This window comes from Faecalimonas hominis (genome assembly GCF_054660755.1).
Genome location: NZ_BAAHSH010000034.1, coordinates 1 through 46,099 on the forward strand (window position 1 = coordinate 1; position 46,099 = coordinate 46,099).

The 46,099-nt window shown below is 37.3% G+C and carries 42 protein-coding genes and 1 other annotated feature; of the genes, 31 read left to right on the top strand and 11 right to left on the bottom strand.

Annotated elements, in window-relative coordinates; all coding sequences use genetic code 11:
- The first annotated feature begins 97 nt into the window (after nt 1-97).
- Nucleotides 98-319: a binding site (T-box leader), on the top strand.
- Nucleotides 320-388: 69 nt separating this feature from the next.
- The 8 genes from pheS (at nt 389) to ACYQ35_RS06540 (ending at nt 15,439) form a co-directional block, all read left to right on the top strand.
- Nucleotides 389-1,408, top strand: a complete 1,020-nt coding sequence (gene pheS / locus ACYQ35_RS06505; RefSeq protein WP_009757370.1) for a phenylalanine--tRNA ligase subunit alpha — start codon at nt 389-391, stop codon at nt 1,406-1,408.
- Nucleotides 1,409-1,445: 37 nt separating this feature from the next.
- The gene (gene pheT / locus ACYQ35_RS06510) at nt 1,446-3,863 is read left to right on the top strand and encodes a phenylalanine--tRNA ligase subunit beta (RefSeq protein ID WP_459831373.1); all 2,418 of its coding nucleotides are present in this window, start codon (nt 1,446-1,448) and stop codon (nt 3,861-3,863) included.
- Nucleotides 3,864-4,121: 258 nt separating this feature from the next.
- Nucleotides 4,122-9,686: a beta-N-acetylglucosaminidase domain-containing protein gene (locus ACYQ35_RS06515; protein ID WP_459831376.1), complete on the top strand. Its 5,565-nt coding sequence runs from the start codon at nt 4,122-4,124 to the stop codon at nt 9,684-9,686.
- A 133-nt stretch (nt 9,687-9,819) separates the two neighbouring features.
- Nucleotides 9,820-10,488, top strand: coding sequence for a class I SAM-dependent methyltransferase (locus ACYQ35_RS06520; RefSeq protein WP_459831379.1), 669 nt, complete (start codon nt 9,820-9,822; stop codon nt 10,486-10,488).
- 15 nt (nt 10,489-10,503) lie between these two features.
- Nucleotides 10,504-11,529 carry a tRNA preQ1(34) S-adenosylmethionine ribosyltransferase-isomerase QueA gene (gene queA / locus ACYQ35_RS06525; protein ID WP_009757366.1) on the top strand — a complete coding sequence of 342 codons (1,026 nt, stop codon included), beginning with the start codon at nt 10,504-10,506 and terminating at the stop codon, nt 11,527-11,529.
- Between the two features lie 129 nt (nt 11,530-11,658).
- A complete protein-coding gene (locus ACYQ35_RS06530) occupies nt 11,659-12,585 on the top strand; it encodes a leucine-rich repeat domain-containing protein (RefSeq protein ID WP_459831384.1) in 927 nt (308 codons plus the stop codon).
- A gap of 14 nt (nt 12,586-12,599) precedes the next feature.
- On the top strand, nt 12,600-13,946 hold the full coding sequence (locus ACYQ35_RS06535; RefSeq protein WP_009757364.1) for a vWA domain-containing protein: 1,347 nt from the start codon (nt 12,600-12,602) through the stop codon (nt 13,944-13,946).
- Nucleotides 13,937-15,439, top strand: coding sequence for an ATP-binding protein (locus ACYQ35_RS06540; RefSeq protein WP_459831390.1), 1,503 nt, complete (start codon nt 13,937-13,939; stop codon nt 15,437-15,439). Before ACYQ35_RS06535 ends, ACYQ35_RS06540 begins: the two co-directional genes overlap by 10 nt.
- A gap of 35 nt (nt 15,440-15,474) precedes the next feature.
- On the opposite strand, the gene ACYQ35_RS06545 is transcribed toward ACYQ35_RS06540, so the two are convergent.
- On the bottom strand, nt 15,475-16,614 hold the full coding sequence (locus ACYQ35_RS06545) for a DUF4317 domain-containing protein (protein ID WP_009757362.1): 1,140 nt from the start codon (nt 16,612-16,614) through the stop codon (nt 15,475-15,477).
- A gap of 139 nt (nt 16,615-16,753) precedes the next feature.
- On the opposite strand from ACYQ35_RS06545, the gene ACYQ35_RS06550 reads away from it, so the two are divergent.
- The 3 genes from ACYQ35_RS06550 to ACYQ35_RS06560 are packed head-to-tail and all read left to right on the top strand — an operon-like array spanning nt 16,754 to nt 18,794.
- The gene (locus tag ACYQ35_RS06550) at nt 16,754-17,362 is read left to right on the top strand and encodes a hypothetical protein (protein ID WP_009757361.1); all 609 of its coding nucleotides are present in this window, start codon (nt 16,754-16,756) and stop codon (nt 17,360-17,362) included.
- Nucleotides 17,363-17,365: 3 nt separating this feature from the next.
- Entirely contained in the window at nt 17,366-18,349 is a 984-nt protein-coding gene (sppA, locus tag ACYQ35_RS06555) for a signal peptide peptidase SppA (RefSeq protein ID WP_459831395.1), read from the top strand.
- Nucleotides 18,330-18,794, top strand: coding sequence for an RDD family protein (locus ACYQ35_RS06560; RefSeq protein WP_084667643.1), 465 nt, complete (start codon nt 18,330-18,332; stop codon nt 18,792-18,794). The genes sppA and ACYQ35_RS06560 overlap by 20 nt, the downstream gene beginning before the upstream one ends.
- Nucleotides 18,795-18,893: 99 nt before the next feature.
- On the opposite strand, the gene ACYQ35_RS06565 is transcribed toward ACYQ35_RS06560, so the two are convergent.
- Nucleotides 18,894-19,094, bottom strand: coding sequence for a cold-shock protein (locus ACYQ35_RS06565; RefSeq protein WP_009757358.1), 201 nt, complete (start codon nt 19,092-19,094; stop codon nt 18,894-18,896).
- 191 nt (nt 19,095-19,285) lie between these two features.
- Here ACYQ35_RS06565 and cysK point away from each other — a divergent pair, with 191 nt between their 5' ends.
- From cysK to ACYQ35_RS06600, 7 genes are all read left to right on the top strand, one after another.
- Nucleotides 19,286-20,218 carry a cysteine synthase A gene (gene cysK / locus ACYQ35_RS06570; RefSeq protein ID WP_009757357.1) on the top strand — a complete coding sequence of 311 codons (933 nt, stop codon included), beginning with the start codon at nt 19,286-19,288 and terminating at the stop codon, nt 20,216-20,218.
- A 102-nt stretch (nt 20,219-20,320) separates the two neighbouring features.
- Nucleotides 20,321-21,703, top strand: a complete 1,383-nt coding sequence (locus ACYQ35_RS06575; protein ID WP_009757356.1) for an NCS2 family permease — start codon at nt 20,321-20,323, stop codon at nt 21,701-21,703.
- 233 nt (nt 21,704-21,936) lie between these two features.
- Nucleotides 21,937-22,845, top strand: a complete 909-nt coding sequence (locus ACYQ35_RS06580) for an alpha/beta hydrolase (RefSeq protein ID WP_009757355.1) — start codon at nt 21,937-21,939, stop codon at nt 22,843-22,845.
- 1 nt (nt 22,846) lies between these two features.
- On the top strand, nt 22,847-24,667 hold the full coding sequence (locus tag ACYQ35_RS06585; RefSeq protein WP_459831402.1) for a DUF6320 domain-containing protein: 1,821 nt from the start codon (nt 22,847-22,849) through the stop codon (nt 24,665-24,667).
- Between the two features lie 47 nt (nt 24,668-24,714).
- Complete coding sequence (locus ACYQ35_RS06590) at nt 24,715-25,185, top strand: hypothetical protein (RefSeq protein ID WP_459831405.1); 471 nt, start codon at nt 24,715-24,717, stop codon at nt 25,183-25,185.
- 68 nt (nt 25,186-25,253) lie between these two features.
- Nucleotides 25,254-25,718 (top strand): ABC transporter substrate-binding protein, encoded by a 465-nt coding sequence (locus ACYQ35_RS06595; protein WP_459831408.1) that lies wholly within the window; start codon nt 25,254-25,256, stop codon nt 25,716-25,718.
- Between the two features lie 174 nt (nt 25,719-25,892).
- Nucleotides 25,893-26,330 carry a PBECR2 nuclease fold domain-containing protein gene (locus ACYQ35_RS06600; RefSeq protein ID WP_459831411.1) on the top strand — a complete coding sequence of 146 codons (438 nt, stop codon included), beginning with the start codon at nt 25,893-25,895 and terminating at the stop codon, nt 26,328-26,330.
- 159 nt (nt 26,331-26,489) lie between these two features.
- On the opposite strand, the gene ACYQ35_RS06605 is transcribed toward ACYQ35_RS06600, so the two are convergent.
- The 3 genes from ACYQ35_RS06605 to ACYQ35_RS06615 all read right to left on the bottom strand — a co-directional run bounded on the left by ACYQ35_RS06605 (nt 26,490) and on the right by ACYQ35_RS06615 (nt 29,195).
- The gene (locus ACYQ35_RS06605; RefSeq protein WP_412918215.1) at nt 26,490-26,810 is read right to left on the bottom strand and encodes a multidrug transporter; all 321 of its coding nucleotides are present in this window, start codon (nt 26,808-26,810) and stop codon (nt 26,490-26,492) included.
- Nucleotides 26,811-26,871: 61 nt separating this feature from the next.
- Nucleotides 26,872-27,996: a hypothetical protein gene (locus ACYQ35_RS06610; RefSeq protein WP_459831415.1), complete on the bottom strand. Its 1,125-nt coding sequence runs from the start codon at nt 27,994-27,996 to the stop codon at nt 26,872-26,874.
- A 311-nt stretch (nt 27,997-28,307) separates the two neighbouring features.
- A complete protein-coding gene (locus ACYQ35_RS06615) occupies nt 28,308-29,195 on the bottom strand; it encodes a helix-turn-helix domain-containing protein (protein ID WP_459831418.1) in 888 nt (295 codons plus the stop codon).
- 277 nt (nt 29,196-29,472) lie between these two features.
- Here ACYQ35_RS06615 and ACYQ35_RS06620 point away from each other — a divergent pair, with 277 nt between their 5' ends.
- The 3 genes from ACYQ35_RS06620 (at nt 29,473) to mobV (ending at nt 32,523) form a co-directional block, all read left to right on the top strand.
- Entirely contained in the window at nt 29,473-30,087 is a 615-nt protein-coding gene (locus tag ACYQ35_RS06620) for a CHC2 zinc finger domain-containing protein (protein WP_117943191.1), read from the top strand.
- Nucleotides 30,068-31,435: a DNA primase family protein gene (locus tag ACYQ35_RS06625; protein WP_459831422.1), complete on the top strand. Its 1,368-nt coding sequence runs from the start codon at nt 30,068-30,070 to the stop codon at nt 31,433-31,435. Before ACYQ35_RS06620 ends, ACYQ35_RS06625 begins: the two co-directional genes overlap by 20 nt.
- A gap of 113 nt (nt 31,436-31,548) precedes the next feature.
- Entirely contained in the window at nt 31,549-32,523 is a 975-nt protein-coding gene (mobV, locus tag ACYQ35_RS06630; RefSeq protein WP_459831426.1) for a MobV family relaxase, read from the top strand.
- A gap of 357 nt (nt 32,524-32,880) precedes the next feature.
- On the opposite strand, the gene ACYQ35_RS06635 is transcribed toward mobV, so the two are convergent.
- Both ACYQ35_RS06635 and ACYQ35_RS06640 read right to left on the bottom strand, forming a co-directional pair.
- Nucleotides 32,881-33,360, bottom strand: coding sequence for an MGMT family protein (locus ACYQ35_RS06635; RefSeq protein ID WP_459831429.1), 480 nt, complete (start codon nt 33,358-33,360; stop codon nt 32,881-32,883).
- Nucleotides 33,361-33,469: 109 nt separating this feature from the next.
- On the bottom strand, nt 33,470-33,790 hold the full coding sequence (locus ACYQ35_RS06640) for a TfoX/Sxy family protein (RefSeq protein ID WP_028088277.1): 321 nt from the start codon (nt 33,788-33,790) through the stop codon (nt 33,470-33,472).
- A 190-nt stretch (nt 33,791-33,980) separates the two neighbouring features.
- Here ACYQ35_RS06640 and ACYQ35_RS06645 point away from each other — a divergent pair, with 190 nt between their 5' ends.
- Nucleotides 33,981-35,930: a recombinase family protein gene (locus ACYQ35_RS06645; protein ID WP_459831433.1), complete on the top strand. Its 1,950-nt coding sequence runs from the start codon at nt 33,981-33,983 to the stop codon at nt 35,928-35,930.
- Nucleotides 35,887-36,474, top strand: a complete 588-nt coding sequence (locus ACYQ35_RS06650; protein ID WP_459831437.1) for an ABC transporter substrate-binding protein — start codon at nt 35,887-35,889, stop codon at nt 36,472-36,474. The genes ACYQ35_RS06645 and ACYQ35_RS06650 overlap by 44 nt, the downstream gene beginning before the upstream one ends.
- On the opposite strand, the gene ACYQ35_RS06655 is transcribed toward ACYQ35_RS06650, so the two are convergent.
- The 4 genes from ACYQ35_RS06655 to ACYQ35_RS06670 all read right to left on the bottom strand — a co-directional run bounded on the left by ACYQ35_RS06655 (nt 36,475) and on the right by ACYQ35_RS06670 (nt 38,812).
- Nucleotides 36,475-36,951 carry a DUF6512 family protein gene (locus tag ACYQ35_RS06655; protein ID WP_009757295.1) on the bottom strand — a complete coding sequence of 159 codons (477 nt, stop codon included), beginning with the start codon at nt 36,949-36,951 and terminating at the stop codon, nt 36,475-36,477.
- A gap of 107 nt (nt 36,952-37,058) precedes the next feature.
- Complete coding sequence (locus ACYQ35_RS06660; protein WP_009757294.1) at nt 37,059-37,346, bottom strand: YerC/YecD family TrpR-related protein; 288 nt, start codon at nt 37,344-37,346, stop codon at nt 37,059-37,061.
- A gap of 71 nt (nt 37,347-37,417) precedes the next feature.
- Nucleotides 37,418-38,143: a phosphatase gene (locus ACYQ35_RS06665; RefSeq protein ID WP_009757293.1), complete on the bottom strand. Its 726-nt coding sequence runs from the start codon at nt 38,141-38,143 to the stop codon at nt 37,418-37,420.
- A 63-nt stretch (nt 38,144-38,206) separates the two neighbouring features.
- The gene (locus tag ACYQ35_RS06670; protein ID WP_009757292.1) at nt 38,207-38,812 is read right to left on the bottom strand and encodes a DUF1836 domain-containing protein; all 606 of its coding nucleotides are present in this window, start codon (nt 38,810-38,812) and stop codon (nt 38,207-38,209) included.
- 123 nt (nt 38,813-38,935) lie between these two features.
- Between ACYQ35_RS06670 and ACYQ35_RS06675 the strand changes: the two genes are divergently transcribed.
- From ACYQ35_RS06675 to ACYQ35_RS06710, 8 genes are all read left to right on the top strand, one after another.
- The gene (locus ACYQ35_RS06675) at nt 38,936-39,781 is read left to right on the top strand and encodes a PH domain-containing protein (RefSeq protein ID WP_459831444.1); all 846 of its coding nucleotides are present in this window, start codon (nt 38,936-38,938) and stop codon (nt 39,779-39,781) included.
- Nucleotides 39,778-40,098 (top strand): hypothetical protein, encoded by a 321-nt coding sequence (locus ACYQ35_RS06680; protein ID WP_009757290.1) that lies wholly within the window; start codon nt 39,778-39,780, stop codon nt 40,096-40,098. The genes ACYQ35_RS06675 and ACYQ35_RS06680 overlap by 4 nt, the downstream gene beginning before the upstream one ends.
- 8 nt (nt 40,099-40,106) lie before the next feature.
- Nucleotides 40,107-40,628, top strand: coding sequence for a cysteine hydrolase family protein (locus ACYQ35_RS06685; protein WP_009757289.1), 522 nt, complete (start codon nt 40,107-40,109; stop codon nt 40,626-40,628).
- A 75-nt stretch (nt 40,629-40,703) separates the two neighbouring features.
- On the top strand, nt 40,704-42,929 hold the full coding sequence (pcrA, locus tag ACYQ35_RS06690; RefSeq protein ID WP_459831449.1) for a DNA helicase PcrA: 2,226 nt from the start codon (nt 40,704-40,706) through the stop codon (nt 42,927-42,929).
- A 173-nt stretch (nt 42,930-43,102) separates the two neighbouring features.
- On the top strand, nt 43,103-43,345 hold the full coding sequence (locus ACYQ35_RS06695) for a DUF4366 domain-containing protein (RefSeq protein WP_459831452.1): 243 nt from the start codon (nt 43,103-43,105) through the stop codon (nt 43,343-43,345).
- Between the two features lie 55 nt (nt 43,346-43,400).
- Nucleotides 43,401-43,967: a CDP-alcohol phosphatidyltransferase family protein gene (locus ACYQ35_RS06700; protein WP_459831455.1), complete on the top strand. Its 567-nt coding sequence runs from the start codon at nt 43,401-43,403 to the stop codon at nt 43,965-43,967.
- 20 nt (nt 43,968-43,987) lie between these two features.
- Entirely contained in the window at nt 43,988-45,352 is a 1,365-nt protein-coding gene (gene rlmD, locus ACYQ35_RS06705) for a 23S rRNA (uracil(1939)-C(5))-methyltransferase RlmD (RefSeq protein WP_459831458.1), read from the top strand.
- 215 nt (nt 45,353-45,567) lie between these two features.
- A partial coding sequence (locus ACYQ35_RS06710; RefSeq protein ID WP_459831462.1) for a hypothetical protein occupies nt 45,568-46,099 on the top strand: 532 nt, incomplete at its 3' end.

Below are 46,099 nucleotides of genomic sequence, written 5' to 3' on the forward strand. Positions count from 1 at the left end.
TATCAAAAATGGTTTATATCAGGGAAAAGGGGATAAATAAATATCTTGACATTGTGCTTTTGTATGATAGAATAATGGTTAGACTTATATAAATAAAGAAAAGGTAATGAATGTGTTAGTAGAGAACCGTTTTCTAGCAGAGAGAGGAAATCATTGGCTGGAAGTTTCCTTAAGTTCAGACGGTAATTGAATTTCCCACAGGAACCGCAGTTTTGAAGAAGATATTTGTGTAGAAACTGACGTATTTGCACGTTACGCAAACCGAGAGCCTGTCTATGACAGGAATTAGGGTGGTACCGCGATTAACCTCGTCCCTTTTGGGACGGGGATTTTTTTATGTATAGGAAATTCCTACGAAATTAAAGTGTCTATGAAAGGAGATAAAATAATGAAAGAAAAATTACAGAGCATTCAGAAAGAAGCTCTTCAGCAAATTCAGGCTTCTGAAGTGCCGGAAAAATTAAACGAGGTAAGAGTAAAATTTTTAGGGAAAAAGGGTGAATTGACAGCAATCTTAAAAGGAATGAAAGATGTTGCAGTGGAAGACAGAGCCAAAGTAGGTCAGTTGGTCAATGAAACGAGAGCGGCAATCGAGTCTCTTTTGGAAGAGAGAAAAGCGAAAATGGAAAAAGAAATTCTGGAGAGAAAATTAAGAGAAGAAGTCATTGACGTTACTCTCCCGGCAAAGAAAAATACAGTTGGACACCGCCACCCGAACACAATTGCACTGGAAGAGGTGGAAAGAATTTTCGTTGGTATGGGATATGAAGTTGTGGAAGGACCGGAAGTGGAATACGACGAATACAACTTTGAGAAGTTAAATATTCCGGCAGATCACCCGGCAAAAGATGAGCAGGATACTTTCTATATCAATAAGGACATTGTGCTTCGTACACAGACTTCCCCGGTACAGGCCCGTGTGATGGAACAGGGGAAATTACCTATCCGTATGATTGCGCCGGGAAGAGTATTCCGTTCAGACGAAGTGGACGCAACGCATTCGCCGTCATTCCATCAGATTGAAGGGCTTGTGATTGACAAAAACATCTCTTTTGCTGACTTAAAAGGAACTTTGGAAGTGTTTGCAAAAGAATTATTCGGACCAGAGACGAAGACAAAATTCAGACCACATCACTTCCCATTTACGGAACCGAGTGCGGAAGTGGACGTTACATGTTTCAAATGTGGCGGAAAAGGCTGCCGTTTCTGTAAAGGTTCAGGCTGGATTGAAATTTTGGGCTGTGGTATGGTACACCCTCATGTATTGGAAATGTGCGGAATTGATCCGGAAGAATATAACGGATTTGCGTTTGGCGTAGGTTTGGAACGTATTGCTTTATTGAAATATGAGATAGACGATATGAGATTATTATACGAAAACGATATTCGATTTTTGAAACAATTTTAGGGTATGTCTCCAATTAAAGAAAGGAAGTAGAAAGAAGATGAATACATCATTATCATGGATTAAAGCATATGTGCCTGGACTTGATGTGACGGCACAGGAATATACAGATGCGATGACACTTTCAGGAACAAAAGTAGAAGGATATGAAGTGTTGGACGCTGATTTAGAAAAAATTGTAATCGGACAGATTGAGAAAATTGAAAAACACCCTGATGCAGATAAACTGGTTGTCTGCCAGGTGAATGTTGGAGAAGAGACTGTTCAGATTGTGACAGGAGCAAAAAATGTTTTTGAGGGAGCAAAAATTCCGGTTGTTTTGGACGGTGGACGTGTTGCAGGCGGACATGACGGGAAAAAAACTCCGGGAGGAATCAAAATCAAGAAGGGAAAACTTCGCGGTGTAGAAAGTTTCGGTATGATGTGTTCTATCGAAGAACTTGGTTCCACAACAGAAATGTATCCGGAGGCAGCAGAGGACGGAATTTATATTTTTGAAGATGATGCCATTGTAGGAAGCAGTGCAATCGAAGCGCTCGGAAGAAACGATGTTGTATTTGAATATGAAGTGACATCAAACCGTGTGGACTGCTTCAGCGTTGTTGGAATTGCAAGAGAAGTGGCAGCAACATTTAGAAAAGAATTTTGTCCGCCTGTTGTAAAAGAAACAGGTAACGGTGAAGAGGTAAATGATTATGTGAAAGTTACTGTGGAAGATGCGGATTTATGCCCACGCTACTGTGCGAGAATGGTTAAAAATGTAAAGATTGCACCTTCACCAAAATGGCTGCAGAGAAGACTTGCATCGGTGGGAATCCGTCCGATCAATAACCTTGTAGATATTACAAACTATGTTATGGAAGAGTTTGGACAGCCGATGCATGCGTATGATATGTCAACGATTGCCGGAAACGAAATCGTGGTAAAAACAGCGAAGAATGGGGAAAAATTCGTTACTTTAGACGGACAGGAAAGAGAAGTGGACGAATCTGTATTAATGATTTGTGATGGCGAGAAAGCGGTTGGAATTGCGGGAATCATGGGTGGAGAAAACTCAATGATTACAGAAAATGCAGACACAGTATTGCTTGAATCGGCATGCTTTGACGGAACGAACATTCGTAAATCAAGTAAGAAAGTGGGACTTCGTACAGATGCTTCCGGAAAATTTGAGAAGGGACTTGATCCAAACAATGCAAAAGCGGCAATTGACAGAGCATGTCAACTGATTGAGGAATTAGGAGCAGGAGAAGTTGTAGGCGGAACGGTTGATGTTTACAAAAAAGTGAAAGAACCTGTTCGTGTACCGTTTGATGCGGAGAAAATTAACGTAATGTTAGGAACAGACATTTCTGAGGAAGAGATGCTCGGCTATTTTGAAAAAATTGGTTTGGAATATGATGCGGAAGCAAAAGAAGTGATAGCGCCGACATTCAGACATGATTTATTCAGACTTGCAGACCTTGCGGAGGAAGTGGCGAGATTTTATGGGTATGACAATATTCCAACAACACTTCCGAGAGGAGAAGCGACAACGGGAAAATTATCATTCAAACTTCGCATCGAGGAAGTGGCAAGAAATATCGCGGAATTCTGTGGTTTCAGTCAGGGAATGACATATTCATTTGAAAGTCCGAAAGTATTTGATAAATTATTGATTCCTGCTGATTCTAAATTAAGAGAAGCGGTGGAAATCATGAATCCGCTGGGAGAAGATTACAGTATTATGCGAACAACTTCTCTAAACGGAATGCTTACATCACTGGCAACTAACTATAATAGAAGAAACAAAGATGTGCGTTTATACGAATTAGGAAATATTTATCTTCCAAAACAACTTCCGGTAACAGAATTGCCTGAGGAACGTATGCAGTTTACACTCGGTATGTACGGAGAGGGAGACTTCTTTACTATGAAAGGCGTGGTGGAAGAATTCTTTGAAAAGATTGGTTTGCATGAGAAAGAAACATATGATCCAAATGCAGAAAAGACATTTTTACACCCGGGACGCCAGGCGAATATTATTTATGCCGGAAAAGTAGTCGGCTATCTTGGAGAAGTTCATCCGCAGGTTGCAGATACTTACGGTATCGGAACAAGAGCCTATATCGCAGTGTTAGATATGCCTGAAATTGTAGGATTGGCTACATTTGACAGAAAATACGAAGGCATTGCAAAATATCCGGCTGTAACTCGTGACATCAGTATGGTTGTACCTAAAGAAATTTTGGTAGGACAGATTGAAGAAGTAATTGAAAAGAAAGGCGGAGAATATTTAGAAGATTATCAGCTTTTCGATATTTACGAAGGTTCACAGATTAAAGAAGGATTTAAGTCGGTTGCATACTCTATCGTATTCCGTGCGAAAGATAAAACATTGGAAGAAACAGACGTTACAACAGCAATGACAAGAATTTTAAAAGCCTTAGAGGAAATGGGAATTGAATTAAGACAATAAACTTAGAACGCTTGCACAAAAAATGTGCAGGCGTTTTGTATATTATACCCAAAATATAAAGATGTGATTGAAAGAAAATGGAAAATATAGTATGATTTAGACAAAATTATATGGATTGTAACTATTGAATTAGGCAAGACCAAGAACAGTATATTTGACTCACTTTTTCACGTTGGACAAGATGATTCAAAATGTTTTTGGTCTTTTTTAAAGAGAAGAATTTACCGAAAAGATAGTCAATTCAGGAAAGGAAAAATTATGAAAAAGATTCTAAAACGTATCTTAACAGGCACGCTTGCTGTTGCTATGGTACTCACTATGATGCCGATTTCAACACCGACAGTACAGGCGGCAAAGGATAAGACAGCTTATGAAATTTATCCAAATCCACATGATATGTCTTATCAGGACGGCGAATTTGTTATTCGTCAGGAAGTAAATGTCGTTTTTGAAAAAACGATCGATTCTGTTACACAGAAAAGAATGAATGAAGTTTTGGCTTCAAAGAACAAGAAAGTAACTACTTCACAAGAAAAAGTGGAGGGAAAAACAAACATTTTAGTAGGTACATATAATTCAAAAGAATATGTAGATACTTATGTAAAAGAGCATTACAATGTTGAGGCAAGTTTGTTTGAAAAATTTGGAGCAAACTTTGTTGCTTCTAACAACGGAGAAATCGTTGTATTAGGACGTGATACAGATGCAGCATTTTATGGTATCACATCTTTAAAACATATCTTTAATCAGATGAACGGTTCAACAATCCGCAACTTTACGATTAAAGATTATGCAGACACCAATATCCGTGGATTTATCGAAGGATACTACGGAATTCCATGGTCTAATGAAGACAGAATGTCTTTGATGAAATTCGGTGGAGATTTTAAGATGACTTCTTATATCTTTGCCCCAAAGGATGACCCATATCATAAAGAAAAATGGCGTGAAGAATATCCTGCTAAAGAACTTGCAGAAATTACAGAAATGGTAAAAGTGGGAAATGAAGCTAAATGCCGTTTTGTGTGGACAGCACATCCGTTTATGGGTGGATTCAATGCCAATAATGCAGATGCTGAAATTCAGGCGTTGTTAAAGAAATTTGAACAGTTATATAAAGCGGGAGTACGTCAGTTCGGTGTACTTGGCGATGACGTAGGACAGTTAAACAAAGATATTGTTGTTAAAATGATGCAAGAAGTATCTAAATGGGCAAAAGCAAAGGGTGACGTATATGACACTGTATTCTGTCCGGCAGGATACAACCATTCATGGCAAGGAGATTACTCTGAGTTAAATAAATATGACAAAGAATTTCCTGAGGATATTAAAATCTTCTGGACAGGTGAAGCGGTATGTCAGCCGGTTGAACAGAAAACATTAAACCATTTTAGAAAACATAACCTTAACGGACAGGCAACAAGAAGAAGTCCTTTATTCTGGTTAAACTGGCCGGTAAATGATATTAACGGTGCACGTTTAATGATGGGAAAAGGTAGTCTTTTACATACAGATATTAATGTAAATGATTTAACTGGTGTTGTAACAAACCCTATGCAAGAGGCAGAAGCATCTAAAGTTGCTATTTTTGCAGTGGCAGATTATGCTTGGAATGTAAAAGCATTTGATGATGATAAGAGTTGGAAAGATTCTTTCAAATATGTAGATGCACAGGCTTCGGAAGCATTACATACATTGGCAAAACATATGTCTAACCCACAGCCAAACGGTCACGGACTTGTATTAGCTGAGTCAGAAGAGTTACAGCCATTGATTAATAAAATTAACCAACAGTTAACAGCAGGGAAGTTAGTCGATGCAGACGCAAAACAGATGATTGCAGAAATGCAGACAATCATCGATGCTTGCAAAGAATTCCATGCGCAGAGTAAAAACGCAAACTTAAAGAAAGAATTGAAACCGTTTACAGGTTCTTTGGCAGATTTGGCAAAAGTTATTCAGGAATATGTTAAAGCAGAAATGGCAGTAGAAGCAAAAGATATGTTTACTGCATTTAACCATTACAATACTGGTTACAGTGCGTTGATAAGCAGTCAGAAACATGAGCGTAAAATGCTTAATGGTTCTTCTATGGTTAGCCCTGGCTCAACACACTTAATTCCATTGGCTAAAAAGTTACAGACAAAATTATCAGGTCCTGTAAATGACTATGCAACAGGTGGAGTAGGTTCACAGCAGGTGGAAATGACAGCAACATCTAATATTACAAATTGGTATCAAGGTTCTCTTGACAATATTATTGATGGCAATGATGAAACACATGCATGGACTAGCCAATATGAAGAAAAAGGACAGTATTATCAAGTTCAATTTAATAAACCGGTAACTGTATATGGTATTCATATTATCAATGGAACAAAAGATAAGCGTCAAGAAACATTTGGTAAGGCACAGTTGAAATATCAAGTAAAGGGTTCTGATGAATGGAAACCGGTAAATAGTGATATTTATAGCAATTATGCAGAGTTTGTTGATGTAAGCCAGATTGAATTGGAAAATGTCGTTGCAGTTCGTTACGAATGTACAGAAAAAGGCAGTCAAAATAAATGGACTGCAATGCGTGAATTTAAAGTATCTACAATGCCTGAAAATGCAGAAAACTTTACAAAAACAGTTATCCGTACAAGTAACGAAGAAGGTTGGTCAGTTTCCACTGGAAAAGAAACGAATGTAGTAGACGGCGATTTAAACACAAATGTACACTATAATGTAAGACAGACTTCAACACCGAAAGATACAACTATTGTCGGTGATTATGTTGGAGTAGAATTATCTAAACCAATTGTATTAGGAAAAATCAATATTACACAGGGCAGAAATGATACTGATGGAGATTATTTTACAGATGCTGATTTAGAGTATTCAATGGATAAAAAGAATTGGACAAAAATCAACAACTTTAAAAATGCAAGAAAGATTTCCGTAGATGTTTCAGCACAGAATATTACTGCAAAATATGTACGTTTAGTAAACAAAAAACAACAAGCGACATGGATTGCAATGCGTGAATTTGATGTAGATGCAAAAATCTTCCATAACGGAAAAGTATTTACAAACGTGGATAAATACAAAAAACATACAGCAGATTATCTTGCTGATACAGCAGAGGTAACACCGATTGATAATGTGACATTAGCAAAAAATGAATACATTGGATTGAAATTGGATAGAATTCATGAATTGGCAGAGATTACAAGTAAATTATCAGATGAAAATTTAACTGTTCAACTATCTAAAAACAATGTAGAATGGAAAGATATTAACGTAAAAGAAAGCAAAGCAACAAAAGTAACCGATGATGCACGTTATGTTCGTATTATCAACAAAACAGAAAATGCTATTACATTTAATGTAGAAAAATTTGCTGTTAAAACAGTAGAGATTTATCCAAAATCAGTAAAAGAAACAAACTATAGCGAAATTGAAAATCCGTTAAATGTATTTGACGGAGATATTACAACAGCAACACATTATAAAAACAGTCAACATGCAGGAAAATTCTTTACTTATGATTTAGGACAGGAAATCGACTTAAAAACATTTAAAGTTGTATGTCGTGACAGTGAACATGACTTCCCGCGTCATGCAAAATTCTCTGTATCTACAGACGGAAAAACATGGGAAGAAATTATGACTTTAGGAAATCAGGATAAGGACAACGAAGGAGAAGCAGCAGGTTCAGACCATATCAATACTGTTTTACCTACACATGAAATTTCTTACAATGTGAAGAAAGAAACAAACATCAACAAAAAAGCAAGATACTTGAAATTTGAAATTACAAGAAATAAATCTGGTAGTGATAAATGGGTGCGTTTCAATGAACTTGAAATCAATGACGGTGAGTTTATGCCATCAGAAAACAACCCAACATACAAATCAGATGCTGAAGAAACAAGAAATGGTTTATTCAGAAATATGTCAGACGGCGACATTGCAACAATGTTCGTGCCAAGCAAAGACAAAGGATATGTACAGTACTCACTTTCTGATAACACAGATGTAAATACAATTAAAGTTTTACAGAATGCATCGGCAATTTCTAATGCGACTGTAAAAGCACGTGTATGGGAAGATAAAAAAGAGAAATGGGTAACAGTTGGTAAGTTAAGCCAGTCTTATAATGAATTTGTTCTTCCAAATGATACAGTTTTACTTGATGTAAAAGTAGAGTGGGATAAAACAACACCAAATATTACTGAATTATTAACTTATAAGTCAGACTATAAAGCAGCAGATAAGAATGCGTTAAAAGCATTAATAGACAGCAAAGAAGATACAACAAAATGGACAACATCTACTGCAAAAGTATATGCTGATGCTTATAAAGCTGGACAGGAAGTAATGAGTAGCGAAAATGTTTCACAGGATTCCGTAAATAATGCAGTAACAGCAATCAACAAAGCGATTGAAGGAAAACAGTTAAAAGGCGATATTTCCGTATTGGAAACAATCGTTAAAGACGCTTATAAAGATGCCGATACATACACAGCAAAAACATGGGCTGTATATGAAAAAGCAATCAATGCTTGTAAAGCAGCAATCGAAAATAAAGATGATACATCTGAAAAAGATGTAGAAACATTGAAAAAAGCAGTGGAAGATGCAAAAGCAGGATTAGTATACAATCCGACAAATCAAGAAATGGCTTCAATCGCAGTTGAAGAAGCAAATGCCTTTATTGCATCTATCACAAATCCGGAAAATGTATATACACAGAACTCATGGAAAGCATATGTTGATGCTAAAAAAGAGGTAGAAAGTTTATTAGAAGAAAACAAAACAACACCACAGCATCCGGATACATTTGAAGCAGCGTTAAATAAATTAACAGCAGCAAAAGAAAACTTAGTTGCTTTAGGTGAATTACCTACATTAATCGCAGATTTTGATGCAATCAAAGATTCATCTATTTATACGAAAGATTCATTTGACGCATACAAAACAGCAGTAGACAATGCACGTCAGTTGCTTGTAAACGGAACAAAAGAAACTATCGCAGAAGCAATCAAAAACATTAAAACTGCGAAAGACAACTTAAAATTAAGCGGAAATGTAGACGCATCAAAAGTGAATGCATTATTAAACGAATTGAAAAATTTAACAGCAGGAAATTACACAGAAAAATCATTTAACGAGTTACAGAAAGTAGTAACTGAAGTCGGAAACAAAGATTTATCTGCTTTAAGTCAGGAAGAATTACAAGAATGTCTTAATCAGTTAAACGGTGCAAAACAGAACTTAGTATCTGTAAAAGCATTAAAAGAAGCAATCGCTTCAGCAGAAACATATTCGGCAGATAAATATACTGCAAATAGTTATAAAGTATTAACAGATGCAGTCGCAAGTGGAAAAGCATTATTTGCAACTGGTACAAAAGAAGAAGTAAGTAAAGCAACAGATGCTATCTACAAAGCAATGAAAGGTTTGGTTGTAAGAGCAAATGCTGATGAAGTGAAAGAGTATGTTGAGTCTATCGTAGAAAAAGACTTAAGCAAATACACAGAAGAAAGTGCCAAAGTATACAAAGACGCTTTAGCAGTATTAAAAGATATGTTAAATGATTTAGACAATGTTTCGGCAAAAGCATTCGCACAGGCGAAAGCAAACTTTGAAAAGGCAGAAGCAGGATTAGTTGTAAAAGATACAACAGTACCGGATAAAAAACCAAATAAAAAACCGGGTAATAAGCCGGTTAAAACCGGTGACGCTGCAAACGGTGTAATGCCAATTGCACTGATGATTGCAAGTATGGCAATTGCAGGCGGTGTTCTTGTATTCAGAAGAAAAAGAACAAAATAATCAAGGCGTAATGAATGGAAAAGGAATTTCAAAATAGAAATTCCTTTTCTTTTTTGATGAAATTTTCTGTGGAAAATGTTATACTTAAATAAGTTTATGCAAAAGGGAGAGAGTTTTGTTGAACAGGAATACGATGAGGAGTTTATTGGAACAGCCGGCAATGCACAATTATATGCCGGATATATTTGGGAACAGGGTACTTGAGATTGGCTGCGGCTGTGGGAAGAATTGCAGATATTTTGCCGAGAACGGTGCAGTGAAGGTGCTGGGAACACATATGTCAGGGAGAATGCTGAAAATCGCAAAAAGAAAATCTGTGGGATTACCCATAGAATACCGTCTTTTAGCACCGGAAAAGGCAGCGGGGTTGGACGAAAAATTTGATGTCATATACAGTTCGCTCGTTTTTCATTACGTGGAACATTTCGATAAATTTATCGCAGGGCTGAGTTCACTTTTACATAAAGACGGCATTTTACTTTTTTCTCAAAAGCACCCGATTACAACAGCATCTTTAGACAGACAGCCGGGCTGGAATTATGATGAGAGAGGTAAGGAGATTTCTTATACATTTTCAAATTATCATCAGTCAGGACGACGCGGTTCCAACTGGTTTATTGATGATGAAGTTATTTACCATAGAACAGTGGGCGAGATAGTGACTGCACTTGGACAACACGGATTTTATGTAGAGGCTGCAGATGAGACAAGGCCGAGTTCCACTATGATAAAACAATATCCGCAGTTGGAAAAAGAAATGCTGAAACCGGCCTTTTTAGTTATACGGGCGAGAAAGATATAGAGGAAGGATAGAAATATGAAACGAGAAGATTTTTATTTTGAATTACCAGAGGAATTGATTGCGCAGGATCCGTTGGAGGACCGTTCCGGCTCAAGACTTTTAGTTTTGGATAAAGAGACGGGAAAAACAGAGCATCATATTTTTAAAGAGATTGTCAATTATTTGGAGGAGGGGGACTGCCTTGTCATTAATGATACAAAGGTACTTCCGGCAAGACTGATTGGCTCAAAAGTAGGGACAGATGCGAAAATAGAAGTTCTTTTATTAAAAAGAAGAGAGAATGATGTTTGGGAGACACTGGTAAAACCCGGAAAGAAAGCAAAAGTGGGTACAAAAATCCGTTTTGGGGAAGGCCTTTTAGAAGGGGAAGTTATTGATATTGTAGATGAGGGAAACCGCCTGATTCAATTTCATTATGAAGGAATTTTCGAGGAAGTTTTGGATCAGTTAGGGCAGATGCCTCTTCCACCGTATATCACACATCAGTTGGAAGATAAGAACCGCTATCAGACCGTATATGCAAAACATACCGGATCAGCGGCAGCGCCAACGGCAGGACTGCATTTTACGGAAGAGTTGTTGGAAGAAATCGCAAAGAAGAATGTAAAAATTGCCAGAGTGACGTTACATGTCGGGCTTGGAACTTTCCGTCCCGTTAAAGTAGATAATATTCTGGAACATCATATGCACTCAGAATTTTATCAGATTGATGAGGAGGCAGCCCGCAAGATTAATGAGACAAAAGAGCAGGGACATCGCGTAATCTGTGTGGGAACGACAAGTTGCAGAACAGTTGAATCGGCAGCGGACGAAAATGGAAGATTACAGGCGACAAGCGGTTGGACGGACATTTTTATCTATCCGGGTTATCAATTTAAAATTTTGGATTGTCTGATTACGAATTTCCATTTGCCGGAATCTACTTTGATTATGCTTGTGTCGGCTTTGGCAGGCAGAGAAAATGTTTTGGCGGCATATGAGGAAGCAGTAAGAGAACGGTATCGTTTCTTTAGTTTTGGAGATGCAATGTTTATCAGATAGGGTGGCGAAGGCCACCCTTTTTATGTATGCGATAAAAAACTTGCCAAAAGTTTTTCTTTATGTAAAAATGATGGGGTAAAGAAGTTAGTTGTGACAAACATCTAATGGATTTAAGTGAAAGGAAGAAAGATGACAAATCAATTTGAAGAATATCAGATAGAAAAAAAGAATCAGGCGGTAACGATACGCAGGTGTTATGTCTGCGGAGGAGTGATTGAGATTCCGGAAGAAATCAACGGATATCCTGTGGAAGAGATTGGCGATTATGCTTTTTCTGCCTATGGTCCGGTAGGGGAGGAAGATGCGTCGGTCTGCGGAGCAAAGTTAGAAGAAATTATTTTGCCAAAAACAATTAAAAGAATTGGGAAATACGCTTTTTACGGGTGTAGCCGGTTGGAGAAAATAAGTTTTTACAGCAATATTTCCGATATAGGCGCAGGTGCGTTTACAGGCTGTCATCGGGTGAGTGAACTAGATGCCACTTTGGTTGCGGGAGAAAAATCGTGTCTGCGGGAATTACTGTTGGAACTGCGGGAGAAACAGAGCGTCTCACTTCACGCTGTGGAAGGGGAGGCGAAACTGGTTTTTCCGGAATTTTTTGAGGAGGCGGTGGAAAATACGCCTGCGAGAATTTTGGAGACTCATACACATGGAAGCGGAATGTGGTATCGAAATTGTTTTATTCAGACAGAAGTTCAGTTTGATTTATATGATAAACGTTTTCCGTGGGCAAAGGAAGATGAAAAACAGGAAGTCATACTGGAGATGGCTTTTGGCAGATTACTCTACCCGATTGGCTTACATAAGGAAGCAGAGCAGAAATATAAAGAGTTTTTAACGGAGTATTTTGAGGAGGCGTGTCTGTGGGCGTTTTCCCGGGAAAGTCTGCAGGAAACGAAGTATCTGGCGAGAGAGATTGCAAAAGAGAAAGCCATGATGCAGCAGATGATTCACATTGCGGGTAAGCAGCGGAAGGAAGAGATTTTCAGTTACCTGATGAATGAGGAACATGAGCGGTATCCGTCAGGAAAGAAAGAAGATAAATTTTTGTTATAGGGCAGGTGAGGAAAATGGCAAGAGAATGGAATGTACTGCAAAGGGAGCAGCAGAGAGAATTGGAAAAGATAGAAATCTGCATGGAAGTCTGGGCGCAGGCAAAACAGGAACTATATGTCTCCATGCGGTTTTTTCATGTTGCATTAAGCAGATTGGAATTTGAACCACAGTATTCTTCGGCAGAAATTGGAACAAACGGTGAAACAGTGTATTTTTCGCCGGACACCCTTATCAGCCTGTTTCGGGAAAACAGATTAAAGGTAAACAGAATGTACCTGCACATGATATTACACTGTCTGTTTTTGCATTTTGCCCTTCCATCTGCCGCAGATAAGAGATATTGGAATCTAGCCAGCGATATTGTCGTGGAGAAGATGATTGATTCACTTACGGCAAGAAGTGTGAGGAGATATGTTTCCCCTTACAGAAAAAATCTTTATCAGACAATCGAAAAACAAAAGCAAGTTTTAACACCGAAAAATGTATATGAATTTCTGCGGCAGATGAATTATCAGGAAGAGGAAATCAGGAGAATGGAAAACGAATTTTATATGGATAATCATTCTATGTGGTCTGATAATCTGACACCGAAAAGCACGATGGAAAGAAATAAGCGGTGGAAAGAAGACAGTGAGAAAATGCAGACGGAAATAGAGACATTTGGAAAAGAACAGTCAGACGAAGTGAAAGATGTGCTGGAACAGATTCAAATTGAAAACAGGGAAAAGTATGACTATAGGAAGTTTTTAAGGAAATTTTCGGTTTTAAAAGAAGAAACACAGGTGGATCTGGATTCTTTTGACTATGTATTTTATCACTATGGAATGGAATTATACGGAAATATGCCGTTGATTGAGCCTCAGGAAACAAAGGAAGTTTACAAGGTGGAAGATTTTGTGATCGCCATAGATACTTCCATGTCATGTAAAGGTGAATTGGTAAAACAGTTTTTGCGGGAAACATACAGTGTTCTCAGCGAATCGGAAAGTTTCTTTCGGAAAGTGCGCATACACATTATTCAGTGTGATGATAGAATTCAATCTGACACAGTTATCACAAATGAGAAAGAGTTGCAGGCATATATGGAATCTTTCGAAGTGCGAGGTCAGGGAGGAACGGACTTCAGACCGGTGTTCGCCTATGTGAATGAACTGATAAAGAAAAAAGCATTTCATCATCTGAGAGGCTTGATTTATTTTACAGACGGTTACGGCACATTTCCGGTAAAAAGACCGCTCTATGAGACTGCGTTTGTATTTATGAAGGAAGATTACAGAGATGTCGATGTGCCGATTTGGGCAATGAAATTGATTATAGAACCGGAAGAATTTAGTGGAAAGGTGGAAGCAGAATGGACATAAAGAGAGCAAAAGAGGAAATTAAAAATGCGATTTCCGCATATTTATTAAAAGATGAGTATGGAGAATATGTAATTCCGTCGGTGCGGCAAAGACCGATATTTCTTATCGGCGCTCCGGGAATTGGAAAAACACAGATTATGGAGCAGATTGCAAAAGAGTGCAGACTTGGAATTGTATCCTACACGATTACACATCATACAAGGCAAAGTGCAATCGGACTGCCGTTTATTTCAAAACACGTTTATGGAGAGAAAGAGTATTCGGTTACGGAATATACGATGAGCGAGATTGTAGCGTCCGTCTACGATAAGATAGAAAAAACAGGATTAAAAGAGGGAATTTTATTTGTAGATGAAATCAACTGTGTTTCAGAAACGTTGGCCCCTGCGATGCTGCAATTTTTGCAATATAAAAGTTTTGGAAATCATCAGATACCGGAAGGCTGGATTATTGTGACGGCGGGAAATCCTCCTGAATACAATAAATCCGTGAGAGAATTTGATGTTGTTACAATGGACAGAGTGAAGAAAATAGAAGTACAGCCGGAGTTTTCCGTCTGGAAAGAATATGCGTATAAATCTAACATTCATGGTGCTGTTATTTCCTATCTGACAGCGAAGCCTTCTTATTTTTATCAGATGGAGATGACGGTGGACGGAATGCTCTTTTCTACACCGAGAGGCTGGGAAGATTTATCCAATATGCTTTACGCATATGAAAAGCAGGAAAAAGAGGCAGATTGGGAAGTGGTTGTGCAGTATATTCAATATCCGAAGATTGCAAAAGATTTCGCAAATTATTTGGAACTCTATCACAAATATCGCACCGATTACCGCATGGACGAGGTTCTTGAAGGGACAATAGACGAAAGAGTGAAAAAGAAATTAAATCACGCTTCTTTTGACGAGCGATTAAGCATTGTCAGCCTTTTATTGGCAAAATTGACAGAGCAGTTCCGTCAGACATACCGAAGAGAAGGGGAGACGGAAGTATTGTTCAAATGTCTGAAAAGATATAAGAGCAATCTGGAATTTGGGGAAGATGTGGTATCCTGCCTGGAGGAAGTGAAAGAGCAGATGATTGAAACGTTAGAATATAAGAAAAAAGCAGAATTGTTAAACAGGGAAGAAAAATATTCTTTCTCACGCACAATTCAGAAATTGGAATCTTATATTATGGTGTTGAAAACAGAAAACCTCTATGACAAAGAAGAAGGATTTGAAAAGGTGCGTTCTCTCTTTGCAAAAGAAAAAGAAATTTATGAAAAACTGGAAGAAGCGTCAGGAAAAATGCTGGAATATGCTTTCGATTTCATGGAAATTATGTTTGGAACGAGTCAGGAAATGGTAGCGTTTGTGACAGAACTGAATGCGAACTATTACAGTGCGCAGTTCTTACAGGAATATTCCTGTGAGAGATACTATCAATATAATAAAAACGTTCTTTTTGAGGAGAGAGAACAGAATCTTCTGAAAAGAATAGAAAGATTATAAAGGCAGAGAGGAACAGTCCCCTCTGCCAAGCAGATTTATTCAGATTTTTTCAATATTGTGCGTGCGGATATACCGTTGATTTCCACATGATCATCTACCCCAATGACAAGACACTGCCTTCCGTCAATGACCTTTGTTTCAACAAGGTCAGTGCGTTCCGGATTTACCTTGATGATAATATCAGGGGTTTTAATTTCAAAAGTTCTTGTATTTGTAATGTTAGTGGCAAGAAGAGTGGATTTCTCGCCTGCTACGGTTTCGTACTGTGTGTCAAAATTTTCTAATTTTTCCTGATCGACACCGCTTTTGGCAAATAGATATTTTACTTCTTCTTTGTCAAGTTCGACGGGAACAGGAGAATCTTTCTGTTCTTCAATCAGTTCATTTAGGTTTTCGTGAATGTTTTTGACAACTTCGTAGGAACATTCATCTCCCAGTGTTTCCGTTATCAGTGTATTGAAAGACTCTTTCTGTGTTCCTGCGGTGAGAGGGGAAGAACAGCCAAGCAAACTGTCTACCAGTTCCATATGTAATTCTTCCGGTTTTTTGGAATAATATAGTGTACTGTGAATATCCGTACTTCTGTCGTTGAAAGCGGGGAATAAGAAAGCATGGTTTGGCATTTCTACGATCCAATCACGGATACGGTCATGGAAAGTGTTTAATTCAGCATCGTAAGACAGTCCCGGTTTTGAAAGTTTGACAGGGCATATACTGCAGACGATATAATCGTATACTTCATCAGAAGCGTCAAACATTTCCTCATTATCAGAAGACTTTCCGGGAATGTCGTAGGCGCTGTGAATGAGGAGGATAAGATAATGCTCTGCATAATCGTAAGATTCGATAATTTTATCGTAAAAAGTATTTAAAAGCATATCGTCAGTCAGGCGGCTTTCGCGCAATTTTAAGAGAAACTCGTGTGTTCCGCCGTTTAATTCCGCTTCAAGAGAAAAATCCATATTAATTAGATTTTTCCCGAGAGTTCCCGACAGACCTTTGCGAAAAATATCGAAATATTTGAACATTTCCTCCTCGGGTAAAGAGAGAAAAGCCTGTTTGAATGTGGACTGCTTTTCTTTTTCACCGTTTACATAACAGCCACAAATGCGTGTGATTGCACAGTTTGCGGGGGTAAACTGCTTTTTGATTTCCGCAATTTCTTTTTTATTCATATGTCTAACTCCTTTGTATGTACAAATAATTACTCCGATTATTATATCGTAAAATGAAATTAAAGTTAAGATTTTTTTCACAAATAGAAAGAAATGATGTGATATAATGTAGACTAATCTAACTGAGGAGGAAATGCTTATGATATGTAAACGATGTGGAAAAGAGATGCAAATCAAACCAATTGAAGTAGGAAAAGATAAACAGGGCAATCCGATTTATCATACATATGCATTTTGTTATGAATGTAAAGTAAAAATGGATTTGGATAAACAAAGAGAAAAGGAGAAAAAGGAGCATAGTGAAAACTATGCCGGAAGTAAAAAGAATTCCGGCAGGAGTAAGAAGAAACGGAAAAAGGGAGGTTCGATCAAACTGCCTTTTAAGTTTTCAGGGAAAAAGAAGAAAAAAACGAAAGAGAAAAAAGGACACGGTTTTCTAAAAGCGATTCTATTTATCCTTATTCTTGCGGTGATTGGAACGGCAGCGTATTATAACCGGGAAACTTTGAAAAAATGGGCTAAAATCGGAATTGAGAAACTAAACGATAAAGATGAATCAACGAAAGAACCGGTAAAAGAGCCGGAAGAGGAACAGACAGAAGAGCAGACGGAAGAACAGACGGAAGAACAGGAACAAAAACCTGTGGAGGAACAGAAAGAGGAAGAAAATCAGGGTGCGGGACAGGATAAAGTACCCGATAATTCCACACAGGAAGGGGAAAATACGTCAGATAAAGGAGAAGAATAGAAGATGAACAAAAAGCAGATTATCGGAGCGGTGGTTGCCGCAGTTTTATTTATTGCCGTAGGCGTGACGAGTGTATTTACCAATACGATTGCGGATTCTTTTTTAAAGAGAACTTCCAGTGAGGTTTTATCCGGAGGAACAGAATTACAACTTCCAAACAGAGAATATGTCGGTGTGGTAAATGTTGTGGGAACAATACAGGAACAGACAACATCAGATGGGATTTTTGATACGAGTGAAGGATACCAGCATTTGGATACTTTGGAATATATTGACAGAATGAAAGAGGATTCTTCCAATAAAGGAATTCTTCTTCGCGTAGATTCTCCGGGAGGAGCGGTTTATGAATCCGAGGAATTATATTTGAAATTGAAAGAATACCAGAAAGAGACAAATCGTCCGGTATGGACATACATGGAACATTACGCCGCTTCGGGCGGATATTATATTTCAGCGCCGTCTGACAAGATTTACGCTAATCCAAACACGACAACAGGTTCTATCGGAGTAATTATTTCAGGATTTGATATGACGGGATTATATGAGAAATTGGGGATTCGCTCATACAGTATAACAAGCGGCAAGAATAAAGATATGAGTCAGATGAACGAAGAGCAGACGGCTATTTATCAAAGTATCGTAGATGAATCCTATGGTCGCTTTGTTGAAATTGTGGCAGACGGAAGAAAAATGAGTGAGGAGGAAGTGAGAAAACTTGCGGACGGAAGAATCTATTCGGCAAAGCAGGCAAAAGCAAACGGTTTAGTTGATGAAATCGGACTGTATGACGATATGAAAAAAGACATGAGTAAAGAAATTGGGGAGAATGTGATTTTCTATGAGCCAAGTACGGAACCGTCCATGCTCGCATCATTTTTTGGGAAATTAGAAAGTTTAAAGACAAAATCGGAAGCGGAAGTATTAAAAGAGACAGAAGCGGAATTGGGAAGTGGGGTGCCGATGTATTATGCAGAACAATTACGATAACCCGGTAATGTATGGGGGATTTTTCGCAAGACTGTCGGCATATATTATTGACAGTATTATTGTATGGGTTGGTTTACTCTTCATCAGAATTCCGTTACACTTTCTTTTTTCGCAGATAGACGGAAACATATTGTTTCACTATACATTAAAAGATATTGTTTTATATGTATGCGGAGTTTCCTATTTTGTCCTGATGACGTATTGTACGGGAACGACACTTGGAAAACGCGTTATGAACTTACAGGTAGTCAATGCAAACGGTGGGAAATTATCTCTGTTTAACATAATCTACAGGGAAACCATCGGAAGATTTTTAAGCGGATTCTGTATGGGAATCGGATATGTTTTAGTGGGAGTAGACAGGGAAAAAAGAGGAATACAGGATATGCTCGGGGACACAAGAGTAATTTACCGAAACAGTTACATGAAAAACCCGATACGGTAATGTATCGGGTTTTCTAATCTCATTTCCAGTGATGCTTTTTAAATATGAAATCAAATATATATTAAATCTTATAAATAAAAGGCACATTTAAAATGTTGATTAAAGTTTTACTACGTTGACAGCCTGAGGACCTTTAGCACCCTCTGTAATTTCAAATTCAACTGCCTGACCTTCTTCTAAGGATTTGAAGCCTTCCATGTTTAAACCGGTGTAATGTACAAATACATCGTTTCCGGCTTCGTCAGAGATGAATCCATAACCCTTTTGGTTGTTGAACCATTTTACTGTACCTTTGTTCATGATGTTACCTCCATAAAAATAAAAAATAATGATACTGTATCAGAAACTGATACTTCGTTAGATTAGCATAATTATATATAAAAGTCAAGAAAAAACAAGAATGTTTCATAGAAAATATACAAAAAGAATAAGTGGTTATTTGATATATTTTATATATTCAGTTGATAAAAAAAGAGAGGAGAAAGAAAAAAATGGCGAAAATTTATAAAAACATATTGGAATTAGTCGGAAATACACCTTTATTGGAGGTGACTTCCATAGAGGAAGCGGAAAATTTAAAAGCAAAAGTGTATGTTAAATTGGAGTTATTCAATCCAGCAGGAAGCGTAAAAGACCGTGTGGCAAAGAAAATGATAGAAGATGCTGAGGAGATGGGGAAATTAAAAAAAGGTGCTACCATTATCGAGGCTACGAGTGGAAATACAGGAATCGGTTTGGCGATGGCAGCTGCATCAAAAGGATATAAAGCAATCTTTACTATGCCGGAAACGATGAGTGTGGAGAGAAGAAAACTTTTGCAGGGGTATGGAGCCGAAATTGTTCTCACAGACGGAAAATTGGGAATGAAAGGGGCGCTTCAGAGAGCAAAAGAATTGGAGGAGGAAATTGAGGGAGCAATCATATTGGGACAGTTTACAAATCCTTCTAATCCGAAAGCACATTATGGAACAACCGGAGAAGAAATTTGGGAAGATACAGACGGTAAAGTAGATATGTTTATTGCAGGTGTCGGCACGGGTGGAACAATTACCGGAACAGGTCGCTGCCTAAAAGAAAAAAATAAGAATATAGAGGTGGTGGCTGTTGAACCTGCCCAATCCCCTGTGCTTTCAGGAGGAAATCCGGGACCTCACGGAATACAGGGAATCGGCGCAGGATTTATTCCGGATATTTTGGATACGAACATTTATGACAGGATTCTTACGGTAGAAAATGAGCAGGCATTTAAAGGTGCAAGGCTTCTGGCAGAAAAAGAAGGTGTTTTAGTGGGGATTTCTTCAGGAGCAGCAGTATATGCGGCAATAGAGGAAGCGAAAAAAGAAGAAAATGCGGGAAAGGTAATCGTGACATTACTTGCGGATACAGGGGAAAGATATTTGTCTACTGAATTGTTTAAATATTAATACTTATGAATAGTTATAAGTATATATAATGTATAAAAGATTTACATTACATAAACTCTCTGATAAACTAGATAAGTATTACTTAAGGAGGAATGAGAGAGTATGTTAGAGAAAATATTTAAACTCAAAGAAAACAAGACAACTGTGAAAACAGAGATACTTGCCGGTATTACGACATTTATGACAATGGCATATATTTTAGCGGTAAACCCAAGTATTCTTTCGGCAGCGGGAATGGATCAGGGTGCCGTATTCACAGCAACTGCTCTGGCAGGATTTTTAGGAACAATGTTAATGGCACTTTTTGCAAACTATCCGTTTGCGTTGGCACCGGGAATGGGATTAAACGCATATTTTGCGTACACAGTCGTTATCGGTATGGGATACACATGGCAGGTTGCTTTAGCGGCAGTATTTGTAGAGGGTATTATCTTTATTCTTTTATCTGTCACAAATGTTCGTGAAGCAATTTTTAATGCGATTCCGATGAATCTAAAATCAGCGGTAAGCGTGGGAATCGGTTTATTCATTGCGTTTATCGGATTACAGAATGCAAAAATTGTTATCGGTGGTTCTACTTTAGTTCAGTTATTCTCTGTCAAAGGTTATAATGAATTAAACAAGGTATCAGCATCAATGAATGATGTAGGAATTACAGTTCTTTTGGCAGTTATCGGTATTATTATTACAGCAATTCTTGTAGTAAAAAATGTAAAGGGAAATATTCTCTGGGGAATTTTAATTACATGGATTTTAGGAATCATCTGTCAGTTGACAGGAATTTATGTTCCGAATGCAGAATTAGGTATGTATAGTTTGTTACCGGATTTCAGCAACGGAATCAGTGTGCCGAGTTTATCACCGATTTTTGCGAAATTAAGTTTTTCGGGAATTAACATCGGACAGTTTATGGTAGTTGTTTTTGCGTTCTTATTTGTAGATATTTTTGATACATTGGGAACATTGATTGGAGTTTCTACAAAAGCAAATATGCTTGATAAAGACGGAAAACTTCCTAGAATTAAAGGAGCCTTAATGGCAGATGCAGTGGCTACAACAGCCGGAGCAGTGCTTGGTACATCAACAGTAACTACTTTCGTGGAAAGTGCATCTGGTGTTTCAGAAGGAGGACGTACAGGTCTTACAGCAGTGACAACAGCCGTATTATTTGGTGCTTCTCTGTTGTTATCACCTATTTTCCTTGCCATTCCATCATTTGCGACAGCACCTGCATTGGTAGTGGTAGGATTTTATATGTTGACAAATGTGGCAAACATTGATTTTTCTGACTTCACAGAAGGACTTCCTTGTTTCATCTGTATTGCGGCAATGCCATTCTTCTACAGTATTTCTGAAGGTATTGCAATGGGAGTTATTACATACGTTATAATCAATCTTGTTGCAGGAAAAGCAAAAGAAAAGAAGATAAGCGTGTTGATGATTGTACTCGCAGTCTTGTTTATAGGGAAATATTTCTTATTATAATATGAAAAATTTGAGGACATTGCAGTTGAACTGTGATGTCCTTTTCGTATTTCAAAAAAAATAAATTGCTTTGTCTAAAGTATTGTGCTAAAATAAAGATAATTTAAGAGGACTATTTTACATTGGCAAAACAACAGAGCCAATAAGAAAATGTTGGAAAATGCGGTGGCAGGTAACAAATGTTATCTGCTACTTTCGTATAGGATAAAGGAGATAACTTGGAGAAAAGAAAAATGAGAAGAGTAGTAAGAAAAGTATTGCGGGGGCTTTCAAAAGGAGGAATAAAAGTAAAGCCGGCAAGATATATGGCAGATTTAAAAGGCATTGATTTACTGAAGATTTTTCATCGAACGACAGACTATTATGTTGAAAACAATGGATACAAAATACCGATACGTTTGTACCTTCCAAAGGAAATGCAGGGAGAAAGAAAGGCTTTGCTTTTCTTTCACGGCGGCGGCTGGGTCACAGAGAGCGTGGATAGTTATGAGAGAATTTGTGCAAAACTGACAGAAGCAACAAATCAGATTATTGTTTCCGTAGAGTATCGGCTTGCTCCGGAATATCCTTTTCCGGCAGGATTTGAAGATTGCTACAGGGTGGCAGAAGCAATGTTTAATGAAAAACTGATTAAAGATATGCCGCCGGAGAACATAACGCTAATCGGAGACAGTGCAGGAGGAAATTTAGTTGCAGGAGTATGCCAGAAAGCAAGAGATACAGGAGATTTTTCCCCTCGGAGACAAATTTTGATTTATCCTGCAGTAAATAGCGACTATTCGGAAAAATCTCCATATATGTCAGTGCAGGAAAATGGAACCGATTTTTTCTTAACGGTACAGAAAATGCAGGATTACATTGAATTGTATAAAAGTGAAGAAAAAGATAAGGACAATCCATATTTTGCTCCAATTAAAGCGAAAACGTTTGCAAATCTTCCGAGAACTTTAATTCTTACCGCTGAACTTGATCCACTTCGAGATGAGGGAGAGGATTATGGAAGGCGCCTGCAGGAAGAAAATGTGGACGTACAAATTTATCGCATACAAAATGCAATTCATGGATTTTTTGCTTTGGGATTTAAACATTACCATGTGCAGGAAAGTTTAGAATATATTTGTAAATTTTTGGAGGAGTGTTAGTATGTCGGAAACAAAAAGAGCATCGTGGAGAAAATTAGATAATGCGGCAAAAATCTTTCCGGCGACAAGCGGAAGAGCGGATACAAGAGTTTTCCGTTTTTATTGTGAACTGCAGGAGGAAGTAGACGAAGGTATTTTACAGAAAGCGCTGGATAAAACGGTTCTAAAATATCCTGTATTTCTTTCCGTTATGCGAAAGGGACTGTTTTGGCACTATTTGGAAAAGAGCCACTTAAGGCCTGCTGTCGAAGAAGAGTGGAAAGAACCGTGCAGCGATATTTATATACGGGACAAAAAAAGTCTGCTTTTTGAAGTGACCTATTATAAAAACAGAATTAATTTTGAAGTATATCATGCATTAACAGACGGAACCGGAGCGACTTTATTTTTGCGTGAGTTAGTGAAGAACTATCTGTTGATTGCACATAAAAGTGAGGGAATAAAAGATGTTCCCCTCGGAAATGAATCCGTCACCGTTACGGATCAGGAAATCGACGGATTTGAGAAATATTATTCTCCGAAAATCAAAAAGCCGAAAGAGGAAAAGAAAAAGGCATTTCAACTTAAAAAACAAAAGCAAAACCGCTTTCAGATGCAGATAACAGAGGCAACATTGTCGGTGTCGGAAGTTTTAGAAAAGTCAAGAGAATACGGGGTGACAATGACTGTTTTATTAACTTCCGTTCTTCTCTGTGCAATTCATAGGGAAATGTCCAAAACGGAAGAAAAAAATCCGGTAAAATTAATGATTCCCGTTAATCTCAGAAAATTATTTCCGTCAGAGTCCATGTTGAATTTTTTCGGTTGGATTGAACCGTGTTATCAGTTTGGACAGGAAAAAGACAGTTTGGAAGATGTATTAGCGTATGTAAAACAATTTTTTCAGGAGGAATTAAACACAAAAAGAATGGCGGAACATATGAATGAGTGGATTTCATTGGAGAAAAATCCATTTCTCAGAATTGCACCGTTGGAATTAAAAAATGTTTGTATGCAGGCAGGGGCAAAATTGGCGGAAAAAGAATTGACAGCAGTATTTTCAAACATGAGTGTAGTATCCATGCCGGAAGAATATAGGAAATACATTTACAGGTTTGGTGTGTATACAAGTACGGGAAAGATGGAATTATGTGCATGTTCTTTTGAAGATAAATTATCTTTGGGCTTTACTTCAAGAAGCGATACGGAAAATGTCATTAGAAATTTCTTTGATATATTGTCCCAAGTGGGAATAGAAGCCAAAATAGAAACACCAACATATCCGGAGACGAAAAAACAGACTGAACTTGCCCAAAAACTTTTTCAATGGTTTTCGTTTTTATGTATTGCCGGAGTTACACTGACATTTGGAATAAACACAATGATAAATTCAGGGATATATTGGGCTGTGTTTGTGACAGGACTGATATGTAGCACATGGCTGGTTTTTGTGACCGGATTCAAGAAAAGACACAATCTTCTCAAAAATGGAATGTGGGAAATGATGTTGATTACAGTTGGCTGTGTTTTATGGGATATTGGAACAAAATGGAAAGGGTGGTCTGTTGGATATGTATTCCCGATTGCCGTAATATGCATCATAACATTTATGCTGACCGCAATAAGAGTGCAAAAATTAAAAGCAAAAGATTATATGATTTATCTTCTTATGGCGGGGAGTTATGGAATGACAGTCCCTTTTATTTTTCTGCTGACACGAGTAGTCACGAACACGATTCCCTCTTTACTCTGTGTAATGTTTAGTTTCTTATTGCTGGTCGCATTGATTATTTTTAAAAAGGAAGAAGTACTGCAGGAAATCCATAAAAAGTTTCATATTTAGACGGTAGGCATATATTAGGAATAAAGAAACAAAAAGGAAAGAAATTTATGGAAAACCTAAACGCAATTACCGGAACGGTACAACGTATTCAACCTATAAGTGAAGATTGTTGTCGGCAAATGATAACAATACAAAATGCAGAGGGAGTGCATAATTTTATTATTTCTCCAGAAACGTATGTAATTGACATGATCAGGATTCGTCCCGGCATGACAGTGACTGCGTTTTATGATGCAAATCTTCCTGTTCCGCTTATTTATCCGCCGCAATATCAGGCGGTGATTATCGGCAGAAATATTCCGAATGAAAATATTTTTGTAGGCTATTTTGATGAGAACCTGACAGCCGTGGACGAACAGTTGAAATTAAATATTTCCCGGGGAACAGAGATTATTACTTCAAATGGGCAGCAATATATGTGTCCTGTAGGGCAGAATATGTTAATCGTATATTATACAATAACGACAAGAAGTATTCCTCCTCAAACTACTCCCCGAAAAATTATTGTGATGTGCTAAAGAAAAAGCACGTATTTCTCCCCAAGACATATATTGATAAGGTAAAGAAATAAAGTGGGGGAAAGAAAATGAAAAAGCGAGTTATTTCACTGATGATGACAGCGGTGGTAGTCTTATCCGCAGTTTCCATGACAGCGTGTAAAAAGGAAGAAGAGCCAAAGGATAAATTGCAGAAAGTCCGTTTAAATGAAGTGGCACATTCTATTTTTTATGCTCCGATGTATGTGGCGATTGAAGAGGGATATTTCGAGGAAGAAGGAATTGACCTCATTTTGAAAACAGGATTTGGGGCGGATAAGACAATGACGGCCGTACTTTCAGGTGACGCAGAAATCGGATTTATGGGTTCGGAATCGTCCATTTACACTTATAATGAGGAAGCAAAAGATTATGTTGTCAATTTTGCGCAATTGACACAAAGAGCAGGAAACTTTCTTGTTGCAAGGGAAGAGATGCCTGACTTTAAGTGGGAAGATTTAAAAGGGAAAGAAGTTCTCGGCGGAAGAAAAGGTGGCGTACATATATCCATGTAAATTATGAGACGATTGTGATTTTGTGTAATTGGGTGGATGGATTGAATAGTGCGAAGAATCTAGTTTCTACTTGTACATAGTAACGTACCTGTGTTATGATAATAACGTAGACTGGTTGTGCAAAAGGGCGCAATCACAAACCAAGAAAAGTTATTGGCAGAAAGGAGAACCATTATGAAGTATAATCAGGTTCGTATAGGAGATGGCGTTATCGTTAAAGAGAGAAATATTGTAATTCACAGCCTTGGAACTCTGAACTGGGATATTTATGATTGTATTTCCAGTAACCACATAGCTGATGAGGTGATTATTACAGAAGAACAAATGATGCATATTCGTGAAAGGCATCCAGAAGCATACATAGATACGATGCATTACGTAAGAGACATATTAGATGACCCGGATTATATTTTCAGGGACAAGCGTCCAAATACTGGTTTGATTGTTAAAAAGATCCTTAATGGCGAGGAACGCTCTCTTCTGGTATTGAAAATCATAACTTCTGATGATAATAAGGATTATAAAAATTCTGTGATTACCAGTTGGAAAATAACTGAAAAGAGACTGAATAACTACTTACGTAACAAGGATGTTATTTACAAAAAAGCATAATTGGGTTATAATATGTATAAGATAGTAAAGAGATTATTTGAGGTGGTAAATTTCGTTGCAACCACGCACCCTATGGGTTAAAAGAGATGCAGGAGCCGCGACGCCTGCCAAATAATCTCTTTCATCTATAAATGCTCTGTTCCAAATGGATAGGGCTTTTTATTTTGCAATAAAATGTACTCTTTCTTTCAATTCATCACTAAATTCTTCCAGATCTTCCATAGTAATCGCACCTTCATTCAACAATGAGACAATATTGTAGATACAGTTGGAACGGCTCATTCTTAACTGTACACCTGTATCTTTTTTATCATTCCGTATTCGCTCTTCCAAAGCCCAGAATTTTTCAGAAGGTCTTCCATCGCCATTTAATAAATCAATATATTCTTTATTCAACTTATCCATATAGGCTTCTTGCCAATCGGCAATTTTTTCTCTGAACAATGCCCAGTCTTTTTTCGTATAGCCATATTCCACCATTATGATATATTCATCTCCTTTAATAATGTAAATAAAAATGTATATTTGTATCGAAATGTATTTATGATGGAATATATATTTTGCATATTTCTCTATTCAAAGCAATTGGAAGCCATTCTAATTTCTGTAGTTTTTTCATTATTTCCATTCCCCAACAAGTGCCAACAACATTTATTTCATCTTGTATATTGGCTTCTGTGAGTTCATCTGCTGAAAGATGGTTATTATTTTGATGTATCCATCCATTCCACTCCTCGCTATTAATTAACAGTTCTTTTTTCTCCTCGAAGCTTAATGAATTAGGGATTTTTTTATTTAAACGATATTTTGCTAATTCCCAAATATAGATAACTTTTGTGTGAGGACTTTTTTCAAGAGCTTTGTGCAATTGATCTTTAAAAGCGTCTTCATGCACTTCTGGCTGTGCTTGCCAATAATCATTTATCGCTTTTTCTTCATCGTTTTGCATTTTCTCAATTTGCTTAAAATCTTCTTCTTGATATGTAACCACATATGGACTCTCACTAATATTGGGAATATTTTTGTACCACAGTTGATCTGCTTCAGGCGCTTTTACTGTAAATATCTTAGATCCCATACTATAATCAATTTTTGAAATATCATTATATTTGCTAATCCATGACTCGTTATGATAATACAAATTTAATAAAAATAAAGCAGCCAAAGCTTGGAGCAAAGCCTTCACATTTCCTTTTTGTAAAGAAGAGTACCTATCATGTTTTACTGCTTGATAAGCTTTTTCCCAATAAGTTCCCTGTCTTTTATGTGCTTCTTTTAAAGGTTTCAGGATACGATTTTCATCTTTGGTTAGGTTAAAATATGGTGCTACAACCATTACAATTTTATTATGTGTCTGCCACTTAATATCAATTAATTTTAGGCAATCTTCATCAAAATGGATAGTACTGTCGCCTCTTGCTTTGCTTCCACCATTATCAAAATATAATTCCTTTGATATGGCTTCTATTTGTACACAACAACGTACTAACAGATCTGCAATATGAGGGGAAAATGTTTCAAGCTGTGTCTTACATGATTGAACCTTTATGCTACCATTACTGTTCACCAGTACTTCATCTGTAAAAAATATGTATTTAGATACTTCAATTACTTCTTTTTCAAGATTTAAATATGTCTGTAAAAAAATATCGGATTTTTGCATCATATGCTCCTTTCTATTAAAGTAAATTATTAATAATATTTAATTATTACACTCTGGGGTATCCAAAGGGGCGGCACTCCCCTTGGCACACGATTTTCCGTCAGGAAAGTCTAGTGTGTTATACCTTTATGAAATTGTGGCTGCCGGAAAGAAATTCTATATCCTTGCGATTATCTCCAATTTCCGGCATTCTGTGCTGAAAGGTACTCCGTAAAGGAGTTACCTGAAAGTACAGAACTGAGTCTGAATATTAGCATGACGATGCTGTTATTCAGACGATGCCACATTTGAAGAAAGGTATATCCATGCTTACGTCAGCTATTCTCTGAATTCTTTTCTTGCACGCTATTATCACAAATATATTTTGCCAAATTCTGTACCATTGCAAGTCCTTCGTCATTCAGATCTGTTGTCTGTCCCATATAAAAAGCTACTGCATTTGCTACGTCAGTACTTGTAATATCAGAAACCGGTTTATCAGGCAATGCGTCCCGAATTATCTGTATCGCTTCGGCTGTAGCAACCGCTTTTATTGGTTCTTTTCTCTGTATACCAGATTTAACATCACGTAATATTGCCATAAACTGAATCTTGATTTTTTCGATGTCCGCTTCATTCGCACCTAATTTTTGTGAGCTTAAAAACTGCTTATCTTTTATAATCTCTTTTCTTTTTGAGGGTTCTACAGTCATCAAATCAGTCAGTTGATCAACAGCCAAATCAATGACCTTATTTCGTGCCATGATACCATCAGCAATGGTATCATCAAAATAATTCCGAATCATAATACATAATTTGGGAAAATGTTCATGTTCCAATAATCGGTTTAAAATATCTACATCTATTCTTGTGGTAATCAGTCTCGTTACTGCTTCTTCCGACAGTCCAAGTTCCGATATATCATAACTTTTGGGTGAAGTAATCTGAGTGATTCCAAGCAGATAATCAGTAGAAACATGAAAAAACCTGGCGGCATCTATTACAATGCTTATATTAGGATTTTTTGTTTCACCGCTCTCAATACGACTGATTTGTGAATGAGTCACATGAAGCTGATCAGCCAACTGTTTTTGGCTTAAATCATGGTCTTTCCGCAAATTACTCAATCGGTATGCAAGACTTGTTTCATCTTCTATTAAATCAGATTTTCCCATTGTTTCGTCACCTCCTAAACTACTTCCATTATATCTGTGCCTGTGCAAATTTGCAATTTTTTATCAAATCGTATTCGTGATTTTCATTGTACGTGAATAAATCAAGGGTGCGATTTTTTCATGCTAAACTGTCAACATGATCGATCAGACAGAACCTTGAAAACTAAATGACCGTTCCGGAGCTTTATAAACCGCCACGATTTTCTGATCAGAAAAGAGCGCTCACAAAAAGACGACACAGCGCCGAGAAGGGTTGCCTGTCAGGAAAGGATCTGGATAAAACGGCACAGCTTTAAATTCAAACTTAAATTAGGAGGAAAATAGAATGAGATTATTTGAAACAATAAAAGAAACTGTAACAGTCGAACAGGCTGCAGAATATTATGGCATGAAAATTGGAAGAAACAACATGATCTGTTGTCCATTTCATAATGACCATCATCCAAGTATGAAACTGAATACCACTTATTACTACTGCTTTGGTTGTGGTGCTACCGGAGATGTGATTCAATTTGTTGCAAATCTATTCGGACTGAGTAACTATGAAGCCGCCAAGAAAATTGCTGTAGATTTTGGTATTACACCAGATAATCCGCCAGTAATAGCAGCTCTGAAAAAGCCAGAGTACATGGAAACAAAGAACAGACAGAAAGAATTATGTAAATGTCAGAAAATGGTTTGCGAATATCTTCATCGTTTGGAAAAATGGAAAGCATTGTATGCGCCAGAACGACCAGATTTACCTATGGACGAACGATTTGAAGAAGCATGTGAAAATCTGAGTTATATCGAATATCTGGCAGACTATCTGACCTTTGCAGATGAGGAGGAAGGTTTTGAAGTTGTAAAATCCATGAAAGAAACCGGCTATCTGGAAGATTTAAAATATCTTTTAGGGACTCGTGATGAGGAGGATGCATATGCAGAAGAAGCAGCTTAGTAACTATCCAGTTTGGTTTGACGGAGCCAATATCAATGAAGCAGCCTTTTGTGAGGAATTTCTCCATACGCACAAAATACTCTTTGCCAACAATGCATTTTTTACTCCAGAAGGGCGGATCACAGATGATCTGCCCCTTCGTGGAGAAATATTTGAAAGTCTGAAACATTATGCCATCAACAACGTTCCACGCAAAGTAACAAATATTCTGGAAGTAATGAAACTGGCAGCTTATATAGAGGATTTTCCACCAGAAGCCAATAAAATCCATCTTGCAAATGGAACGCTATATATAGATGGCTCATTTATATCTGAAAAACCGGATATTGTGCGAATGCGTCTTCCGGTCAACTATAATCCAGATGCGCCCGAAGCTGTCACATGGCTGTCATTTTTAGAACAACTGCTCTACCAGGAAGATATTCCAACTTTGCAGGAGTTTATTGGGTATTGCCTGATTCCAAGCAACAAAGGACAACGCATGATGATTATAAAAGGTAATGGTGGTGAGGGAAAATCACAGATTGGTGCTGTTCTGAACAGCTTGTTAGGCTCAAATATGAAAGACGGAAGTATCGGAAAAATTTCTGAAAACCGCTTTGCCAGAGCCGACCTTGAGCACATTTTGTTGTGCGTAGATGATGATATGCGAATGGAAGCCCTGAAACAGACAAGTTATGTGAAGTCCATTGTTACTGCTCAGGGGAAAATGGACTTGGAACGTAAAGGAAAGCAAAGTTACCAGGGGTGGCTTTTTTCCAGACTGCTTGCATTCAGCAATGGAGATTTACAGGCATTGTATGACCGCAGCGATGGATTTTACCGAAGACAATTGGTGCTGACAACAAAGGAGAAACCGGTTGATCGTGTAGATGATCCCTATCTGGCAGAAAAAATGAAGAATGAAGCCGAAGGTATTTTTCTCTGGGCATTCGAAGGGGTACAACGGTTAGTCCGTCAGAATTTTAAATTTACAGAAAGTCCTCGTATCAAGGCGAATCGTGAGAATGTGAAACGAGACAATAACAATGTACTGGATTTTTTAGAATCAGAGGGATATATTCGCTTTCAGGCAGAGGCAAGTGCAAGTTCCAAAGAACTGTATGAGAGCTATCGGCTCTGGTGTGAAGAAAATTCCATGACTGCATTAAAAAATCGTAGTTTCTCAGATGCTATGATTGCTGTTCAAGCAAAATATAATCTGGAACATTGCAATACAATAAAAAATTCTGCAGGGAGACGAGTATGGGGATTTACGGGAGTAAAGGTTATTACAAAGCCGTCCTATACAGATGGTTTTATGGACGCTTCCCAGTGTACGTACGTACCGAAAGAATGGACAAATTAATTTGGTACGTATGTACGTAGTGATTCAATGTAAGTTACACATTATATATTTTTCAGGTTGGCTGTCAAAATAATATGACAGTTAGCCTGTTTTTGGGAAAGGAGGAAGTACAAATGCAAAAAGCACAATACGGTATTTTAAGATTTGCAAAATACAAAGGACCTGAAATCAGCAATATTGAAGCTCACAATGAACGGAAAAAAGAAAAATATGCCAGTAATCCGGATATAGACAACAGTCGAAGAAATTTGAATTATCATTTCATTGAACCAGTCGGGAAGTACCGGGCAGAGTCGAATCGACTGATTGAAGAATACGGATGCCGGACACGCAAAGACAGTGTACGTGTTGTTGAAGTTCTAATTACCGCTACACCAGAATTTTTCAAAGGTAAGAAAAAGAGTGAAATCAGAGCGTATTTCCAAACAGCTTTGGAATTTATAGAGAAATATCAGGATTCAGAGACAATCCTTTCGGCTGTGGTGCATATGGACGAGAAAACTCCACATATGCACCTTTCTTTTGTCCCGATAACTCAGGATGGAAGACTTTGTGCAAAAGAGATTCTTGGAAATAAGAAAAAGCTGACCTGGTGGCAGGATGAGTTCTGGAAACATATGGTAGAAAAATATCCAGATTTGGAACGAGGAGAAGCCGCCAGCATGACCGGACGTGAACATATTCCACCACGACTTTTTAAAGAAGCAGCGCATCTTACCCGGCAGGCTAAGCAGATTACTGATTTACTGGAAAACACAAATTTCTTTAATGCCGGTAAAAATACAGATAAAGCAGTAGAACTTTTACAGAAATTCTTTCCTGCAATGGAGAACTTTCAGACACAGGTCCGGAAATATGATAAGACAATCAGTTCTTTAAAGTCAGATAATGCATCATTAAAAAGTCAGACACAGGATTTAAGCAGACAGGTAAAAGAAGCAACGTCCAGCAGTATACGAAAGAAAATGGATGATGTCAGACTCAGAGCTGACTATGAAAATCTCCAGAATCTGATGAATCGTATTCCACCAGAAATACTGGAACTGGCAAAACGAGGACAATTAACCCATTCAGATCGTGAACGGTAAAATTATTTTAAAGTGGACAGACACGAAAACTGTCCACTTTTTATATGATAGTTATAAAAAATTTAAAAGAAAGGATGTGATAACCTTGCGGAAGCCAACGTATTATCTCTGGCGCAATGATTTTTCTTCACAGGAAGAATTTGAAGCTGAACGTAGGAAATATGCGGATATCGGCTTTCGGGTTGTCACATTTCTGGATGGAGATTCAAACACTAATATTCATGATGGTATTAAAGCACTGGTCAAAAATCACTGGGATAATGTGTGATTTAACCAGTGCTTTAATTATACAAACCTGAAGTTATCTATCAATTGTCCAATAATCCTTATAAGCGTAACCATCTATTGTTCCAAAGCCTACTTCAAATCAAAGAGGGAATTTTCATAGCCCTTTACATAATATCGTACATTTTTACGCCCTTTTTGCATAATGGTGTGTCCTTCTGCTTCTAATTTTTCTTTTTGTGCTTCAATACCATTTGGGTATTTAGCATTTAGTTCTCCGTTCGCTTTTAATGTTCTCCAATAAGGCGTTTCATCTTCTGAACGCTGATAACTCGCCCATGCCACAATAGAAACAAAAATTCCTGCCGTAATGGGTTCTGTAAAATCTGCACCACTTAACTCTGCAAAGTATTCTCGTATTTTTCCGACGGTAATCACTTTACCATACGGAATTTTTTTCATTACTTTGTCATAGTCGATTGGCGGTGCAAAATACATTTTACTGCCACCATATTTTTCAATGCTTTTCTGGTCTGTAATAATTTGAAATTTGGGCATATCCTTATTATCGTGCAACATAGCATTAAAATCTTTTTTATCTTCGTTTGCCATTTCTGCCACCTCCTACTTTAAGGATAATCTGTTTGGCATTCCTATGCAATGAGGCTGTTTGAAAAACTTGACAACTTCCGATTTATCAGTTACCAAAACAGGAAGTTGTCTATTTCTTCTTTTTCGGTTTTAGGGCTGGCAGTTCATCATACATTGCATGAAACAAGCCTGTCAAAAATTCCTTATTATCAACTTCATCTACCAACAACATCTCTTTTGCTCCCTCATAGGGTAATTCATAGGGAGCTGTCGGCATATAACTAATTGCTGATTTTACTGGTTTAACAAGTAATCTATCATCATAGATACCGCCTACAATCTTGCCACGATAATAAATAATAAATTCTCCCATCATAGCTCGATAAGTAATTTCTTCTAACTCAGATAGCTGCCCTAAAATAAACTCTAAGTATTCCTTGCTTGATGCCATATTTCCTCCTCAAATTGTTATTTCTAAAATTGTATCAAATTCTGCCTGTTTCCGCAATCAACAAAAATGTCTAATACTATCTGTTTTTAATAATCTTAAGATTTTTCTATATACATCTTCCAATTTTAAATATATAATATAATTACATAGAGCATAATAATTATATTTACATTTAAAGAAAGGAACATCTATGAATGCAGGATATGTCCGTCTTTCCAGAGACGATGATAAAAGGAATTATGTTTCCATAGAAAATCAGAAGCTGATTATCAACCAGTATGCAGCAGCTCATGGTGTGGTTATTGACCGCTGGTATGAAGATGATGGTATCTCCGGCTATATTTTTGACAGACCGGGATTTCAACAAATGATGATGGATATGGATAAAGATATTGATACTATATATGTCAAAGACTTTTCACGCCTTGGCAGACATAATGCAAAGGTTCTGCTGCTTCTGGACGAATTTCAGGAGCGTGGCAAACATCTGATTGTGATTGACGATAATTATGATTCAATGGATTCCAGTGACGATACCATTGGTATTAAGACATGGTTCAATGAGCGATATGTCAAAGACACCAGTAAGAAAATTAAACGTGCCATAGGAGCCAGGCAAAAAGAGGGAACACTGATTACAAGACCGCCGTTTGGCTATCGCCGCAATGAAAAAGATAAGACTGTTCTGGAAATCGTAGCAAAAGAAGCAGAATATATTAAACAAATTTATGACTTATATCTTTCCGGTTCCGGCTACCGCAAGATTGCCACGTATCTGACCGAACAGGGCGCATCCACTCCATCTATGATACAGCGTGAACGTGAAATAGAAGAAGGCAGACTGTCTAAAAGACAGGTAGCTTCTAAATGGTCTGATGCTATGATAAAAGAAATACTGGATAATGATTTTTACATTGGTACTTTTCGTTTGAAAAAACGTGCAAGAAATACGGTTCATGGAAAAGATAAACGTGTGCCAAAGGAAGAACAATGTATTTTTGAGAATCATCACCCGGCAATTATTGATAAGGCTACCTTTGCGTTGGTACAGGAATTAAAGGAAAAACGTAACCGTACCAATTATCGGGGAAGCCGGAGACAGTGGCTTGGCTCAGAGATTCCGAATCCTTTTGGCAGTTGCCTGTTCTGTAAAGACTGTGGCAGCCGCCTTACACCAATTAAACGCAAAACTTCCAGCAAGGAACGGAAATATTACATCTGTACCACTTATAACACCAAAGGCAGACGTTATTGCTCCAAGGCACATTTAATTGAAGAAGATGATCTGATGGAAGATGTTCTGACTTATATCAAGATGTGTCGAAATGCTCTCTGTGAAGTTATTTCTACCTATGATTTAAAGGATTTTGAAGCAGAGAAAAAAACAATAGCGGAAAAACGGCAGGAACTGCACACAGCTATCAATGAGCGAAAAAGTCAACTGAAAGTTCTGCTTACCCAAAAAGTAAAAGATCTGGCTGTCGCTGCAGGAAATGAAGATTTAATCAATGAAACGTATGATTCTATGCAGAAAGACTTATTTGCTCAAATTCATGGTCTGGAAATGCAGATAAAAGAACTGAATGAAACTGCCATAGAAACGCCTGATGTAAAGGATAAACTAAAAAATGCTCTTGAGGTGGTAGATAAAATCATTGCAGGAGGCAGCCTTGACCGAAGAGATATTGAACTTCTGATTGAAAAAATCGTAGTGGACGAAGACGGGATGCCGGAAATTACACTGAAATACGGCTTGTCTAATCTGATTAGTTACAGTCCTGCTGATGAAATGAACCGAAGAGAAAATACCATGATTGCGATTGTGATGAAACTGATTGCTGAGGATGAACGTGGATTTTCTTCTGCAAAATATCTGTCAGAGCATATTACTGATCTGGGATTCAAGAAAACAAAACAGAGTATCCTTCCATATATTGAGCTGATGAAGGAACTTGGAATTCTTGAAGTCACAGATAATCCATTGAAGCCATACAATATTGTAAAGTCAAAAGAAGAAATCACGCAGCTTACCAAAGACTATCTGCCGGATGTATCAGCAGAAACCACTGCGAAACATCTAGCAGATGATTATTTACATGGTATTAGTGACGACAGGTGGTATGCCGGAAATGGTATTTGAGTATATTTTGAAGAAAAATGGTATGATACCACAAAAAGATGTGAAAATAAATCAGAGTATTGATTTTGGATCTACAGCACCGGCGTTTTCGGAAGGAAAAGGCGATTTCACCGTTGAATTTGAACCAAGCGCAACACTGCTTGAATCAGAGAAAAAAGGTCATGTCGTAGCATCTCTTGGAAAAGACAGCGGTTACGTTCCATACACAGCCTTTTGTGCAAAGAAAAGTTATATAAAAGAAAACAAAAAAATGTTACAGGGATTTACAAATGCACTGCAAAAAGGAATGGACTATGTACAGTCTCATACACCTGAAGAAATTGCGAAAATAATAAAACCGCAATTTAAAGATGCAGATATGGAAACGATTACGACAATTGTAGAAAGATATGCCGAGCAGGAAACGTGGAAAGAAAACTTAATCTTTGAAAAAGAAAGTTTTGAATTGCTGCAGGACATTTTGGAAAGCTCTGATGAGTTGGAGAAAAGAGTTCCATATAAAGAACTTGTAACAACGGAATTTGCAAAAAAAGCATATAAGTAATTAAATTTCTCTTATAGAAAAGAAGAAAAAGCATAGAGCGAGACAAACAATGAGAAATATCCAAAAAGATTGCTTTTTTAATTTGTCGGAGATTGTGAAAAAGTAGGCTGAAATAAAGGTGATAAATACACTCAATAAGAATGTTGCGATATCGAGAAAAAGTGTATGAAACCCTAAAATTCCACTATACGCATGAAAAATAGCAGGTATAGAAAATGTACCTAATAAAATGCCGGCAGAGAGGGCGGAAATAATGTGAGGATATAAAAAACGTAATCTGTAGGCCATAAACAGTGCGAAAGCCAGTGCGGGAAAGAAAATAAGTTTCATGTGTTCCCATGTAGTTTCGTTTATGGGAAAGAAGAGTGCTAAGAATGGTTTTTTTCCGGACCATTCATATACAAAATGCGATAGTGTCCCCGAAATACTGACGAATAGAATTCCGATAAATGTATAATGTTTTAAATTGTTTTTCATTGTATACACTCCTTTCGACTATAGTATGTGCATAAAATAAAAAAATATAAGGCAAAGAAAAAATCGGAACTTTTATGTTTTTACATTTAAGTTCCGATTTCTTTAAATTACTTATGCAATCTCTCAAATACCATATCATAGCCATCGTTTCCATAGTTGAGTGAACGGTTTACACGGCTGATAGTTGCTGTAGACGCTCCTGTTTTTTCTGCGATTTCTAAATATGTTTTTTGCTCTCTAAGCATCTTTGCTACTTCAAGGCGCTGTGACAGTGAAAGTAGTTCATTAATCGTGCAAACATCTTCAAAGAATGTATAACATTCTTCTTTATCTTTTAGACTTAGAATAGCATCAAACAGATAATCTACGGACTCTGTTCTGATTTTTTTACTCATATCTCTAATTCTCCTATAATTTTGTATTTCTTAAACTACTTTTCTATTTTAGCACAGTAAACTTTTGAAGTCTACATATTTTTATTACGTTTCAAAAATTTTCTTAATTTATCAAGATTTGTTGTTACGATAAGTTCTTCGGGGAAATCGCAACTTGCTAATATTTTGGAACTGTAGGTAAAATTACCCACATCAATATCTACATGAGCATCGCTTCCTGTAGTGATTGGGACACGATGCTTTTTGCAGAGAGACAACATAATTTTTAAATTTTCTTCTGCACCTTCACGAAAACTGCCCGGGGAAAGAGAAGAATTATTTACCTCTAAAAGAGTTCCGGTTTCTTTTGCGGCATATACAACCTGCTCATAATCGATAGGAAAACGGGAATCATCAGGGTGTCCTATGATATCAATATAAGGATTCTGCATAGCGCGAATATACGCCCTTGTATTTTCTTCAATTCCGCGTTTTTCCTGAAAGCATGGTGTGTGAATACTTGCAATGGCAATATCTACACTTTTTAATAAAGAAGGAGGCAGATCAATGTTGCCCTCTTCGTCTAATATATTTAGTTCCACGCCAAAGAGCAGATTTACTCCATACATTGTGCGAGGGATAACTTTTAAATTAGAAAAGTAAAAATTTCCACAAGTCTCAGGCATAGCAGGAGCGTGTTCTGTGATGGCAAGTGCGGAAAGTTCTTTTTCTGCCGCTGCTTTCGCCATTTCTCTTATAGTGCTGTAAGCATGGCCGCTTGCAATTGTGTGAGAATGTGTATCAATACATAAATTCATTTGTGACCTCCTCTATGGATCTGACGTATTAAACTACGTTGTGCTAAAGTATAAAAGTTCATATTATTTCTTCTTTTTTTCCGGTTCGGGAAGTAAGTCGATAAGTTTTTCAATCAACTGTTTTTTTACATATACGTCAAAACTGAGTGTACAAATAAAGGAGAACAGTTGAAGAAATTCCTTGTTTTCCGTGTCAATTTCCTGAAAATTTTCCATGGAAGTTGTATAAATGTTTTTGATATCTTCCTGAAGAAAATTAATACGTTCCTTTTCCGACTTGCAGATTTTCTCGTAAATGGTGGTCAGATTGAAATCTGAATCGGAGTGGAAGTAGTTATCCGTAATCGGTTTCAACAAAGTTTCAATATCTTTAATGGAAAGAATATTTTTAAAGTAATAAATAAAAATCAGCACCAGCATATGCTCTTTTGAATACTTCTTTTTTTCCGGTGGTGGAAGAAGATTGTTTTTTGCATAATTGTTAATCATTGTTTTAGTAAGAATTTTATCTTCTTCATAGCGTTTGGAAGCGGCAAGTTGCGTTTCCATAAACGTTGTCACCTGATCCATATAAAGTTCAATATTTGGAATATCTTCCAATTTTACGTAATTAATTCGAGAAAGACTCGAAAGAATACTGTTTAAAAAATCATTTTTATCAATTGTCATTTCATCACCTCAATACATCTATTATATAGTATTAAAAACTAGATGACAAGCATAAAAAATAACTATTGCAAAAGGTTTGTAGAGGAGTATAATGAGGGCAAATAGAGCAGGGAGGGAACGCTTATGAGAGAAGAAAAGGTATTGCGAACATGCAAAATTGTACGCAAAATTACTGTGATAATCGGATTGGCAGTTACAATTTTGCCTATATTGTTTTGGAATTATATTCCGGATAAAATTCCTGCACACTACGGAGTCTCTGGGAAAGTGGACAGAGTTGGCGGGAAAGAAGAATTGATTCTTCTGTTTTTTGTTCTTTGGTTGGTTTTGGGGAGCCTCTCTGTTGTTTCTTATTATTTAAAGACAAGCGGGGTGTCTAAGTATGCAAATGAAAAAGACAATGAACATCTGCAGACAATTTACCCTATGATAACATGGATAACATTGATTACTACATTTACACCTATTGTTGTTTATATAGGGAAGGCACGAAAACATTCCGCAGGCAATCCGAGCGAAAAAGCGAAATTTGTTCAGGCGGAAAGTCGGGAGGAAGGCATTGCCTATCGGACGGCAGTTGACTGGTGGCTTGCTTTATTATTTATTTTGGTTATTGGAGGGGAACTGTGGATTTTCTTTCAAAGTCTGCTGAATAAAGGAAAAGTGGAATGGATAACATTAGTGGTTGTCATACTTATATTACTTCTTGTAGTACCTCTTGTAAGAATAAAATATATTTTATATTCGGAGCATTTCTTGATTTCGGCAGGATATTTGGGTAAGCAAAGAATTGCGTATTCATCTATTGTAAATATAAAAGAAACACATAATCCTCTTTCTGCTCCAGCGCGTTCTCTGGATAGAGTGGAAATAGATTATGTGGTGTCGGGAATGCATAAATTTGCATTGATTTCTCCTGTGCATTTGAAAATGTTTAAGAAAGAGTTAGAAAGTAGGTGTGAAAAATGAAAATAGCATTTATGATTTGGGCAGTTATCGCTTTCGTTTTTATGGGAATTGGCATTTATGATTATTTTTCGGAAAAGCCGGCAGGCTTTTGGGCAAATGCAAAAACCGTACCGATAGACGATGTGAAAGCGTATAACAGGGCAGTAGGAAAACTCTTTGTATGTTTTGGAATCGGTTTTATTCTGCTTGGATTGCCACTATTAGTTTCGAAACAAAATTCACCGGTGATTTTATTCAGCGTAATCGGGCTTATGTTTGAAAGCATAGGAATGATGATTGTTTATATGAAAATAGAATCAAAATATAGAAGAAAGTGAGAGAAAAAATGAATATATTGGTTGTAATTGATATGCAAAATGATTTTATTGATGGAGCGTTAGGAACGAAAGAAGCGGTATCAATCGTGCCGAAAGTAATGGAAAAAATCAGAATGTTTGACGGGAAGATACTGGCAACTAGAGATACACATGAAGAAAATTATTTGGAAACGCAGGAAGGAAGAAAACTTCCGGTAAAACATTGTATACGAAATACGAAGGGGTGGCAGATTAACGGGGAAATTCAAAGTCTGCTTTCAGAAACGCCTGTTGATAAGGAAACTTTCGGCAGCAGGGAACTGCCGGAAATTTTAAAGAAATATGATGAAAAAGAGAAAATTGAAAGTATCACACTGGTAGGACTTTGCACGGATATCTGTGTGATTTCAAATGCGATGGTGTTAAAAGCATATTTTCCGGAAGTTCCGATTATTGTTGATGCTTCCTGTTGTGCGGGAGTGACGCCGCAAAGTCATAAGCAGACACTGGAAGCAATGAAAGTTTGCCAGATAGAAGTTGTGGAGGAATAGCGTTGAAATAGATGGGGCAAAATGCTATACTAAACAGGTTACTATATGGAAATAAAATAATAGGGGAAGTTACAGATGAGTATTTACGATACATTAAATACAGAACAAAAAGAGGCGGTACTTCACACAGAGGGACCGCTTCTAATACTTGCGGGGGCAGGTTCGGGAAAAACAAGAGTCCTGACGCACCGAATTTCATATTTAATAGAAGAAAAGGGTGTAAACCCATGGAATATTCTTGCAATTACTTTTACAAACAAGGCGGCAGGAGAGATGAGAGAGCGTGTAGACAAGATTGTGGGATTTGGTTCAGAGAGCATTTGGGTCAGCACGTTTCACTCCATGTGCGTCAGAATTTTAAGACGGCACATTGACAGACTGGGATATGATACAAATTTTACTATTTATGATACGGACGACCAGAAAACATTGATGAAAGATGTCTGCAAAATGCTTCAGATTGATACGAAAGTCTATAAAGAAAGAATGTTTTTGGGTGAGATTTCTTCTGCAAAGAATGAGTTAGTTACACCGGAAGAGTATGAGTTAAATGCAGCGGGAGATTATGTCAAAGGTAAAGTAGCAAAAGTCTACAAAGAGTACGAGAAACAACTTCGAGATAACAATGCGCTGGATTTTGACGATTTACTTTTGAAGACCGTACAACTCTTTCAGACACAGGCTGATGTTTTGGATTACTATCAGGAGAGATTCCGCTATATCATGGTTGACGAATATCAGGACACAAATACAGTTCAGTTTCAGTTGATTCGTATTTTAGCAGGAAAATATAAAAATCTGTGTGTTGTCGGCGATGATGACCAGTCTATTTATAAATTTAGAGGGGCGAATATACAAAACATACTAAATTTTGAAAAAGTATTTGCTGATGCGAGAGTGATAAAATTGGAGCAAAATTATCGTTCTACTGCAAATATTTTGAATGCTGCCAATGCGGTTATCCGTCATAACACAGGAAGAAAAGACAAGACGCTGTGGACAGATAACGAAGAGGGAGAAAAAATCGGTTTCAGACAGTTTGATACGGCATTTGATGAGGCGGAATATATTGTCGATGAAATCCGAAAAGGAGTTTCTGGTAAAGGGTATACATATAGCGATAATGCGATTTTATATCGCACAAATGCTCAGTCACGAATGTTTGAAGAAAAATTTGTTGCGGCAAACATTCCGTATAAAATTATCGGGGGCGTAAACTTTTATGCCAGACGTGAAATTAAAGATTTGCTGTCTTACCTGAAAACGATTGATAACGGTAAAGATGATTTGGCAGTTAGAAGAATTATCAATGTACCAAAACGAAGCATTGGTCTTACTACGGTAAACAGGGTGCAGGAAAATGCGTTAGAAAGAGGGATTAGTTTTTACGATGCACTTTCCTCAGCAGATTTGATAGATAATATAGGAAGAAGTCTCTCCAAAATAGAATCTTTTGTGGCTCTGATTGAGCATTTTAAAGAACAGTCGGAAAAGATGTCTCTGTCACAATTAATGGAAGAAATTATTGAGATGACAGGTTATATTGAATCTTTGGAAGCAGAAAGTGAAATTGAGGCGGAGACAAGGATAGAAAATATTGAAGAGTTGAAAAGTAAAATCATTGCATATGAGGAATCATGTGAGGACGAAAAGCCGACGTTAAGCGGATTTTTGGAAGAAGTCGCATTAGTAGCAGATGTGGATACGTTAGATGAGAACAGTGACTATGTTGTCCTTATGACGTTACACAGTGCGAAAGGTCTGGAATTCCCAAATGTATATCTGGCAGGAATGGAGGACGGATTATTTCCGAGTTATATGATAATCACTGCAGATGATCCTATGGAAATTGAAGAAGAAAGACGTCTCTGTTATGTGGGAATAACAAGAGCCAGAAAGCGTTTGACAATGACTTGCGCAAGACGCCGCATGATACATGGGGAAACCCAATATAATAAACTGTCCAGATTTTTGAAAGAAATTCCATTAGAGTTGTTGGATACAGGAAATATAGTGGAGAAAAACACGATGGACGTGCCAAAACAGACTGCATATGCACAGGCGCGACAGACATTTAAAACGAAAGCATTCTCGACGGCAAAACCAATCAAACAGTTTGGGACGGCATCGGGAGAAGGTCCGGGATATGATGTGGGTGACAGAGTAAAACACATGAAATTTGGAGAAGGCCTTGTAACTGCGATGACGGCAGGTGGAAGAGATTATGAAGTGACAGTGCAGTTTGATACTGTGGGCGTGAAAAAGATGTTTGCCACATTTGCAAAATTACAAAAAATTTAGAGGATAAAAAATCGGTGTTTTCATATAATATATAGTCAGAAGAAGAGGTATAAAAACCCGTTTTGTTTTACAAAAGAATGAAAATTTAATAGTAGAAATCTATAGATACAAGTGGTATAATGAGGAAAATGATACTTGTATAGGAAAAATCAATATAGAAAGGACGTGCGATTATGAGTAAGTTTGAAGACATTATTGCAGCATCAAAAGTAAGCGATTTATTACACAAAAAAGATGAGGATAAGACAAAAAATACAGTACTTTGGGTACTTGCAATTGTTGGTGTGATTGCGGCTGTTGCAGTAATTGCATATGCAGTATATCGTTTCTTTACACCGGATTATTTAGAAGACTTTGAGGAAGACTTTGAAGATGATTTCGATGATGAGTTTTTCGGAGATGAAGATGAGATTTAGGTAGCAACAATTAGGCAGGACGAAGTCCTGCCTAATCTATTTGGAGGAAGAGGTTATGGTTTTAGGAGATGTACCTTTAAAGAAACAGATTTTTTCAATCCCTAACCTGATGGGATATTTTAGGATTATATTGATTCCCGTTATTTTATGGAGATATTTAACGGCAGATTCCATAGCAGACTACAGAATGGCGGCGGTGATTATCGGTATTTCAGGCATCACGGATTTTCTGGACGGATTTGTGGCGAGAAAGTTTCATATGGTTACTCAACTTGGGAAAGCGATAGATCCGATTGCGGACAAGTTGACACAGATAGCAATTGTCTGTGCATTATCCGTTCGATTTGAATGGTTCGCAGTAGTTGCCTGCCTTCTCATTGTGAAAGAAGGATTTATGGGCATTATGGGATACATTTTAATTAGAAGAGGAAAAATGTTAAACGGTGCAAGATGGTTTGGCAAAGTGTCGACAGCAGTGTTGTATGTTATTATGTTTGCACTTATTTTAATACCGGATATCAATATGGATATTGCAAACGGAATGATTTTAGTAAGTGGTATTTTGTTAACATTATCACTTATTCTGTATATTCCTGAATATAGAAAAATATTAAAAGAATAGAAGCGGAGAGGTTTTACTAAATGAAAAAAGGACAGATTTATGAAGGGATTATCGAAAGGGTAGAATTTTTAAATAAAGGAATTGTACCGGTGGAATCCGAAGAAAGAAAGGTGATTGTAAAAAACGGTATTCCGGGACAGAAAGTGAAATTCTGTATAAACAAAATGCGAAAAGGGAAGGCAGAAGGAAGACTTTTAGAGGTTTTAGAAAAGTCACCGTATGAAACAAATGAGCCGGTATGCAGCATTTTCCCACAATGTGGCGGCTGTATGTATCAGACAATGTCTTACGACGAACAGATAAAAATGAAAAGCCAACAGGTAAAAGAGATTCTGGACGCTGTAGTCAAAGATGATTATGTATTTGAGGGCGTTAAGAAAAGTCCAAAGCAGTTTGCCTACCGAAATAAAATGGAGTTTTCTTTCGGAGATGAATATAAAGACGGACCGCTTTCTCTTGGTCTGCACAAAAAGGGAAGTACATATGATGTGCTGACCGCTTCGGATTGCAAATTGGTTCATGAAGATATGACGAAGATTTTGAATTGCGTTTTGACGTATTTTCAGGAAAAAGGCGTGGGATATTATAAAAAGATGCAGCATATAGGCTATCTTCGCCATTTGTTATTGAGACGCGGTGACAAAACGGGTGAAATTCTTATTAATCTTGTTACGACAACGCAGGAGGAACACGATATGCAACCGTTGGTTGACAGATTGCTTGCTCTTCAATTGGAAGGCAAGATAGTAGGTATTTTGCATATTTTAAATGATTCCTTGTCGGACGTAGTGCAGAGTGATAAAACGATTCTGTTATATGGGCAGGATTATTTTTATGAAGAACTTTTAGGCATGGAATTTAAGATTACACCATTTTCATTTTTCCAGCCAAACTCTGTCGGTGCGGAAGTTTTGTATGACACAGTGAGGGAATACATCGGTGATATTGATAACATGACAATTTATGATTTGTTCAGCGGAACGGGGACAATCGGTCAGATACTTGCGCCTGTGGCAAAAGAAGTAATCGGTGTGGAAATTATCGAGGAGGCTGTTGAGGCAGCAAAAGAAAATGCAGAACATAACGGACTTTCCAACTGTAAATTCATAGCAGGCGATGTATTTAAAGTGCTTGATGAGATTGAGGAGAAACCGGACGTGATTGTGTTAGATCCGCCAAGAGATGGTATTCACCCAAAAGCCCTTCCTAAGATATTGGATTATCAGGTGGATAAAATTGTGTATATTTCATGTAAGGTGACAAGTCTTGCAAGGGATTTGGAGATGATACAGGAGAGAGGATATAGAGTGGAGAAATGTGTGGCTGTGGATCAGTTTGCGAATACGGCACATGTGGAGACGGTCGCTCTGTTGAGTAAGGTATAAAAGAAAAAGTGTGAAAATGATTGAAATATAAAAATTTTCCGAGAGTAGGAGGACCTCAACTCTCGGATTTTTTACTTTAAATCCAATATATTCATTCATATTACTATCTTAAAAAAGACACAAAAATATGGTACAATACAAAAATGGAAACTCCCATAGCATGTACAGGAAGGACTTGCTTATCATAAAACGAATAACTAAAGGAGAGATATAATATGGCGAATGCGTTACCACGACAATTTAAAATGCTCAATGATGAATTAATAGTAGAATATTCTCCGGATACAAAAAAGACACGAAATGAAATTGAAACTCTGCTAAAAAATGCTCTGGGAGATTCTTTCAATGTAATTCAATTTTTTAAAGGGCAAAAGGTTGTTACAGGGGTTATCAAAGGCGATGATGGGAGAGCAACTTATATCATGGCTGCAAATCTGACCTTTATGGGTGGAAAAGAAGGTCAGCATCCAAAAGATTTAAAGAGAATTCAATACAATAATAATTGGAAGTTATTTTATGATAAATATTCATGTGATGGTGATGTGTTTTGGCTTGGTCTATACTCTTATGATGATGTTAATGTTTGGGCATATTTTAAACCGGAATCCTATTTGAAAAAGTATGAAGGTAAAGAGATGATTTCTGCCGGAGGGCATAAGGCACAGTATTCCTGTCACATTTTTTTAAATGATTTGTACCAGGGATATATAAACGGCTATTTTGAAAAGGTGTCAACCATTTTTGATT

What these genes read in the sequence shown, in the direction of transcription:
- ACYQ35_RS06520 (WP_459831379.1), top strand. Translation starts at nt 9,820, where the DNA reads ATGAGGAGTTTATTGGAACAGCCGGCAATGCACAATTATATGCCGGAT.
- ACYQ35_RS06620 (WP_117943191.1), top strand. Translation starts at nt 29,473, where the DNA reads ATGAGATTATTTGAAACAATAAAAGAAACTGTAACAGTCGAACAGGCT.
- ACYQ35_RS06650 (WP_459831437.1), top strand. Translation starts at nt 35,887, where the DNA reads ATGGTATTAGTGACGACAGGTGGTATGCCGGAAATGGTATTTGAGTAT.
- ACYQ35_RS06645 (WP_459831433.1), top strand. Translation starts at nt 33,981, where the DNA reads ATGAATGCAGGATATGTCCGTCTTTCCAGAGACGATGATAAAAGGAAT.
- ACYQ35_RS06605 (WP_412918215.1), bottom strand. Translation starts at nt 26,810, where the DNA reads ATGGTGGAATATGGCTATACGAAAAAAGACTGGGCATTGTTCAGAGAA.
- sppA (WP_459831395.1), top strand. Translation starts at nt 17,366, where the DNA reads ATGAACAAAAAGCAGATTATCGGAGCGGTGGTTGCCGCAGTTTTATTT.
- ACYQ35_RS06585 (WP_459831402.1), top strand. Translation starts at nt 22,847, where the DNA reads ATGTCGGAAACAAAAAGAGCATCGTGGAGAAAATTAGATAATGCGGCA.
- ACYQ35_RS06575 (WP_009757356.1), top strand. Translation starts at nt 20,321, where the DNA reads ATGTTAGAGAAAATATTTAAACTCAAAGAAAACAAGACAACTGTGAAA.
- ACYQ35_RS06530 (WP_459831384.1), top strand. Translation starts at nt 11,659, where the DNA reads ATGACAAATCAATTTGAAGAATATCAGATAGAAAAAAAGAATCAGGCG.
- ACYQ35_RS06675 (WP_459831444.1), top strand. Translation starts at nt 38,936, where the DNA reads ATGAGAGAAGAAAAGGTATTGCGAACATGCAAAATTGTACGCAAAATT.
- rlmD (WP_459831458.1), top strand. Translation starts at nt 43,988, where the DNA reads ATGAAAAAAGGACAGATTTATGAAGGGATTATCGAAAGGGTAGAATTT.
- ACYQ35_RS06655 (WP_009757295.1), bottom strand. Translation starts at nt 36,951, where the DNA reads ATGAAAAACAATTTAAAACATTATACATTTATCGGAATTCTATTCGTC.
- mobV (WP_459831426.1), top strand. Translation starts at nt 31,549, where the DNA reads ATGCAAAAAGCACAATACGGTATTTTAAGATTTGCAAAATACAAAGGA.
- ACYQ35_RS06565 (WP_009757358.1), bottom strand. Translation starts at nt 19,094, where the DNA reads ATGAACAAAGGTACAGTAAAATGGTTCAACAACCAAAAGGGTTATGGA.
- ACYQ35_RS06700 (WP_459831455.1), top strand. Translation starts at nt 43,401, where the DNA reads ATGGTTTTAGGAGATGTACCTTTAAAGAAACAGATTTTTTCAATCCCT.
- ACYQ35_RS06680 (WP_009757290.1), top strand. Translation starts at nt 39,778, where the DNA reads ATGAAAATAGCATTTATGATTTGGGCAGTTATCGCTTTCGTTTTTATG.
- ACYQ35_RS06535 (WP_009757364.1), top strand. Translation starts at nt 12,600, where the DNA reads ATGGCAAGAGAATGGAATGTACTGCAAAGGGAGCAGCAGAGAGAATTG.
- ACYQ35_RS06625 (WP_459831422.1), top strand. Translation starts at nt 30,068, where the DNA reads ATGCAGAAGAAGCAGCTTAGTAACTATCCAGTTTGGTTTGACGGAGCC.
- ACYQ35_RS06660 (WP_009757294.1), bottom strand. Translation starts at nt 37,346, where the DNA reads ATGAGTAAAAAAATCAGAACAGAGTCCGTAGATTATCTGTTTGATGCT.
- ACYQ35_RS06545 (WP_009757362.1), bottom strand. Translation starts at nt 16,614, where the DNA reads ATGAATAAAAAAGAAATTGCGGAAATCAAAAAGCAGTTTACCCCCGCA.
- ACYQ35_RS06600 (WP_459831411.1), top strand. Translation starts at nt 25,893, where the DNA reads ATGAAGTATAATCAGGTTCGTATAGGAGATGGCGTTATCGTTAAAGAG.
- pheT (WP_459831373.1), top strand. Translation starts at nt 1,446, where the DNA reads ATGAATACATCATTATCATGGATTAAAGCATATGTGCCTGGACTTGAT.
- ACYQ35_RS06665 (WP_009757293.1), bottom strand. Translation starts at nt 38,143, where the DNA reads ATGAATTTATGTATTGATACACATTCTCACACAATTGCAAGCGGCCAT.
- cysK (WP_009757357.1), top strand. Translation starts at nt 19,286, where the DNA reads ATGGCGAAAATTTATAAAAACATATTGGAATTAGTCGGAAATACACCT.
- ACYQ35_RS06590 (WP_459831405.1), top strand. Translation starts at nt 24,715, where the DNA reads ATGGAAAACCTAAACGCAATTACCGGAACGGTACAACGTATTCAACCT.
- ACYQ35_RS06640 (WP_028088277.1), bottom strand. Translation starts at nt 33,790, where the DNA reads ATGGCATCAAGCAAGGAATACTTAGAGTTTATTTTAGGGCAGCTATCT.
- ACYQ35_RS06635 (WP_459831429.1), bottom strand. Translation starts at nt 33,360, where the DNA reads ATGGCAAACGAAGATAAAAAAGATTTTAATGCTATGTTGCACGATAAT.
- ACYQ35_RS06515 (WP_459831376.1), top strand. Translation starts at nt 4,122, where the DNA reads ATGAAAAAGATTCTAAAACGTATCTTAACAGGCACGCTTGCTGTTGCT.
- queA (WP_009757366.1), top strand. Translation starts at nt 10,504, where the DNA reads ATGAAACGAGAAGATTTTTATTTTGAATTACCAGAGGAATTGATTGCG.
- pheS (WP_009757370.1), top strand. Translation starts at nt 389, where the DNA reads ATGAAAGAAAAATTACAGAGCATTCAGAAAGAAGCTCTTCAGCAAATT.
- pcrA (WP_459831449.1), top strand. Translation starts at nt 40,704, where the DNA reads ATGAGTATTTACGATACATTAAATACAGAACAAAAAGAGGCGGTACTT.
- ACYQ35_RS06550 (WP_009757361.1), top strand. Translation starts at nt 16,754, where the DNA reads ATGATATGTAAACGATGTGGAAAAGAGATGCAAATCAAACCAATTGAA.
- ACYQ35_RS06560 (WP_084667643.1), top strand. Translation starts at nt 18,330, where the DNA reads ATGCAGAACAATTACGATAACCCGGTAATGTATGGGGGATTTTTCGCA.
- ACYQ35_RS06595 (WP_459831408.1), top strand. Translation starts at nt 25,254, where the DNA reads ATGAAAAAGCGAGTTATTTCACTGATGATGACAGCGGTGGTAGTCTTA.
- ACYQ35_RS06540 (WP_459831390.1), top strand. Translation starts at nt 13,937, where the DNA reads ATGGACATAAAGAGAGCAAAAGAGGAAATTAAAAATGCGATTTCCGCA.
- ACYQ35_RS06685 (WP_009757289.1), top strand. Translation starts at nt 40,107, where the DNA reads ATGAATATATTGGTTGTAATTGATATGCAAAATGATTTTATTGATGGA.
- ACYQ35_RS06670 (WP_009757292.1), bottom strand. Translation starts at nt 38,812, where the DNA reads ATGACAATTGATAAAAATGATTTTTTAAACAGTATTCTTTCGAGTCTT.
- ACYQ35_RS06695 (WP_459831452.1), top strand. Translation starts at nt 43,103, where the DNA reads ATGAGTAAGTTTGAAGACATTATTGCAGCATCAAAAGTAAGCGATTTA.
- ACYQ35_RS06580 (WP_009757355.1), top strand. Translation starts at nt 21,937, where the DNA reads ATGAGAAGAGTAGTAAGAAAAGTATTGCGGGGGCTTTCAAAAGGAGGA.
- ACYQ35_RS06610 (WP_459831415.1), bottom strand. Translation starts at nt 27,996, where the DNA reads ATGATGCAAAAATCCGATATTTTTTTACAGACATATTTAAATCTTGAA.